Source organism: Bacillus sp. S71, assembly GCF_016625265.1.
Classification (GTDB): domain Bacteria; phylum Bacillota; class Bacilli; order Bacillales; family Bacillaceae_G; genus Bacillus_A; species Bacillus_A cereus.
Genome location: NZ_JACVUW010000019.1, coordinates 1 through 55,473 on the forward strand (window position 1 = coordinate 1; position 55,473 = coordinate 55,473).

The following is a 55,473-nucleotide window of genomic DNA, read 5'->3' on the forward strand; positions in this document are numbered from 1 at the left end:
GCTGAGAACTTCCTAACGCAGAAAAATAACTTACCACCTTAGAGCTGCACTAGGGAAATTAAGTATCTAGTGCCGTGTAAGCGACGTTATCGCAAAAGAAGCCATTATGTTTTTTGTGATGGGAATCTGGGTGGAACCACGGATATAAGCATATTCGTCCCTATATTTAGGGATGAATATGCTTTTTTGCATTCAATTTCATAATAAGCGAAGAAAAGGACACGAGTTATTTTACCCGGTTATACAGAGAGGGAAGGAAAGCTGAGAACTTCCTAACGCAGAAAAATAACTTACCACCTTAGAGCTGCACTGGGGAAATTAAGTATCTAGTGCCGTGTAAACGACGTTACCGTAAAAGAAGCCATTGCATTTTGTGATGGGAATCTGGGTGGAACCACGGGTATAAGCACGCTCGTCCCTATTTTAGGGATGAGTGTGCTTTTTATTATGAAATGGAGAGATGAAAAATGAAAGAGCAAATGATTGAAATTAAATTTCCAGATGGTAGCGTGAAAGAATTTGTAAAAGGAATTACTTTAGAAGAAATTGCGGGATCCGTTAGCAGTAGTTTGAAAAAGAAAGCAGTCGCAGGGAGAGTAAATGATGGGTTATATGATTTACGCCGAAATATTGAAGAAAATGCGGAAGTAGAAATCATTACTATAGATTCAAATGAAGGTGTAGAAATTGCAAGACATTCCGCGGCACATATTTTAGCGCAAGCTGTAAAAAGAATGTATGGTGATATAAATCTTGGGGTAGGGCCTGTTATTGAAAATGGATTTTATTATGATATGGATCTTCCAAGTAGCGTAAACGTAGAAGATTTACGAAAAATCGAAAAAGAAATGAAAAAGATTATAAATGAAAATATAAAGATAGAACGAGTGGAGGTTTCTCGAGAAGAAGCAGCAAAACTGTTTCAAGAAATGAACGATCGCTTGAAATTAGAACTTTTAGAAGCAATTCCTAGTGGGGAAAGTGTAACACTATATAAACAAGGTGAATTTGTAGATTTATGTAGAGGACCACATTTACCATCAACAGGTTATTTGAAAGCATTTCAATTAACTCAAGTTTCTGGTGCATATTGGCGAGGTGATAGTAATAACCAAGTGCTTCAGCGTATATATGGTGTTGCATTCTCTTCCCAAAAAGAATTAGAAGAGTATTTACATTTCGTTGAAGAAGCAGCAAAAAGAAATCATCGTAAGTTAGGCAATGAGCTTGAGTTATTTATGTTTTCTGAAGAGGCTCCGGGAATGCCGTTTTATTTACCGAAAGGACAAATGATTCGTAACGAATTGGAAGCATTTTTAAGAGAAATTCAAAAAGAGTACAATTATCAAGAAGTACGCACTCCGTTCATGATGAACCAAGAAGTATGGGAGAGATCAGGGCACTGGGGACATTATAAAGATAATATGTATTTCTCAGAAGTGGATAATAAAAGTTTTGCATTAAAACCGATGAACTGCCCAGGGCACATGCTTATGTTTAAAAATAAATTGCATTCTTATCGCGAATTACCGATTCGTATGTGTGAATTTGGTCAAGTACATCGCCATGAATTTAGTGGTGCGTTAAACGGATTATTAAGAGTACGTACTTTCTGCCAAGATGATGCACATTTATTTGTAACTCCAAAACAAATTGAAGATGAAATCAAATCCGTAATGGCGCAGATTGATTACGTATATAAAACTTTTGGATTCGAATATGAAGTAGAACTTTCTACTCGTCCAGAAGATTCAATGGGTGATGATAAATTATGGGAGCAAGCAGAAGCAGCATTAGAAAATGTATTACAATCGCTAAATTATAAATATAGACTAAATGAAGGTGACGGTGCATTTTACGGGCCGAAAATTGATTTTCATATTAAAGATGCTTTAAATAGAAGTCACCAGTGCGGAACAATCCAGCTTGATTTCCAAATGCCAGAGAAATTTGATTTAAATTATATAGATGAAAATAATGAAAAGAAAAGACCAGTTGTTATTCACAGGGCAGTTTTAGGGTCATTAGATCGCTTCTTAGCAATATTAATTGAGCACTTTGGAGGGGCGTTCCCGGCATGGGTGGCACCAGTTCAAGTGAAAGTAATTCCAGTTTCAAATGCAGTACATGAACAATATGCCAATGAGATTGCACTTAAATTAGCACAAGCTGGAGTTCGTGTTGAACAAGATGCACGAGATGAAAAATTAGGATATAAAATAAGAGAAGCACAAATACAAAAAGTACCGTATGTTCTTGTTATTGGGGATAAGGAAATGGAAAACGGAGCTGTAAATGTACGTAAATATGGAGAAGAGAAGTCAGAAGTTGTTGCGCTAGATTTATTTGTGGCAAGTATTGAAGAAGAAATAAAGAATAGAAAATATTGATTGTAAAGAAAACACACTATTAGAAATTAGTGTGTTTTCTTTTTTATCTTACAAAAATGTAAGGTAAATGTAAGCGAAATCGAGGGAACGAGTTGTAGAAAAATGAGAATATGAAGTAGGAAATAGGTTCATGTTAAGGGTGTAACTCTTATTGGATGAATAATTAAAAAATTCTTAAGAATTTACATGACAAAATAATAAGAAATATGTGAGAAATTGATTTTATACAAAAGGGATGGAGTGAAAGAGATGTCAACAAATGTAGTTACTGTAGAAAGTGTAGAAAAAACGTATGGGAAAAGAAATGAGAATCAGTCAAAAGCATTAAGGGGTGTATCGTTAAGTATTAAAGAAGGAGAATTTGTCGGGATCATGGGACCTTCTGGTTCTGGAAAAACGACTTTACTTAATGTGATAAGTACACTTGACCAAGCGACAGGTGGTAGTGTGACGATAGCTGGTACAAATATTACTTCTATGAAGGGCAATGCGTTATCTGATTTTCGCTCTCAAAAATTAGGTTTTATCTTTCAAGATTTTAACTTACTAGAAAATTTATCAATTTATGAAAATATCGCTTTACCACTTTCTTTGCAAGGCGTACCATCAAGTGAGATTACTGGAAAGGTAAATGACGTTGCGAAGAAATTAGGCATCACTGAAATTTTAACAAAATATCCGACGGCTGTTTCTGGAGGACAAAAGCAAAGAACAGCGGCGGCAAGAGCTTTAGTACATAATCCAGCAATTGTATTAGCAGATGAACCGACAGGTGCGCTTGATAGTAAAAACGCAAAAAGTTTATTAGAAGCAATGCAAGATTTACATGAAAATCATAATGTAAGTATTTTAATGGTTACACACGATGCATTTAGTGCAAGTTATTGTGAGCGTATTTTATTTATTCAAGATGGTCTTCTTTATAAAGAATTAAATCGTCAAGGCACTCGAGAGAATTTCTATCAAGACATTTTAGGTGTGCTCGCTCATATGGGCTCAGCTGCTGAGTCTAAGTAGGGGGCGAAACTATGTTATTTAAATTATCACGTCATAGTATGAAAAAGATGTTAAAAGATTATATGGTTTTACTTATTGGCCTCGTTATTAGTATTAGTATTTTCTACATGTTCCAAACAATGGCGATGAATAGTGAATTTACGAAAGATAATAGCCTAATTAGTAGTATTAGACTCGTCTTTTGGGTAGGTGCAATACTATTATCTTTCATTACTGTATTTTATATTATATATGCTAACTCTTTCTTACTCACGTTAAGAAGAAAAGAACTCGGTATGTACATGATGCTTGGTGCAAAAAAGAAAAAAGTAGCACAGTTATTATTTATTGAAACATTCGGTATGGGTATTGTCAGTATTATTATCGGTATTTTAGTAGGGATGTTACTTGCAAGTGTAGCAGGAAACTTTTTAATGAATGGAATGGAAATTTCAGCAAAAGGTAGTTATGCATCTGTATACACACCAGCAATTTTAGTTACAGCTATTTTCTTTTTAATACTATTTTTCATTACTGGCTTAATGAACAGTGTCCGATTGTTACGTAAAACTGAACTAGAGTTAATTCGTGAAGATGAAACACTAGATGAAGTGAAGAAAAGTAAAACTCGTATTATTATAATGACAGTACTCGGTATATTGCTAGTAAGTACAGGATACTACTTTATGGTAAATATAAAAATGTTTGCTGAAGTCGGTTTTATAATAGCGACAATCGTTACAACACTTGGAACATATTTTATTTTTAGTTCATTGCTCCCATTTTTTGTGATGAAAATTAAAGGGAATAAAAAACGAAATGAAACAGGCTTAAATAGTTTTACATATGCACAGCTACGCTTTCGCGTAAATAGTTTATCAAGAGTATTAGGTACGGTAGCGATGTTAATTGCATTAGGCGCAGGTGCGATGACGGCAGGTATGGCGTTCCAAAAAAATGTAGGTATTATGACAGACTTTTCTCGTGTATATGATGTTGTAATTCATGATCCGAATGATCAAGACAAAGCTGCCTTAAAAGAAATGGAAATTGTTGAAGAAAGCAAGTACAAATATAAAGTAGATGGAGAAGCGGTTTATTATTTACGTAACGACTTAACTGCGAAACCACCACTTGTTTCAGACCATTTTGATACAAAAACGTTAAAAGAGCCTGTTCGTAAACGTGTGACTGAACCTTTAACTGAACCTGTATATTCAGCTTTAGAGGCTCCTGAATTAGCAAAATTCCCTCGTATGCCAAAGGATTGGGAAGACGCAGTTGTAAGAGAGATACAAATTACGCATAATCAATTTAGCGGAAAACCAGTAAGAATTGCAGACGAAGAGCATTATAAAGGAATTCAAGGAACAGAACACACTGTAACATTAGCAAAAGTAGATGATATGAAAAAATATAAACCGTTATTGATCGAAATAGACAAGAGACAAAAAGCACAAATTGAAAAAGCAACAGGTGAAAAGGTAGACTTATTTACGAAAATGACAATTTATCAGTTTATGAACAGCTTCATGAGCGGAACAATGTTTATGGGATTTTTCCTCGGAATTGCCTTTTTAGCAATGATGGCAAGTTCCCTTATGTTCAAAATATTAACAGGTGCTTCTCGCGACGTACGCCGTTATGAAATGTTACGAAAAATTGGTGTGAGACGCAGTATGTTAACGAAAAGTATATATAAAGAAATTTCATATTTATTTATCTTCCCAGCGATCATTGGCATTTCTCACGTTTTAGTAGGGCTTAACTTATTTAGCTTTATATTAGTTGACCCGTTTGTGAAAGTGTGGGTGCCAATAGGAATTTTCTTAGTCATTTATTTCATTTATTACTGGATAACTGTTCAACTTTATAAAGGTATGGTAATGCCGAAAGAAGAGGTAGCTAAATAGTTTATGAAAAGAGTCCTTGTTTAGAAAGCAAGGGCTTTTTTCTATATTTGTAATACATTGTGATCGAGTCTTTCTATGAATCGTGTATTGAAAATTAAGAAAATATTAAGAGTTTATATAGCGGAAAGTTAAGAAGTGTATGGGATATTAAGAATGTGCAAAAGATCAAGGTGAAATTGAAGAGTGTAATTGTTATATATTCCTATTATTTTGAGGTAGTTGTGCAGAATTAAATTGATATTTTTATAAATTTAAAAGAAAGGAGACTACTTATGAAGAAGATAAAAAAATTAATAAAACTTATTGGTGCTACCATTACACTATTAGTAATCGTATCATTAGTATTTCCTACATGGACTGCGCAAATAAAGGGGAAAAACAGTATAAGTACATTAGAGCAAGTAGAGATCAATGGAAGTGGTCATGAAATTATGATACGTGGCAAAGATAAGAACAATCCGGTTATTATTTTTGTACATGGTGGACCAGGTACTTCAGAAATACCATATGCTCAAAAATACCAAAACTTATTGGAAGAGGAATTCACAGTTGTTAATTACGATCAAAGAGCGAGCGGGAAGTCGTATCATTTCTTTGAAGACTATTCGAATCTTACATCAGATCTTCTTGTAGAAGATTTATTAGCTATGACAGATTATGTTTCAAAACGTCTTGGTAAAGAAAAAGTAATATTGGTTGGTCATTCTTATGGTACATATATCGGAATGCAAGCTGCCAATAAAGCTCCTGAAAAATATGAAGCATATGTTGGCATAGGGCAGATGAGTGATACAGTAGAAAGTGAAATGGATAGTTTAAACTATGTAATTGAACAGGCACAAAATGCTGGGAATACAGATGAGGTTTCCTATTTAAATGGGTTGACTGAAAAAATTAAAAATGGTGATACATATACTCCGAGAAATTATGTTGCGAAATATGGTGGAACATCAAGACTTATTGAAAATCCAGATGGTGATAATATCGGGATGTTACTTAGTAATGAATATAACTTGTTAGATGTAATTCGTTATAACGTTGGATTATCACATTCTCAAACTGTCTTATTAGAAAAGGATTTAAAGAATCCATTGCCTACTAAGGTGACTAAAATGAAATTACCGCTTTATTTTCTTATGGGGAAATATGACTATAACACTTCATATCATGCGGCAAAAACATATTTTGATACGATTGAAGCAGATCAAAAAGAATTTATTACTTTTGAGAAATCAGCTCATTATCCACAATTTGAAGAGAAAGAAAAATTTTATAAGTGGATGTGTGATACATTTTTAAAATAAATAAAGTGGATCCGAAATTTATAGAATTAAAAAAGTTAGCGAGACGTAAAAAAATCTTAGCTACATATCATTACGTAAAGCGAAGTTAAATAAAAAGACTCTTGTATAAATGACAAGAGTCTTTTTATAATGTTCTCTATGTAGAAGGAAAAGATTGGATAATAGTCGAAAAATATAATATAACTTCCGGGAAATGACTAGAATAATAAAATTTTGTCGAGAGAAAGGATATTAAGTATGAAAGAAATGCTACAGTTATTTCGCAACAAAGTGTACACACGTTTTTTCTAGCAAATATTTTAGAGCGACTCGGTTCTATGATTGCTGTCAGTCAATAGGCTGAACACTCTGAGAAAGGTGGTGAAAACAATGACTAGAAAGAAAGCAGTGAAAGTATTACGTAAACAAAAGAAAAGAGAAACCATGCAACGATTCACGCAGAAACAGAATATCGGACGAGCTTGCCTGACTGCAAAAGAATTCCGCTTACTGCAACGCATGTCACATAGTTCAAAAGCGTTGCGAAATGTTGGATTGTACACGATTAAACAAAGTTACTTGAATCATAACAAGATGGCTACTGTAAAAGAAGTGGATAATGCCATGCAAGCCGATATGAACTACTGGGGCATTCAATCAAACTCTGTCCAAGCGATTCGTAGAGCCTTATATGCAGACGTAAAAAGCTTTTTTAAAGCAATGGAACAGTGGAAGAAAAAACCTGAAACATTCACAGGTCGTCCTAAGTTTCCGAATTATTCTCGTTCAACGGACAAACGAATTATTGAAATCTATCAAGTTCCAAAAGTGGATGATAACGGGTATTGGATGATTCCGATGAATGTTGCATTCAGAAAAAAATTCGGTTCCATTAAAATATGTATGTCAAAAAACTTAAGACATAAAAAAATCTCCTACATTGAGATTGTACCGAAGCAAAAAGGTCGGTTCTTTGAGGTGCGTTACACATATGAAATGTACGTTTCTCAAATGAAGAAACAACCCACGACTACGAGTAACGCTTTAAGTTGCGATTTAGGTGTAGATAGATTAGTAAGTTACGTGACAAATACAGGTGATGCTTTCTTAATTGATGGAAAAAAATTAAAATCCATAAACCAATACTTCAACAAAATGATACGTAATCTCCAGCAGAAAAATATTGAAAATGGACTTTCAAAACGCGTTGTAACGAACAAAATGGCTGCACTTTGGCATAAACGAGAAAGACAAATAAATGGTTACATTTCACAAACGGTAGGTCTGTTGTTCAAAAAAGTGAAAGCATTTGGCATAGATACGGTTGTCGTAGGGTATAACGCTGGTTGGAAACAAAAATCTGATATGGGAAAAAAGAATAATCAAACATTTGTTCAAATCCCATTGCATAAACTGCTTGCAGCAATTGAGAATAAATGTGTAAAAGAAGGCATCCGATTTTTAAAACAAGAAGAAAGCTATACTTCAAAAGCTAGTTTTCTTGATAAAGATCCGGTTCCAGTTTGGTCTAAGGATGATAGGATGCATTATCGCTTTAGTGGCAAACGAATCACTCGTGGTCTGTACCAAAGTAAAGCAGGAACATGTATCCATGCTGATATTAACGGTGCTCTGAATACATTGCAAAAATCAAAAGTTGTAGAATTGGATGACAATCTCAAAGTGAAAACGCCGATTCTATTAGAAGTGCAAAAACGTAAGGCTGTTGCTTCGCGCATAGCTTAGTGGGTGCGTCAACCATCCATGTGTACTCGACTTGTCGGGGCTTGTAGCACACGCCGGATTCATCTGAGTGGTGGCTTCTTCCACAAGGAGGAACTGCTCTTTTTCGAAAGGGTGGTGCAAGTGGGGAAACGATAGTTCGTTTCAAGTACCAACCAAAAACATACTTGGGGTGTTACCATAAGGTGGCATGAATGCTAGAGCGTCAACTGTCTAGCGATAGACGAAAAGACCTAGCGTTCTAACTCAAGCCTCCACTGAAACGTTTCAGTGGGGGTAGTTGACTACGGGATGATTATACTTATCTTTATATTATTATTTTGGGAAATGTATACAATTTTTCTCTCCATCAGAACAGTCGATGATACAGGGAGTAGTTGAATCCGACCAATACGGTGCAGCAGCGGGCATGAATCAAATGGTAAATAGTTTATATGCTTTGTTTGGTGTAGGAATTGCAACAATGGGTTGGATGTATGAAATTGTAGAAGAGTCATTCATGGGGCGCGTTCAAAGTTTACTTAGTCCATTAACGACAGGGTTTCAGCTATTATCTCTCGGTGCGATAGCGATGTTGTTCCCGAAATGGATTAGTGCAGATACATTATATATTATTTTATTTGGTTTATTATTTTTCGTTACGTGTTTATATCAAGCTGTTTTACCTAGTGGAAAGAAGCAGGTGCAAGGTTTAGCTGAAGAGATGTAATATATCTGTCTTTTTGTTTCTGAATATTCTATTGGATTGTAAGGGGAAATCGTTATGTTGATGCGAATTGCTAAATGGTGTGGGATTACTTGTTTACAACTAGTAGCTGCAATTTTATGTATAATCTGTCTAGGCGCGCTACCGCGTTTATTTAAGGGATTGCAAATGGATTTAATCGGTTTTTGGAACACGATTGTATTTCTTGGAGGGAAGTTACTTCAACCAGGTGAAATTACATATGGATTTCGGGACTCAAGAAAATTATTTCCACAAATATGGATTCATTATAGTGAAACTATGATTGTATTTCTATCAGCTTTTTTACTATCTTTGCTTATAGCGTATGTACTTGTTGTTTGGGTATTGCAGCGTTCTCATATGAAGCAAAAAATGTGGAATGGAGTTTTTCTTACGCTAGAGAGTATACCGGATATATTACTTATTTTATTATCACAACTTCTTGTCGTAATTGTTTTTCAAAAAACAGGTTTTATGCCAATAAAACTTGCTGGATTAGGAGAAGAGAGAGTACGATTGTTACCGATTATATGTCTTACAATACCAACAACGTTATTATTTATTAAACTATTGTTATTACGTTTTAAAGAAGAAATGGAGAAAGATTATAGTATATTTGCGAAGAGTAAAGGACTCAGTTTGCAGCATATTTTAACACATCATGTTTCAAGAAATGTTTTATTGACGACAATTTACTATGCGAAAACAAATATTTTATTTATGCTATCCAATTTATATATTATCGAATGGATTTTTAATACATATGGAATGTTTGTATTTGTAAAAGAAAATTCTAAATTAGAAATATTTACAGTGAGTCTAGTTATATTATACGTTCCGCTTTTTATACTATTTCGTATATTACATACGCTTTTACAAAATGTTATAAGGGAGCGTGTGTAACATGTGGCAAGTTGTAAAAAGAGATGTGAGATTTTGGATAGGTGTTACTTTTCTGAGTGTACTAATGATTATTAGTATTGGATATACGTTATTTTTCGATGGGAATATTCGTGAACTTACGATGATGTATAATGAAAAAGGAGAACTAGAGGCTGCTCCATTTTCGCCATCAAGTAAATTTTGGTTCGGAAGTGATACGAAAGGCCGTGACCTTGTCCAATTAATAATAGAAGGTGCAAAATGGACAGTTGGAGCGAGTATAATTATAGCGATTTTACGAGTTATAGTTGGAGGGGGAATTGGTTTACTTCTTGGTATGTATGGTAAGCGATCTTTTCCGGTTATCTCATCCTTTTTTGATCCTTTTAGTATTGTACCAATGGTTATGATTTCTTATTTTATGTTAAATAAAGTTTTAACGTTTGATAGTGGAGCGGAAGTTGTGCCGTTGTATTTGCGGGTGACATTTCAAATTATAGTTCTTACATGTCTTGCTGTACCAACAGTTATGTTGTATATAGCGCAAGAAGTTAAACGTATTAAGAAAGAAGAATTTATGTTGGCAGCCACTGTGCTTGGCGGGAGTAAATGGCAGAGGTTGAAGCGCCATATATGGCCTCATATGTTACCATCATTTCTTTTATTAGTAGCACAACAATTTGTGAGTACTTTATTACTTCTTTTACACCTTGGTTTGTTGCAATTATTTTTTGGTGGAACAATAACCTTCAGTGGAATGGATCCAGATAGTGTAACAAAAGAATGGACAGGATTAATTGGTCAAAACTTCCGGCACTTAACTACTCATACATGGATTGTACTTATACCGATTGCTTTTTATAGTATGACAATCTTAGCTGGAAACCTAATTAGTAATAGCATGCAAGATGCGATTAAGCTAGGAAATGTGAGAAGGTCAAAGTGGGAAGGGAGAGAAGTGCAAGTAGAGAAACAAGTACAACCAACTATGAATGACTTTTCTTTTTATAGGGAGATACAAAAGTAAAGAAAGATAGCTGAAGACAAATCGTTTTCAGCTATCTTTTTTCGCTTAAAGTGGAGGTAAATCAATCTTACCTTCTTCAAATAATTCTTTTATCATATGCTTCGTATAACCAGCGGCTTGACCAAATGTGATTTTTGCTGGCATTGGTGCTTCGTTAGCATCTACAACTACATCAATAATACATGGTTTATTTTGTTTTACTGCATTTTGGAAAGCGGGAAGTAGTTCATCTAAATTCTCAACACGGTATCCAATACCTCCACACGCCTCTGCATATTTTGCAAAATCAGGGTTCGTTAAGTCTGTTTCGAATTCGATATTACCCATAACTTCTTGCTCGAATTTAATCATCGCAATTTTATTATTGTTTAATACGACGACAACGATTGGTAATTTATATTTTACAGCTGTTACGAAGTCATTCATCGTCATTCCAAATCCGCCATCACCACAAACTGCAAATACTTGTTTATCCGGGAATGCAATTTTTCCAGCAAGAGCACCAGGTAAACCGCAACCAAGTGTTGCGAGCCAGCTTGAAATGACAAATTGCTGGTTTGTCATACGGAAGTGCCTTGCGGTCCATACTGTTACATTTCCGACATCGACTGATAGAATTGCGTCATCATGTGCTACTTGCTGCAGAGCATGCATAACGCGTTGTGGTTTAAGTGGAATAGAAGAATCTTCTTCTTGATCGTGTAATTTTTCTTCCCACTTTTTCATCATTTCTTGATGATGTTCTAAGAAAGAATGGTCTGTGTGTTTTTCAACATTTTCAATTAACCATCGTAATGTTTTATTAGCATCACCAGCTAAACCAATATCTGTCGCATAACGTTTTCCGATTTGGGCAGGATCTGTATCGATATGAATTGTTTTCGCTTTTTCAGGTAAGAAACCAGTGAACGGATAAGAAGTACCAACCATAATTAAAGTATCTGCATGTTTCATTGCTTCATAAGAAGGTTTCGTTCCGATTAATCCTAATCCACCGATACAAAGAGGATGCTCATCAGGAATAATTCCTTTAGCAGGTAATGTAAGTACGATTGGAGCACCAATATGTTCTGCCAATGCAAGTAAAGATTCTCTCGCATGTTTTGTTCCTTTTCCAGCTAAAATCACAGGCTTTTTCGCTTCATTTATTGCGAGTTTCGCTCCATCTAAATCTTGTTTTTGTGGAAACAACTCAGGTAAAGTAAAAGAAGTATTTGTAATACGAGCACCATTTTTCACTTCGAATTTCGGGACATCATCTGGAATTGTAAGAACGGATACACCTTTTTTCGTATAAGCCATTCGAATTGCTTGATTCACTACGGCAGGTAGTTGCTCTGCTGACATAATACGCTGGTTATAAACCGCAACATCATCAAACATTCTTTCTAAATTTACTTCTTGGAAAAAGTCCGTTCCAAGTAAATCGGTTTCTACTTGACCTGAAATTGCTAGAACAGGGGCTTTATCGAGTTTCGCATCATATAAACCATTTAATAAATGAATAGCACCAGGTCCTGCAATTGCCATACAAACGCCAAGTTTTCCTGTTAATTTTGCATAGGCAGCCGCTGCTAATGCACCAGCTTCTTCATGGCGAACTTGAATGAATTTAATTTTATCTTGTTTTTTTCTTAAAGCTTCAATGATAGAATTGATGGAATCTCCAGGCATACCGTATATGTGTTCTACTCCCCAGTCAATTAATAAATCAACTAATGCTTCACCGGCTGTTTTCCCAAACATAATTGTTCCTCCTTATAATAGGTAGATAACATTATGTTTTGGATAAAAAGGAAAAATATACAAATAAGAAAATTTATCTGGTTATTTGTAATCTAAGAATCAGTGTGGGAGGAACAAAAGTTTCACTTTAGCAACTTTAATGATGACCAGCGAATAAAGTGAACACTGTTATTAGTAAAAAACCACTAGTTGCCCACATTAGAAATGTAAGGAAAGAGAGCTGTTTCTTAGCTTTCCAAAGCATTTCATGAATTGTGACATATCCAAGTGAACCGATAGCACTTCCCATAATGAGTCCTTGCAGGTGAAGAGCTTTTCCTTCCATCAAAATGCCAAAAACTGTGCCAGTACCGAGAATAAGAGAAAGTAATAAAGTCGTTAATAAAAAGGAAATATATTTATGTTTTGTAAAAAGAAATGGAATAATTAAAGCTAATCCTTCTGGAATATGGTGAACGACAATTGCTATTAAAAAGGGAATGGCAGAGTCATTATGATTTATAAAAGCTGTACCTAACGCAAATCCACTCGGTATATTATGAATAAATATAGCGAAAGAGAGAAAAAGGAAGGTTTGCCATGCTTGTTGATCTTTTTTATGTATCATTGGATGGTGACAATAGTTATCTAATAAGCTCATAACTAAAATACCGATAGCTATACCAAGTATAGGCCCAACCATTTCGTAGCTTGAAAATGTTTCAGGAATAATTTCAAGGGATAAAAGCCCAAGTAAAATACCACCACATAATGCGTATAAACGATGCATCTTTTCTTCAATAAGTTGGCGTGTTGCTACTCCAACAGCACCTCCTAAAAGTAATCCACCGAACGAAAAAAATGTTACAATCATTGGAATCCATAAACGTTCCATAGTATCACACTCCGATTCTATTCCCTTATTTTTAGCTTACGAAAAGGAAAGTTAGATTAGTCCAAGTAATTGTGTTTGATTATAGAGAAAAAAGTAGTGATTCGTTATAATTTATATATTAAATTTAATTGAGAAAATGAAAAGGGGAATTGGTTATGCAACAAATTAAAAAAATAGGAAACTCATTTTGGTATATGACACCTGTTTCTGAAACAGATAGACCTATCTTAGGAATGGTTGTTGGACAAGAAAAAACTTTAATGATCGATGCAGGGAATTCAGAGGAGCATGCACAATTATTTTTAGAAATGTTAAAAGAACAAAATGTATCGAATCCAGATTTCGTAGCACTAACCCATTGGCATTGGGATCATATTTTTGGATTGCCTGTACTACAAGATGCATTGTCAATTGCACATTCTGAAACGAAAAAAGAGATGCGTACACTTGTTTCTTATGAATGGACAGATGAAGCTTTGGACGCACGCGTAAAAGAGGGTACTGAAATTGCATTTTGTGCGGATTGCATAAAAAAAGAGTTTGAAGAAAAAGCGAGAAATATTAACATTATTCCTCCGACCTTAACGTTCCAGAATCAAATTGAATTAGATCTTGGTGAAGTGACATGCGTGTTAAAAAATGTGGGCGGAGATCATGCACATGATTCAGTTGTTATTTACGTGAAAGAAGAAAAGATATTATTTTTAGGAGACTGTATATATGCAGATATTTTTTCTTCGAAGTGGAACTATACGACGAAAAGAACGTTTAAATTGATAGATGAATTAGAGAAATTTGATGCTGAGACATATATTCTCTCTCATGGTGAAGCGATAAATCGAGAGGAGTTTTTACAAGAGATTCGTATGTTAAAAACAGTAGGAACTTATACAGAAGCTCATATAGGTGATGAAGAGAAGATAAAGGCAGCGTATAAACAAGAACTAGATAGAGAATTAAATGAAGATGAGTTAGAAACAATAACTTATTTTGTCAATGGTTATGAAATGAATAATCAATAAGACACTACATTAATCCAATATAATTAAATTGCACAAAAAGAGTATTGAAATTTAATTCAATACTCTTTTAAATATTAAGTCCCAAGCAATTTCTAAATTTTTTGGCTGGTTCATCATCTGGATTTATACCACTTTCAAAACTAGTAGTGAAAGGTAACCACTGCCAATCTTCGCATCCTACAAAAGCTACTCTTGACCAATTCTCAATGAATTCAATGAAATTATTCGCAATCTTATACCCATGTCCTTCTCCATCGTCGTGGCTTAGGTAAATTATTGGAGCATCTATATCATCTTTCATATCAAATGCTAAATAATCTCCATTTCCCACTTCACAAAATGCTAATTTGTTGTGCCAAACTACATCATATTCATCATCTAGATTTGAAAAAAACTCGTCAACCAAGTCTTTACGTTCTTTTTCGAATTTAGAAAGATTTTCTAAACTCCAGTAGGGTGTTCCGCAAAAAATATCAGTAAATTCATTTGGTAGCTCTACATCGTCAGGTAAAAACCAGCGTAAGCTAAAATTTCCTGAGAACTCTAAAAGTACTTTTTTGAAGCTATTTGGTAGTTTAATATCCAGTTTTTCTTCTACTTGGATTATTTGTTCAAGAGAAGATGGTTCATCTATACAAACTTCTTGAACTTCACCACCTATGTATTTAATTCTAGAAGTTATAATTTCTATTCGTTCTTTTAGTAACTCATAATCCATCTTATCACCTCATGTTATATTAATTAAAGTATATCATTCTTAATAAATTTTTTTCGTGTTATTGAGGTTTCAAGTAGAAGCTTTCTTTGCTAATTCAGTAATATATTCAAAGAATACATCACGTTTTACATCATAAACGACATTTACAGGTCGTCCATCAGCAGTTTCCTCTGTACGTCCTTGGCTTGGTCCGTATGTATGAACGATACTATTAATTGTTTCAGTTTTTGCAAGGTTAGTGTTTCCGACAAGCGCGGTAGTTAGTACATCCCATAAATAGTAGGTAGAGTTCGTTGAGAAGTGAACGAGAGGGGGAACCATTGCATAGCATTGACCAAGGAAATCCATACCAATATACTTCCGTTCTTTTGCCCATTGTTCACGTATGTCTATAGTTAACGGAACTTGGTTTGTACTTTCTAGTGTCACTAAGTCGATTTTAATTTTTGCATCCCATACACGAGCTACTGCTTCAGGGTCCCAAAACGAATTCCACTCAGCTGTTCCATCATGCTCTGGTTCATGTACATTGCCTGCTGTAAGAAATGTACCACCCATCCAAACGAGACATTCAATTTTATCTTTAATTATGGGAGCTTCATATAACGCACGAGCAAGGTCAGTTAGGGGCCCGGTAAATAATAAAGTTGTTTTTCCTTCCGTTTGTAGAAGTGTTTCTATTAAATGGTGATGTGCAGGCTTTGCTGCCATGGGTGCTACAACTTTTCCAGACTCATTTAAAATTGGTAAAGCATCTACATAAAATGCATGCATCCGCCAGTCTTTCGGAAACGGGTTTTGCCCGCGAGAGTTTGAAGCGGCTACTGCAATATTATCTTTGCTGAAGCGATCAATAATTTTACGACTTGCAGACATTGCAGGTTCTAAATAGCAGTCTGCTGGGATAACAGATACACCGGTAAGTTCAACGTTTTCCATTTGAAGTAATAAAAATAATGAAATTAAATCATCTACGCCGCCATCATGATTGAAGTATACTTTTTTTTTCATTGTAATCTCCATCCTATATGATTTAGTTAGAAATTAAATATGAATTGAGGAAAAGTCATCAATAATTTCCACCACTTCAATTTCTCCATTAATCAGTAGCTCAGGAAGCTCATTTCTAATATTTCCTTTCCAATACTTTCTAGCTTGTTCGATTTTTTGAGAAAAAGGAATACCATCTTCTTTCGGTAAAAGTTTCCCGTCACCTTCAAAAGAACTTCCGATTACTCGTAGTTTAACAATCTGTAAAACTTCTCGATTGTAAGAATCAAATAGCGCTTTCCATTTCAAAGCATCCTCATAACTCTTAGCAGCATATAAACAAGATAACCTGAAAGGGTATTCAGGGAATTCTTGTAGTCTAACCATTTCTACAATTGTTTCTCTAACTGCTCTAATTGTTTGATTCATATAATTCATAACTACTTTAGCATTTTCATTATTTATATGTAATTCGTCATTTTTATAGTGATTATTTAAAATTTGTATGCCATCTTCACCACTAACATTTAATTGTTCTCTTTCAAAAAAGAAGTTATATAGAGTATTGTGTTGATTTTTTTTAAAAGCAATCATTTGTCCGATATGCATTCTTTTCCTTGTTACGATGTGATATGCGTAAAATTCTGTTTCATTCATGGTTATCCTCCTAGTAATAATGTAATGCAATGTTAAATTTAGTAATTCAACATTGAAATATATAAAACCTTTATAAGTAAAAGTGAGAATTTGAGTTGAAAGTAAAGAAAATACATGAAAACGTTTTAAATTTGTTCACAAAATGTTCACTTACGAAGGGGGTTCCAATGTCGATATAATGACAAAGACTCAAAGAGAGAGGATGATGAAATTTGCCAACAACAAGAAAAGAAAACCTCCAATTTGGCATGATGATGTGCCTTGGAATGGTTATCGTAATGACGTTTTACAATTTACTAATGAATGAAACAGGAGGACCAATTTATATTAAAGAGATTGCATTAGAACTATTAATTGGCTTTATTATTGCGCTATTAATTGAAATAGGTATCGTTGGACCTTGTGCGAAAAAAATTGTATTCATGTTGCCATTTGATAAAACTAAGAAAATAAATATTATCGTTGCAATGGCGACAACTATGGTAATCGGAATGGTGTTCTTTATGTCATTTTTCGGTATGGCTATGATGCATTTACATGGTGGGCTACAAGGAGATTCATTTGTTTCAATTTATTTTTCGATTTTTATTAAAAATTTCATAATGGCATATCCATTACAATTAATTATTATGGGACCGCTTGTACGTTTCTTATTTGCAAAGTTTGTTATGAAAAAGAAATCTTTTAATGTAGCGTAATTTTTATTTATAAAACATTATATATAAATAAAAAAAACACATCTCGCATTTTTGAGGTGTGTTTTTTTTCATTCCAAGTTATTTTCATAGTGATGTGACATTTGTCCTTTTGCCATTATAGGATGATGGTTTTTAATTAAGTCAGAAATAAAGGATGAGGAGATGATTTTTTGAAAGGTATTCTATTTGCTGTTTTTGCGGGGATATTTATAACACTTCAAGGAACCTTTAATGCGAAACTTAGTTCACATATCGGTATATGGTCGACGAGTATTATAACCCATTTAATTGGATTCATTATTGCAACAACTGTATTTTTGTTAAAGAAAGAAGAGAAAGTAACGGATTTAAAGAGTGTAAAAAAAATATATTTAGTAGCGGGTGCATTTGGTGGATTCATTATTTGTGCAGAAACTATGGCGATATATTCACTAGGAGTTACATTGACAGCTGGCACACTAATGGTTGCTCAATTGTTAACGGCAACAGTTATTGAAATGAAAGGACTGTTTCATATAAAAAAGATACAGATGGAGAGATATCATATTGTGGGAACAATAGTAATGATTATAGGTATTGTTGTATTTAATATGTAAATGAAAGGAGGAAATGAATATGGAGAATAGATCAAGTTTAATTACGCATTATTTGAAAATCAATAAAACGCTCGAGGTTTTTTCAGAAATAGATACAGCATATTTTCAATTAAATCATTTTGAAAAAGGCGAGCTTATTTGCAATATAGATGACGAAATGGATCGTTTATATTTTGTTGTTAAAGGTAAAGTAAAAGTTTATACGATTACACCTGAAGGGAAGAAACTAATCCTTCGCTTTATCAATCCACTCGCAATTGTTGGTGATATTGAATTAATTCAAAATAGCAAAGCACATAATGTCGTTGAATCTTGTTCAGATGTTGTAGCGATTTCCATTTCTAATACGGTTATTAGAAACAAGTTATTACATGATCCTATATTTATGAAATTCTTACTTGAAAACATTGCGAACACGTTAAAAATATCGACTCGTTTTACTGCTCTTAATTTACTTTATCCTGTAGAAGTACGTGTAGCTAGTTATTTACTTTCAATTTCAACAGATAGTAACGGAAATATGTACAAAGGGGATTTGGATACGACTTCGGTAACGAGTATTGCAGACTTTATAGGGGTAAGTTATAGGCACGTAATTCGGGTATTACAAAGATTTTATAATGAAAAATTAATTGAAAAAAGTAATGGAGTTATTGTCATTAAAGATTTTTCTAGAATGAAGGAAGTCGCTAAAGATAATATATATGAGCAATGAAAGGGAGAGGAAGATTTTGATTGGATTTAGTTTAGCTATATTAGCAGGAATATTAATTAGCTTACAATCTGTTTTTAATGCAAAAGTAAATGAAAATGTAGGACAGTGGTTAACGACTACATGTGTCCTTGGAATAGGTCTCATTAGTTCTATTCTATTTTATATCATTACAGAAAACAGTATTAGCATTAAAGTGTATACTGCAAATTATTTGTTTTATGTAAGTGGACTGTTTGGCATTGGGTTAATTATTTGTATAATGGGTGCAATAAAGAGTTTAGGTCCAGCATATACGGTGCTAATTAGTCTTATTACTCAATTGGTCGTTGCGTTATGTATTGATACATTTGGATTATTTGGAATGGAGAGCATTCCATTACAAATAAATAAATTAGTTGGTATAGGTTTATTAATTGTGGGAGTAGGAATTTTTAAAAATATCTTTTCAAACAAGAGAGCTATTCGAATAACCGAGGATGAGATTTAAAGGTTATAAGGATGTTGATAATCAGATTATAGATGTTTATGTAGTGGGAATACATTTCATATATGTCTCTGTTAGTGAAGGGTCTATATATATTCGAAAAAAAACGTGAATTAGCTATTAGTGTAGTTGAAAAGAAGACGTCAATAAGTTGAGGTCTTCTTTATGTATTGTTCTGAAGTTATCAGAACTTAAGTATAAGGGAATGGGAAGTGGTTTAAGTTAAGCAGAATATACCCGAAAATAAAATATTACTTAACATATATAACTAATGAATACAATGTCTTTTTCAGTTATTAAGTTGTAAATCATTTTATGATAAAATCTTTTACATAATTTAATAAAGGGGTAGTTTTCAATGGGTTATTTCTCAAATGGTTTATTAGTTTTATTTGTGCTAATCGTATGCAGTTGTATATTTTTTGGTTGATAATATAATGAGAGTCTTATATAAAAGAAGTTATCTTAAGTGAGATAACTTCTTTTTATTTTATGTTGAGAAGGAATTCTATCTTTCTTATTGAAGTTTGTTCTAGTTATTTTTACATCGATCAGATTTGTGTAATGGGAATTTTATGAAATATAAACAAGCCAGAGAATAGGGAGTATTTACATGGAAAATAGTATACGCTACACAAGTGAACATCCTACAGATTTTAATGGATTATTATTCTTATACGAATCTTTAGGATGGAATTCTCTTAAATTAACAGTTAATGAATTGGAACAAATGTGTAAACATAGTTGGTATGCAATATATGCATTTAAAGAGGAACAATTAATTGGGATGGGGCGTGTTATATCCGATGGAGTAATAACAGGCGTTATTTGTGGTGTATGTGTATTGCCAAAATATCAGTCCATTGGTATTGGGAAAGAAATAGTGGAACGATTAATCCAGCACTGTGAACAAAACAAGGTTATTCCACAACTTATGTGTGTAGAAAAATTGCAATCTTACTATGAATCTATAGGGTTTGAGGCATTCTCTATTGGTATGACAAAACATATTATAAGATAGAGGAGCTTTATCACGCTATTTGCCGGGCAGTAAAACCCCCACTGATTAAAGTTTCACTTTATATTTTCAGTTTACTCGTACATATTTTCAAACTTTAATATAAAGGAGAATGGCTGTATGGAGATCGCTAAAGGGATAGAAATGTTACAACTTGAATTTCAAGAATTTGTTATTCATCCAATTCTTTTATGGGATGATGAAATGGCAGTATTAATAGATACGGGTTTCCCAGGACAAATTGAAGATATACAAGTAGAGATGGAAAAGGTTGGGGTATCATTTGATAAGTTAAAAGTCGTGATTTTGACGCATCAGGATATTGATCATATAGGTAGTCTTCCGGAGTTGTTGCAGCGCTGTCGAAGTAATATTAAAGTTTATGCGCACGAACTAGATAAGCCATATATCGAGGGGGATTTACCTTTATTGAAGGACGGAAATATAGAGAACCGACCAAAAGGAAAAGTGAGTGATACTGTGATTGACGGGCAAGAACTTCCGTATTGCGGTGGAATACTAATTCTTCATACTCCAGGGCATACTCCGGGTCATATTAGTTTATATTTGAAACAAAGTAAAATTCTTATTGCAGGAGACTCTATGTATAGTGTGAATGGGATGTTAGGAGGAATTCACGCCCCAACAACTATAAATATTAAGGAAGCACAGCAGTCTTTGAAGAAGTATTTAAATTTACATATTGAATCTGTAGTTTGTTACCATGGGGGATTTAGTAAGGGGAATATAAATGTTCAACTTCAAAATTTGTAAAAGTTAAAGTGAAATTTTTTGTTAAACAGCATTGAAGTATAATCTGATTATTAGTATATAAATAAATTATAAAAGAGCATGTTTGAAAAAATTCAAACATGCTCTTTTATTAAAGAAAATCAGTTTAATATGAATGACCTAATCCGTTCCAATAAAAAGAAACGATTTCTTGTGATAATTCATCTATATTTGCAAGAATAGGATTGTGATTTTCATCTTTAAAATTCCCAATTGATAATAAAGATACGAAAGCATGAGCCGCAAATTTAGCGTTCCCTTTCGGGATTTCTCCGATGTGCATCGCATTATCGAGTGCTTTTTCTAGTACTTCATACATATTATCTTCAGCATTTTTTAATTCTTTCAATTGTTCTTCAGATAACGACAGTTTTGCATCTCTCATAAAATTTTTCATATCAATATCCATCGTTGCGTGTAAGTAAACTTTAGCGAAGTCTAATAATCTTTCTTCTAACGTTTTGTTTGTAGAGAGTATTTGAGACATATTCTCACGTATACGTACCATCATTTCGATCATAGTAGCGGTAAATAAATCGGCTTTTGTTGAATAGTAATAGTAGACAGTTGCTTTCGTAACACCACAAACTTTTGCGACCTCATCCATAGAAACGACTTGATAATTTTGTGTAAGAAATAAGCGGGTTGCTACTTCTAAAATGGTTTCTTTTGTAGATTTTGTATTTTTATTTTGACGCGGCCTTCCGAGAGGACGTTGTTTTTGTTCCAAATACATTCGCTCCTGACATTTATGATTGAGATAATTATAACATAATTTTCAATCATTCTTGATTAATTAACCGACCAGTATATATAATTAATAATGGAGGAAAAAAGGAAGGTGGGTTTTTATGAAAAAGCACCCGTTACATATGTTAGGGAGGCTTGTAGCAGGGAGAAATACGCAGTGGATCACTTTATCGGTGTGGATTCTTATTACATTATTACTTTCATTTACGTTACCACAAGTAAACAGTACGAAAGAACCGAATCCGAAAAATTTACCTGAAACAGCTATGTCACTGCAAGCGGAAGCGCTTATGAAAAAAGAGTTTCCGAATAATGCAGGGAATCCGTTGTTAGTAGTATGGTATAGAGATGGTGGATTACAGTCACAGGATTATAAACTCATACAAGATGTTTATAAGGAGTTAAAAGCTAGTCCTTTAAAAGAACAATCAACGTTACCACCATTTGATACAATCCCAGAGCAAGTATTATCAAAAAGTGCATCAAAAGATGGTACATCATTTGTTACACCGGTATTTTTTAATAAATCTGCTGGTACAGATATATTAAAAGGAAATCTTGAAGAGTTTAGAAAAATAGTGAATAGTAAGGTGGATGAAGATCCATTTAAACAAAAAATAAGTGAATCTGGTTTACATGTTCGATTATCAGGACCTGTAGGTATTCAAACGGATGCAGTTAGTTTATTTAGTCAAGCAGATGTGAAATTGTTAGTGGCTACTGTACTACTAGTGTTAGTTTTGTTAATTTTACTGTATCGTTCACCAATTTTAGCGATTTTACCTATACTTGTTGTTGGCTTTGCATACGGTATTATTAGTCCTACACTCGGTTTTTTAGCTGATCACGGATGGATTAAAGTAGATGCCCAAGCGATATCAATTATGACAGTATTATTGTTTGGCGCTGGAACGGACTATTGTCTATTTTTAATTTCGAGATATAGAGAGTACTTGTTAGAAGAAGAAAGTAAATATAAAGCATTACAACTTGCGATTAAAGCTTCTGGCGGTGCAATTATAATGAGTGCATTAACTGTTGTACTTGGATTAGGAACATTACTACTTGCTCATTATGGAGCCTTTCATCGATTTGCAGTACCATTTAGTGTTGCTGTATTTATAATGGGAATCGCTGCTTTAACGATTTTACCAGCACTATTATTAATATTCGGTAGGATTGCATTTTTCCCGTTTATACCGAGAACAACTTCAATGAATGAGGAGTTTGCAAGAAAGAAAAAGAGGGCTGTAAAAGTTGAAAAATCAAAAGGCTCCTTTAGTAAAAAACTTGGAGATATTGTAGTACGAAGACCGTGGACAATAATTATGCTAACTGTATTTGTATTAGGCGGATTGGCTTCATTCGTACCACGTATTCAATACACATATGACTTATTAGAGTCGTTTCCAAAGGATATGCCTTCTCGTGAAGGGTTTACGTTAATTAGTGATCATTTCTCAGCTGGTGAACTAGCACCAATAAAAGTTGTTGTTGATACGAAAGGCAAAGAGCTTCCTATTAAACAAGAACTAGAGAAATTTTCTTTCGTAAATACAGTGAAAGAGCCAAAAGAGGGAAAAGAAAATAAGCAAATACAAATGTATGAAGTTTCTTTAGCGGAAAATCCATACTCAATTGAAGCGTTAGATCAAATTCCTAAATTGAAAAGTAGTATAGAAAAAGTATTAAAAGATGCTGGGATTAGTAATGCTAAAGATCAATTATGGATTGGTGGGGAAACAGCTTCATTATATGATACAAAGCAAATTACGGAACGTGATGAATCAGTAATTATTCCAGTAATGATTAGCATTATCGCTTTACTATTACTTGTCTACTTACGATCGGTTGTTGCGATGATTTATTTAATTGTAACTGTCGTTTTATCATTCTTCTCAGCGTTAGGAGCAGGATGGATATTACTTCATTACGGTATGGGTGCGCCGGCCATTCAAGGTGCGATACCGTTGTACGCATTCGTATTTTTAGTTGCTTTAGGTGAAGATTATAATATCTTTATGGTTTCAGAAATATGGAAAAACAGAAAGACACAAAATCACTTGGATGCAGTAAAAAATGGTGTAATACAAACAGGTAGTGTTATTACATCGGCTGGTTTAATTTTAGCAGGAACTTTTGCAGTGTTAGGTACACTTCCAATTCAAGTATTAGTTCAATTTGGTATTGTAACTGCAATTGGCGTATTACTAGATACGTTTATCGTAAGACCGTTACTTGTACCCGCGATTACAGTAGTTTTAGGCCGATTTGCTTTTTGGCCAGGTAAACTTTCAAGAAAGAGTGAAGAAATACAAAAGGTGGATGCATAGTTAAAAAAGCCAAGGATATTTTCCTTGGCTTTTTTAAATGTAGTTAATTAATTTTTTGAAGTCAAATCATCAGCTGCAGCGTGATCAGCATCTTCAATTGTTGTTTCGGGCATTCCGTATAAGCCGTTCATTGCTTGTTCTTCGATAGTAAGATTTGCAGTATTATTATTTTGAATAGATGTAGTGTTTTCAGTAACATTTTCTTTTTTATTCATATTTTTGTTATTCATGTATGTATCCTCCAAATTTCATTTGATTTATCTATAGTATGTGGATGGATTTCCAGAAATATGTGAATTGATTCTTACATATGTTATATAATTAAATGAATAATTAGGGTGAATTGTAAACTGTTAGGAGTGACAAAGTATGGTGAGAGCAAGGGAATTAGCCTTCTAAAATAAAAAGAAAATTTTAGGAGGCTATTAGAATGAAGTTTCATGTAATTGATAGAGAAGATTGGAATAGAGAGCGGTATTTTGAGCATTATTTAAAGTTGAAATGTACATTTAGTATGACTGTGAATGTTGATATCACGATGTTATTAGAGGAAGTATATCAAAAGGGAATAAAATTTTATCCCGTTTTTATATATTTAATTTCTAGAGTAGTAAATAATCATAAAAAATTTCGAACATGTTTTAACGATGAAGGAGTTTTAGGCTATTGGGAGGAAATGATACCGAGTTATACAATCTTTCATAAAGATGATAAGTCTTTTTCAAGTATATGGACGGATTATTCAAGTGATTTCCGCACTTTCTATAAAAAGTATGAAGACGATATGAGATACTATGCTAGTGTTCATGGTCTTTTCACGAAAGAAAATATTCCGCCTAATGTATTTCCGATTTCTAGCATACCTTGGACTAGTTTTACTGGATTTAATCTTAATATTAATAATGATGAAAATTTTCTATTGCCAATTATAACTTGTGGGAAATATTTTAACGAAGGAAACAAGGTTATGCTACCAGTTTCATTGCAAGTACATCATTCGGTTTGTGATGGATATGATGCGAGTAAATTTATAGAAGATTTACAGCAGTTAAGTAATACTTGCAACGAGTGGCTTAAGTAATATCTAATTTTTAATTATATAAAGTGAAACTTTAATCAGTGGGGGGGTTCAGCCCTCACCAATCGGGATTTTACGGGCAATTGATCCCCCACCTAACTTCTTTGCTTTCGCTGAATTTTGAGGTGGGGGTCTTACTGCCAGGCAAATAGCGGGATAAAATTGAAAATGAATAAAAGAAGAGAACATGTTTATATTACATGGTCTCTTTTTATTATTCATTAATACTAAGTAACTGTGGAAAATATAGGGTGATTTGTAGTTTAATAGTAAATAGAGTGATTAGTGTTAATTTTCTTATTTTTTAAAAAGGATATAAATGTTTTAATAGGGGGGAGTAAAGTGAAATTTGTAAGCATTGAAAAAGAGGAGATCCTAATTGGGAATATGGCAAATTTGTATTGTAAATTATTTGAGAAAACAAATTTCAATGAAATGATCAAGCGAATGAATAGGCATATAGAATATACAGGTTTTAAAGGTATAGTAGCAATAAATGATGAAAATGAAGTAGTTGGTTTTACTTATGGTTATCGCTCAATGGAGGGACAGTACTATAATCAATTAATGAGAGAAGCGTTACATCTAGAGCAAGTAGACGAATGGTTGCAAGATTGTTTTGAATTTGTAGAGTTAGCAGTTCACCCACAATATCAAAATAAAGGTCTTGGAACGAAATTACATAATAAATTACTAGAAGGGGTTTCAAATAGAACGAGTGTTTTAACAACACAAATAAACAATGAAAAAGCACGTTCGTTATATGAAAGATTAGATTGGATAAATGTATTGGAGCCATTTCATCCAAGTAAAAATGATGTTCCATATGTAATAATGGGAAAAGCATTAAAAACAAAAGTGAATTGATAATTATGGCATTCACAAAAATTATTGGTTTGTAATAATGAAGGGGAAAACAACAATGATATCTATAGAAAAAGCTACAATTTTAGATGCTGAGAAATTAACAGAAATAATGAAAAGAACATTTGATGCAGAAGCAAAACAATGGCTATACGGCCAAGATGATGTCATTGATTATAACATTCAACCGCCAGGATATTCTTCAGTTGAAATGATGGAATATTCCATTGAAGAATTGAATTCTTTCAAAGTTGTAATGGATAAAGAAATAATTGGAGGGATAATAGTTACGATTTCTGGTAAGTCGTATGGTCGAATTGATCGTATTTTTGTAGATCCTGTTTATCAAGGAAAAGGAATTGGATCACATGTTATGAAATTAATAGAAAAGGAATATCCAAACATAAAGATTTGGGATCTCGAAACATCTAGTAGACAAATTAATAATCATCACTTTTATAAAAAGATGGGCTACCAAATGATTTTTGAATCGGAAGATGAGTATTGTTACGTGAAAAGAATAAAAACAAGCTCAAATAAAGAGAGTGTAGTTACAAATAAAGATATGAAAAATAGTCAATACGAAAACTGTAATTTAGCAAATACAGAGTATTATCAAGTGAATTTAAAAAACAGTTCATTTGTTGGTAGCAATATAATGAATACGAATATGAGTAATTGTAATGTAAGTCAATCAAAGTTTAGAAATATAAATTTTAGATGGTCATCATATGCAGATTTAAATCTTTCTGGTAGTAAATTTAATTTGGTGACTTTAGGTGGAGTGCAATTTAAAAATACAAGTCTCGGAGATGAGAAGGAACCTATTTTATTCGATAAATGTGATTTGGAAGGTAGCACCATAAGTAATAGTAATCTGAAAAATATTGAAATAGAAAATTGTGATATAGTTGGCATGAAACTAAATGGTATTCCAATTGAAAATTTGCTTAATTTATATAATAAAGTGAAAAGTTAACCATATAGATATAGTTGTTAATCTTTTTGGAAATTAAGTATTATATTGAAATAATTATGTAAAAATGACATAAAGAAATACGGACGAGAAGGTCATTCGTGAACGTTTCTAGAATATACCACAAATATATTGTTATTTATATGGAGGAGAGAAAGATGGGGATCAACGTTAGAGCAGTAGAAATACAAGATGCTAGAGCAATTCATCGTATATGTATACAGGATGACGTTTTACCGTATATGGTTTTCTTACCTAGCATGCGTGTAGAAGCTATGGAAAATAGAATTCGAAATTTAGCACCAAATCAATTTGAATTTGTTGCAGAATATGATGGAGAAATTGTTGGGTTTGTAGGTTTAACACAAAGTCCGGGACGAAGATCTCATTCAGGCGATTTATTCATTGGGGTTGATAGTGAATATCATAATAAAGGAATTGGGAAAGCACTTCTTACGAAGATGCTTGATTTGGCTGATAATTGGTTAATGTTAGAGAGAGTAGAACTAGGTGTGTTAGAAACGAATCCAAAAGCAAAAGCTTTATATGAAAAATTTGGATTTGTAGAAGAGGGAGTAAAGATAGGGAATTTGAAAGCTCACGGAAAGTTTATTAATGAAATTATGATGAGTCGTTTTAGACCGGATGGTTTAATTGTACATAATTAGTAGTTAAAAGCATGACAGTATACTGTCATGCTTTTTTATTAGAATTTGGCTGTATTAAAAATAATACTAAACCAATAAAAATAACGGTAATTCCTAGTCCTTGTTGTAAAGAAATGGTCTCATGTAATATAAAGTACGCTAGTATACAAGTGCCAATTGTTTCACCTAAAATACTCATTGAAATTACAGTAGCACTTATCCATTTTAATAACCAATTAAAAATGGTTTGTCCTAAAATTGTAGCAATGAAAGCTAATCCAATAAAGCACAACCAAGTTTGTGTAGAGTAATGGATGAAAGATCCTTGTTGCGTGAAAGCAAATATGCCAAGAAAGCCAGCACTACTTCCATAACTAATTACCGAATATGGTATAAGTGACAAATCTTTACGAACGTGTTGGCTAATGAAAAAATAAGCAGTAATGATACCGGCAGCGATAAGTGCTAAAATATCTCCATATAAAGCTTCTCCACTAATTTGGAAATCTTGCCAGCCAATGATGATACTACCTGAAATAGCGATGAGGCAACCAATAACTGCTCCTTTCGTAAACCTCTCCTTAAATAAAAAATAACCACCAATCATTGAGAACAAAGGTTGTAACGTTACGATAACTGTAGAGCTTGCTACAGAAGTATATTGTAATGATTCAAACCATAGTACATAATGTGCAGCTAAAAATAGCCCAGATACGAATCCAAGTGCCCATTGTTTTTTCGTTAAAGTTTTTAGCTCATTTCGACTATTTTTATTAAATAGTAATAACGGTAACAGAATTAGTGTGGCAAAGAATAATCGGTAAAAAGCAATGATTGTCGCAGGAGCATCTGCCAATTTTACAAAAATAGCTGAAGTTGATAAGGCGAATACACCAAAAAATAAGATGCAATATGAAAGAATAGGTGATTTCAAAGTTTGTCCCTCCGATAGAATGTTTATTATAATAAACTTAATACGATATAATGTACAAAGGTAAGTATATAAGTCCCGGAGATAATAGGGAAGGGTTATTTACCTTTGTTTAGTATGTCAGCACAAAGACAACGAAACATGCATTATGATGGACGAAAGGAAGTTTTACTATGGTACATGATAGGCTTGGGCAAACAGTATTAAGTTATCGTAAGAAAAATAATATGACAATTCGTGAATTCGCTGATTATGCAGGGATTAGTACGTCGTTAATTAGCCAAATTGAAAGAGGACATGCTAATCCTTCTTTAAATGTTTTGGAATTAATTGCAAAAGCATTAAATGTACCGCTGTTTACACTTTTTATTAACGATATTGATACAGATTCGCTCATTTCTAAGAAAAAAGATCGAAAAAAAGTATATCGGGAAAACAATGATCACATTGTATATGATGTATTAACACCTGATTTTATGAAAGCACGTATTGAAATGTTAATGATGGATTTAAATAAACGAGCAAACACAACAGAAAGCCATTATTCCCATGAAGATAAGGAAGAGATTGCTGTAATTATGAAAGGGGAAGTGTATGTGGAATTGGAGGGAAAAGAATATTTTTTAGAAGAAGGCGATGTTGTACGTATTCCACCGAATGTGAAGCATCGATTTTTGAATAAAAGTGATGAATCGAATCACATTTTATTTGTCCTGACACCATCTTTAGGATGAAAATATAGTGATTTTTATTAGGGGAGTAAGAAAATGGGAAAAAGTATTTTAAAAGGCGGTCTTTCAATTATTTCTCAATGTAAAAAAGAAACAAATGATATTTGGCATGCACATTTTGGAGCAGCTGCAATTGCTAGTTATTTTTTTATGAAAGATAATCATATTGATGAAGAAACAGCTCGTAATATACATTCGCAAACAAGGATGATGCTAAGCAAGAAAAAAATTGGTGAGATGATTGATGATAAAAAAGAAATAGATTTTCAAATTGCGGAGAATATGATTATAAAATCTTTAGAACAAACGATTGATGAACTTCATTGGGTCGGGCATAACGTCATTTATGCGTCATTAAGCTTATTAGCTATGAAAGAGCTACAAAAATGGGGAGATAATCAAGCAATTGAAGGGATTACTACTCTTATTTTATCATTTCGAAAAACAATTCCAGGTAGATCGTGGATTGGTTATACGATGAAAGAAGTAAAACAATTAAGTTTTGAAGACGAGATACAAAGTGAATTGAGTAATCCAGCACAAGTATCTCGATTCGTTTTAAATGAGTTATCGAAATTTAATAGTATTTATCGAGCAGAATCACATCATGATTTAATTGGGCATTTGCTTACATACTCCCACGCAATTAATATAATGTACGATTTAGGACATATAGATCTATTTCAACGAGGGATACGTCCGCTTTTAAAACTAGTATACGTACTAAGAGCTAGCCAAAAGCTCAAGTTGAATACGGAAATAACTTTACACTCACCTATAGATCGATTACCTTTAATTCAATCTAAACGTGCAAATATTTTACCAACTGAAAATATATTTTGGATAAAAGACTATAGTGAATTCGATTGGGATTTTGGTCATGTATTTAAATTCTCATATAGTTATTTTAATCATATACAGAGAGCTCCAAATTATAAAGATATCACATTAGAAAAATTCCGTTATATTATTCATTCTTAATGAACGTTAATGATCTGTAAAAGGATGTTTAATCTAGTTTCTTTTTTTGTTAGTAGTATATTATTTTTTCAAATATGTAAGATTTTACATGCGTATTTTACTTTTACTAATTATGTAAGTAGGCTATACTGAAATACATACATTTTATTTTTGGAGAGATGTAAAACGACATGGAACTAGCGAAATTGGAAAAAGTAATTGAAATAAAAAAAGAAGAACTTTTATATTTAGTATCGGATTATGGAATTCAACATGAAAAAGTATTGGCATTGAGTCAAGAACTAGACAAATTAATCAATTACTTTATGTTTTTAAAATAAAGAGAACTATGACGGGGTTTGTAAATGTTATAGTTCTTTTTTATTAGGTAATTTGAAAATATATTAAAATATATTGTCTAATTTCTTACAGAATGCGCAACTTGCTAGTCGAATATAAGGACTTTTGGTTATAATAAAAAGGAATTATTAATTGTATCGGTTAGGAGCGCAGCACATATGAAAACAGTTGTTGTTATCGGTGGAGGTATAACGGGACTTTCTACTATGTTTTATTTAGAAAAATTAAAAAAGGATTATAATATCGATTTAAATTTAATTCTTATTGAGAAAGAAGAGTATTTAGGTGGTAAAATCCATAGTGTGGAAGAAAAGGATTTCATTATGGAGTCAGGGGCTGATTCAATCGTTGCTCGTAATGAACATGTTATGCCACTTGTAAAAGATTTAAATTTAGAAAATGAAATGGTATATAATGAAACGGGTATTTCTTACATATATTCTGAAAACATGTTACATCCAATTCCTTCTGATACTATATTTGGGATACCGATGAGTGCCCGGTCGTTGTTTAGCAGTACGCTAGTCTCAACGAAGGGGAAAATCGTAGCTTTAAAAGATTTCATAACGAAAAATAAAGAGTTTACGAAAGATACATCACTTGCTCTATTTTTAGAAAGCTTTTTAGGGAAAGAGTTAGTGGAAAGACAAATTGCTCCTGTGCTTTCAGGCGTATATTCTGGTAAATTGAATGAGCTTACAATGGCATCTACATTACCGTATTTACTGGATTATAAAAATAAGTATGGAAGTATTATTAAAGGTTTTGAAGAGAATAAAAAACAATTTCAATCAGCAGGAAATAAAAAATTCGTATCATTTAAGGGTGGACTATCTACGATAATTAATCGCTTAGAAGAAGTGCTGACTGAAACTGTCGTAAAAAAAGGTGCTATAACGACGGCTGTAAGTAAACAAGAAGATCGATATGAGATTTCTTTTGCAAATCATGAAACAGTACAAGCAGATTATGTTGTTTTAGCAGCTCCACATGATATAGCGCAAACTTTATTACAGTCTAATGAGTTAAATGAGCAGTTTAATACATTTAAAAACTCATCTCTTATTAGTATTTATTTAGGATTTGACATACTAGATGAACAACTACCAGCTGACGGTACGGGGTTTATTGTAACGGAAAACAGTGATTTACATTGTGATGCTTGTACATGGACAAGTCGAAAGTGGAAACATACATCGGGTAAACAAAAATTATTAGTTAGAATGTTTTATAAGAGTACCAATCCGGTATATGAAACAATCAAGGATTACAATGAAGAAGAATTAGTACGAGTAGCTTTATATGATATTGAAAAGAGTCTCGGAATTAAAGGTGAACCAGAAGTAGTTGAAGTTACAAATTGGAAAGATTTAATGCCGAAATATCATTTAGAACATAATCAAGCGGTTCAAGCATTGCAAGAAAAAATGACAAATCTTTATCCAAATGTATATTTAGCTGGTGCCTCATATTACGGTGTTGGAATTGGTGCGTGTATTGGAAATGGAAAGAATATTGCCAATGAAATAATGGCTACATTAAATAAATAATACTGTAGAATAAATAAAAACTGTTCCTTCAGCAAAATGAAGGAACAGTTTTTATTTATTTTATTTGAATGGAAATTCTATTGTTTTTTACATTGTTTTCTTTTATTGTTAATGTTATTTCTCCAGATTCTTTAAATGAATACGGTGATAGTTGATAAATATCTTTTATATCATGTTTTTCTTGTAATTTACTTATCGGTATTAATACGATATTTGGCTTCCATGTTTCTTGTTTTCCTGAAGGATATTCTATAAGTATTACCGGATTTTTTAACTGCATTTTTTTCCAAGAGACGAAATATAGTTGAACTTCTGTATCTTTTTTTAATAATTCTTCGGAGAAATAACCGAATTCGCCTACATTACCGAAAACAGTGTAGTTTTGATTTTTTAATTTAATATCTAAATAACTAGGTTGATATGTTACTGCATGATAAGTTCCATATGAAAGTGAGAGTATGGCAGCGATTAAAATACCGATTGAAAATGTCTTAAAGCTATTGCCTTTAAAGTTAGTCATCATGAAAGAGTTTGGTGTGAATTTTTTTGCGAATAAAAAAATAAGTAATATGAGTAAGAGGGATAAGCCGATGAATATATACATAGGAAATTTACACCTCCACAATAAAATAATGTATTAACTATATTTTACCATAAATGTATGGGGTAGGGTGGTTGTTTGGAAGGAGAAAATGAAGAAACAATTTTTTTTACAGTTCTTGATAATTTGAAATTCGATTTATGGAAATTATAGCGTAATGTTTGAGTAGTAATCAGAAGGTATCCAATTCGTGTATATAGAATAAAGAGGGAATGCGTCATTAGAAATGTTTGATTTATGGAACAATAAGGACTTTAGTAATTATAAATATTTTTTCTGATATAATGAATGAGTAGAGAGAAAGGAGTGATCCTATGGCATTTCCTATATTAGAAACAGAACGCTTACGTTTAGTTGAAATAGAACAATCTTATTGTCAAAAAATATATGAAATCTTTTCATTGGATGAAGTAACGTGTTATTACGGTATGAATTCTTTTACGGAGTTTGGACAAGCTTCACGTATGATCGAATCTTTTTCGAAAAATTACTTTGAGAAAAAGGCAATACGATGGGGAATTGTGTTAAAAGAAACGAACGTTTTAATAGGAACAATTGGACTAAACAATTTACAATTATGGAGTAAACGATCTGAGATTGGATATGACCTGCATCCTCGTTATTGGGGAAATGGTTATGCGTCAGAAGCGGCTCGAGAAATTATTGATTATGGGTTTAAAGATTTGGGTTTGTTTAGAATTGGAGCTATTACATATCCTGAAAATGTTACTTCTTGTAGAATGTTATCTAAAATCGGCTTTCAAAAGGAAGGTCTATTGCGCGGATATATTCATCAAGGAAATAAGCAACACGATGCATTATTGTATTCTATAGTGCGAACTGATATTGAGGACATAAATTTATAATAAAAAAAACCTCTTAATTAAAAGAGGTTTTTTTTATTATAAATTAACCTAATTTAGGTAATAAACGTTCTCCGCTTTTCATGCTACTTTTACATAAAGGGCATTTAGGCTCTTCTTCAAATGAAAAGTTCTTTCTCATCCATCCTAAACAATCCTCTGATTCACATTCCCAAACAGGGGTTTGTTCTGGTGGTACTTCTGCTACATCGTTCTTTCGATTGCGATACATGTAACCACTCCTTTTATGTAAAAAATTTTAGTTATATATTAAAAAGGTTGTTAACCTTGCTGGTAACAACCTTTTTATTGTTTGAATTATAGCTTTACAACGTTTTTAGCTTGAGGTCCGCGGTTACCTTCTTCAACTTCGAAGCTAACTTCTTGACCTTCGTCTAGAGACTTGAAGCCGTCGCCAGTGATAGCTGAGAAGTGAACGAATACGTCGTTACCGTCTGCAACTTCGATGAAACCGAAACCTTTTTCGCTGTTAAACCATTTTACTTTACCTGTTAATGTCATGGTAATGCCTCCTAAAAGTAGAAAAATTACAATATGATCGGCCTTATTTGAATGAAAATAAAAGTTCACATATTATCAAAAACCCATAAGGAGTACAAAATGTCCCTGATTGATACTTGATAATATGCAAAGAAAATATAGTGTTAAATTGACCTTAATTACTATCTTACAACAAATGGTGGGAAATAGCAAGTGCTGGTAATACCACTGACTAATCTGGGTGATAATAGTAAAGGCACAAAGGCACCTCTTTTATTTATATATTATTCCTAATTTGAATTTATTCCAAACAAAAATCATTTATATGAAAAAATAAGTTTAAATAAAAGGCTAAATATTATTTTAATATTGCTGATGAGTACCATAATTAGGAGGATAGAATATTGCAAAATAAACAATTTAAAATAATTGAAGCAGCAAAAGAAGGAAGAAGAAAAGTTCATCCTGTTTTTGCTGTCATACTCGCGATTATATTTTTAACTTTAGGTGAATTATTTATGTTGTTTATGCTGATTTTACCGAAAGCAGAAACAACTTTTATGAAGGCGATTTATAGCGACATTGAGATGATATTAACGTTTGGCGGCGCAATATTTTTTGTGTTTTTATGGATTAGATTTGTAGAGAAAAGATCATTTTCATCCATTGGTTTTTGGGGGAATCAATGGATAAGAAAATATTTGAGAGGTGCATTAATAGGATTTGTTTTCATTTCAATACCAGTAATTTTACTCCTATTAGCAGGAGTTGTAATATTACAAATACAAAAAATTACAGTAACCGCTATATTGGGTATTGTAGGTTCTTTAGTCGCATTTTTAATACAAGGGGCAACAGAAGAAATTATTGTACGAGGTTGGTTATTCCCGGTTCTTTCTGTTAGAAGTCGTATATGGGTTGGGATTGTTGTGACGTCTTTCTTATTTGGTTTTCTTCATTTACTTAATCCAGGTATTACAATTCTTTCAATATCGAATATAATATTAGTTGGTGTATTTGCAGCTTTTTACGTTTTAAAAGACAGTAGTCTGTGGGGGATTTGCGCATGGCATTCCATTTGGAATTGGGCACAATATAACGTCTACGGTTTTGCAGTTAGCGGGATGACCATATATTCAACGCCGTTATTTAAACCTGCAACAAATGGCCCCGTATTCCTTCATGGAGGCACGTTTGGAATTGAAGGTAGTATCATTACAACAATCATGCTCACTATCGCTTCAATTGTTTTATGGAGAAAGTTATGGGGAAGAAAAGCGAAACAATGAAATTTTAGTTAATGAAAGAGGGGGAAACTATGGGGATAATAGCATTTGAGGGAGCAAGCGCTGTTGGTAAAAGTACCACGTGCCGTGAATTAGAAAAGAATTATGGTGCTTATATAATACCTGAAGTGAATTCTTTATTTGAAAGGCCAAAAAATGAACATAGAACATGGTATTTTGAAAAACAAGTTGAGCGCTGGAATATAGCTGTTCAGAAGTCAGAGCAATATGAATTAGTAATACTCGATGGGGATATATATCAACCACTTAGTTATAATTGGTGCTTTCATTTTGATATATTTAATCAGCCATTATCTTTAATAGAAAATTTTTATAAAGAAAAGATGATAAATAGGGAAATTGGTTTTCCGGATCAATATTTTTATTTATATACGAACGATGAAGAACTTAGAAAGCGGAAAGTATCTGATGAGACGAAAAGAAGAAGAAACTTTGAAAAACATTTACATATATCAAAATCGTTTCAGCGTTATTATGAAAATTTAAATACTGTTACAGATGGGTATTGTAAATTAATTGAGGCGAAAAGTGTAAGAAATAATGAATTAGAAATAGTGAGAAACTCAAAAAATTTGAATGTGTGTGAAGAAAGACGCTTTGATGTTTCGAGGTTAGATGCTATTACGAAGTGGTTAAAAGAAAATCGTGCATAAAGTAAAAACAACGAGTGTTGTAGAACGCGCTCGTTGTTTTTTGCTTCTTTATAAATATAAAGGAAAAATTTGTAGAATACTTTCAGTATTTAACAGAATAATCTTTCAATTTTAAAGAAAAAGAAATACAATATGAGAAAGTATATATAAATAATATGATAGGGGATGGGATGCGATATTTTAAATGAAGTAACAGTTTTTATATAAAAAATAATTAGGTATTCAGAACAGAGATATTTGGGAGGAAACAAGCGCGATGAAAACACTATTTAAAATAATCGGTATTCTAGCTGGTATGGCGGTAATCGGAGTAGGTTTAACATATGGTATGCTGCATTATTTAAATAATAGTAAACCAGCTGCGAAAAAGGCATCACCAGCTGCTCCAGCAGTAGAAGTATTAGCTGATAGTAACGTAAAAGCAGAAGATGCAAAGCTTTTAGAGAATGGCAATTATTCATTGCCAAATAGTGGTTTTAATAAAAATTTTAAATGGACAGATGAGAACATACAGACAGCATTACATGAAATGGCACATCAAAAAGCGAAAGCTGATCAAAAGTGGGGCTATATTTTTATTACACAAGAGCGGATTGAAAGCTTAATTGATATTGTAAAGAGTAATGATCTTGTACAGGGAAGTACATATGTAGAAATTTTAGAACGATGGAAACAAGGAAAATATGAAAAGGTTGATGGGGATCACAATAAGATTTGGAAATTACAAAGTGGGAATTTAGGAGAAGGAAAAGGAGTAATGTCGGAAGCTGAGCAAAAAGAATTAATTAATCAAGTGTTTATGAACAAAGGTACATATTCAGGTAGTAAATTAATTGCAGGTGGCGGACAGACTAATAAATAATATACTAATTAATGTAAGAGAGTAATTGCTTATTAGGCAATTACTCTTTTTAAATGTACTTCTTAATATCTTAATCTTGTTCAAGTAAGGAAAGAAACGACTGTAACACCGGGGAAATCCATCTGGATTTATGATAGATTACATGACTTTGAATAACGGATGGAGTTTCGATAGGCTGAAAACATAGTTGTTCTTTTTGACAACTTTCCTGTACAACGATATAAGGAAGAATTGAAATGCCTAACTCACACATGACGGATTGTTTAATGACTTCAACATTGGAAGTTTCAAATGTTTTAGCTGGAATATTTCCGCTTTGACGTAAAAAACGATCTACCATTGTCCTATAGCCGCAACTTTGTTCTGTAAAAATGAACTGAGTTTCCTGTAATAACTGGAATGGATTTGTATGTGCAGCGGAATAAGCTGGTAAAATCCATCCAAATGTTTCATTACTAAAAGTACGCGTAATAAAATCATTATGTTCTATACTTTCTCCAATTATGAAGACAACGTCTGTTTCTCCTTCACGTAATTTTTGTAATGCTTGTTCATTTGTGTTTGTTTCAAGTACGATATTTACTTTCGGATTTTTCTGTTTGTAAGTACGTAATAATTGTGGTAATCGGTATACCGCTAATGATTCATTAGATGTAATACTTAATGTACCTTCTAAATAATCTGTATTTTGGGGGATTTCTTGCGCTTTTTCATATATTGAAAGTAATTCTAATGCATAAGGATGAAATTGATGACCTGCTTTTGTAAGTAGCACTTTTTTCCCTAACCGATCGAAAAGAGGAATATGTAAATCGTTCTCTAAAGCTTTCATATGTGCTGTAACAGTAGATTGCGCATAACCTAGCGCGTGCGCAGCTTTAGAAAAATTACCATACTTCACAATGGCGCAAAATGTTTTAACATGTCTCATTTCCATAAGCGATCCCTCTTTTATTATCATGATTTGTGAATGATTATATCATGTATTTTAATTTTCCAAATGATTAAATTCTGTATAAAATGAAATTGTAGAAATATTCATTCAGGTGATATTGGAGGAGAACAGATGATCAAAAAGGGCTATCATGTAGCTGTTGTTGGGGCTACAGGTGCGGTAGGGCAAAAAATTATTGAACTGTTAGAGAATGAAATGAAGTTTAATATAGTTGAAGTTACATTGCTTTCGTCAAAACGATCCGCTGGTAAGAAAGTAAGATTCAAAGGACGAGAGATAATTATACAAGAGGCAAAAACAACTAGCTTTGAAGGTGTAGATATTGCCTTTTTTAGCGCTGGGGGAGAAGTATCTAGACAATTTGTAACTCATGCAGTTTCTAGTGGTGCGATTGTAATTGATAACACAAGTGAGTACCGAATGGCACAAGATGTACCGCTCGTTGTTCCGGAAGTGAATGCGCACACTTTAAAACAGCATAAAGGTATCATTGCAGTTCCAAATTGTTCAGCATTACAGATGGTAACAGCACTTCAGCCGATTCGAAAATCATTTGGTTTAGAAAGAATTATCGTTTCAACATATCAAGCTGTATCGGGTTCTGGCATTCATGCGATTCATGAATTACGAGAGCAGGCTAAGTCTATACTTGCAGGTGAAGAAGTGAAGAGTGATATATTACCGGTGAAAAAAGATAAAAAACATTATCCAATAGCATTTAATGTACTGCCTCAAGTAGATATATTTACAGACAATGATTTTACTTTTGAAGAAGTCAAAATGATTCAAGAAACGAAGAAAATATTAGAAGATGAAAACCTGAAAATGGCAGCTACTTGTGTACGTGTTCCAGTTGTATCGGGGCATTCAGAATCGGTTTATATAGAACTGGAAAAAGAAGCAAGCGTTGCGGAAATCAAGGGAATACTAATGGATGCACCAGGTGTTATTTTGCAGGATAACCCTAGTGAACAGCTGTATCCAATGCCATTATATGCAGAAGGGAAAATAGATACATTTGTCGGAAGAATACGTAAAGATCCTGATACGCCAAACGGATTCCACCTCTGGATTGTTTCCGATAACCTATTAAAAGGTGCGGCTTGGAATTCAGTTCAAATCGCAGAGACTTTAGTGGAAAAGGGGATACTTTAATATAGTTTAAAAAACTGGGGAATCGTTAATGACTCCCCAGTTTGTATTTCATAATTGTTTTCTTTATTTCGGCCGACTTTAATTAAAATTAGTCGTTATTGAATTTTTATAAATATCTACTTTATGTGCAGTGAAGCGTAAGGTTTTGGATTCTGCATGAATTGTAAGATTAATAATAATCGATAACGGCATTTCGACCGTTTTCACAATATCTTCTATAGCAATATACTCATTTTTTGCTTCCTTATAATAAACAACAGAACGAATTACGGCCTCGTCACCTTCAATATCAATTTCACACATCATAGGGAATTTTTCACCATTATGTAAGAATAATTCGCCTAGTACGATTGAACCGTTTAATTCTTCTGTAAAATTAGTAGTTGCCGCTGGTTTTACCCATGTTTCGTCATGTTCTTCGTTTTCCTCTTCATCTATTGCCCATTCCCAAATGGGGTTTTGTTTTAGGTCCTCAATAGTTAATTTATCAATTGGTTTGCAACTACTCATACATAAATTCTCCTTTTATTTTGATAAATAAGTTTTTTGATTTCATGAATTAGATGATTGCTTATAAGTGGGTTTAACAAAGTATTTTGCTCATTTGATATCCAAACTACTGTATTTTGAAATAAAGCTATTACAGCAATATTAACAAAACTTTAATTGTCTAGTAAATAATTATTAGTGGAGATATTAAAAGGGGATGGTGTTAAAGAAAGATAGTAAAAAACATCAAGGATGAATGAAATCCATTTGGTACGATATGGATATATCCAATGTGAGGGGGAGTTTGATGTATCAAGTAAAGGGGTATTTTTCATCATTAAAAGGAAGTTATTATGAGATTGGAAAGCAACAAGGGGAATTCGTGAAACAAAATCCATATCTCATCCCGCAATTTATACACGAAGAAAATGTAATATCTAATAACCATTGGACAGAATCGAGAAATATACTAAACAAACATTGTCTAGGCATAAATGAAGAAATTGAGGGGTTTTGTGAAGTGTTAAAAATTCCTTCAAAAAATATGATGTATTACTATCAAACACTATTGAAAGCAGGTTGTAGTCATTGTGCAGTATTACCTAAAAAGACCGATTTAGAGCACACATATGTATTAAGGAATTATGATTTGTCACCAGTAATAGATGATATGCGTTTTTGTTCAACTCATGTTGAAGGTGCGTATGCACATAGTGGCTTTTCTACTCAATATTTTGGCCGAACGGAAGGGATAAACGAGCATGGATTAGCTGTTACATTTTCAGCATGTGGTCAACCAGTAGGAAATATTGCAGGTTTAAGAAAGCCAATGGTGAGTGGTTTACAATGTTTTGCGGTAATTCGATTGTTGTTGGAGAAATGTAAAAATGTGCAGGAAGCTAAGTTACTAATAGAAGAAATCCCAATTGCTAGTAATATTAATTTAATAATAGCTGATCCTTTAAATGCAGCATATATTGAAATATTTGACGGTCATAAATCCACAATAACGATTGATGGTGAAAAACAAGCTTTTATTGTATCAACAAACCATGCAGTTAGTTCATCAATTCAGAAATTAAATAATAGGAAATTAGAACAATCAACAAAGAGATATCACCTTTTACATGAGCATTTAAATAGATGTGAACAAGTAAGCATAGAGTCTTTAAAAAAGTTAGTAGAAGAAGAATATCCTGCTGGACTTACTGTGCATAACTATGAAGAATGGTTTGGAACTTTACATTCTGTATTATTCGATTTACATGATCGTACAATGAAGATTTGTTTCGGATCACCACTTTTAAACGACTGGTATTCATTGAAAGTTGGAGGAAGTATGCCGTTTTCTGAGGTGAACGTGAACTTTAAAAATAAAACTTATACTGACTTTTGGAAGGAAGATAAGAATGAATTGATACCTAAAAGATAAATGGGATAAGATGGTGATGTAAAGAGTGCATTTATACTGGAGGGATTATCAATACTAAAAGTTACGTTACCATTTGTTCTTATCTTTTTTCTTGTCATTGCGATGTATATTGCTTATCAAAAGAGAAAAAAGTCTGGGATAAAAGGATTGAAAAGTGCGGTAACTTCTATTTGCTTCTTTTCACTTGCAATCTTAAATATGTTTGTATATTGGTTTCATTTTGGCGGTGCTTTTACTTGGTTATTTTCAATTGTATTATTGCTAGTTGGTGCATATTTTACTAAATATATTCCAATATCTAAAAAGGTACATTAAAGTTTATAAGAGTTAAATATAATGTTTACTTTGTTTTGAAAAGAGATTATTCTACTAAATTGTTGTGAAACGGTTTCATAGGATAATCTCTTTTGTTTAGTTTTGGAAAGAACGTACTGTGATTTTTAGTTGCTCAATAAATTCTCGAGTTGCAGCACACATATATTTATCTTTTCTATAAATTAGCCCTATTTCAATTATTGGAGTAGGGTTTTCTATTTTAATAGCTTGAATGTTTTTATTTTGTAAAAAGTCTATATATGGTTTGGGTAACACTGTAATTCCCATTCCTTTGGAAACCATTTGGATTAAAGATTCCATCGTACTAATTTCTAAAATTGGCCTTGGTTTAAAGTTTAACTTTTGACAATGAGATGTAATTAGTTCGGTTAAAAAGAAATTTTTAGGTAAAAGAATTAAAGGGTAGTTCTGTAATTCAGCAATAGATACATGATTACGTTCAGCTAATCGATGACCAGTGGGCACGACCAATGTAAGATTGCTTTTGTATAGAGGGATGGAGATAATCTCTTTATCTTGCACCGGGAGAAATGTAATTCCAATATCTAGTTCGTTTTGTAATAATTTTTCACGAATATCTCCTGTACGAAGCCCTAATACAGAAAGCTCTATATTAGGATATAAATTATTAAAATTTAAAATAGCTGTTGGTAGTAAATAATTTACGACGGTTAACAAAGCCCCTATTGTTAAGGAACCTTGCTGTAATCCGTTTAGGTCTTGAATAGCTGAACGAGCTTGTTCGACTTCATGAAAAATGGTTTTACTATGTGATAATAAAATCTTCCCTGCTTCAGTTAATGATATTTTTTTACCAATTCGATCGAAAAGTGGCATTCCTACTTCATGCTCTAATGCACGTATTTGTTGACTTAGTGAAGGCTGTGAAATATTTAATTTTTCAGCTGCTTTTGTGAAATGTAATTCTTTTGAAACAGCTAAAAAGTATTCAAGTTGTCGTAATTCGATTGGAATCACCTCAAGTATAATGATAGGTTATACCTATCATTATTATATAAATAATTGAATTGAACAATGATTTTAGAGGTTTTATAATCATCTTTATGTAACAGAGAGGGTTGTAAAAATTAATCGAGAGAAAATACATGTAACACCTTTAAAGGAGGAAATAGAATGGCTAATGAATATCAATTATTATCTTTAAATATAGGATTACCAAAAGAGGTTATATACGGCGGAAAAGTAATTCATACAGGCATAAATAAGAAACAAGTAAAGGAACCGGTATATTTATCCTTTGTAAAATTTAATGGAGATGGACAGGCGGACTTAGTTCATCATGGAGGAGTAGATAAAGCAGTTTGTGTTTATACTGGTGATCACTATCCATACTGGGAAAAAGAATTGAATCAAGATCTTGTATATGGGGCTTTCGGAGAAAATATAACAGTTAGTGGTATGCGCGAAGAGGATGTTTGTATTGGTGATACGTTTGAGCTCGGAGAGGCAATCGTACAGGTAACACAACCAAGGCAACCTTGTTTTAAATTAGCAAAAAAATATAATATTCCAAAGTTACCACTATATTTTCAAGAAACAGGATATACAGGATTTTATTTTCGTGTATTAAAAGAAGGATGGGTATCATCAGTCGATACATTAAAAAGTCTACAGTCTGATCCGAAAGGTGTTTCAATAGCGTTTGCTAATCGTATCATGCATAAGGAAAAACAAAATATTGAAGGGGTAAAAAGAATATTAGAAGTAAATGCACTTTCAAGTAGTTGGAGAAAGTCTTTTGAAAAGCGTATAAGTGGAGAAGAAATTAATACGAAGGAAAGACTTGAAGGGATAAAAGAATAAAAATATTTTATTATAAATAGTGTATTTCTATTAGTAAAAGCTAATTAGAAAGCGCTATTTTTATATAATAAACTAATTAATATCCAGAAATCTTAATATTGTTTTATTCGACTTATTTTCAAATAGTCAAAACATAAAATTAATTAGACTTTTTTTTTATGTTTTATGATAGTATATTGATTGGTAAGACCTCTATTTTTAAGAGTAGGTCATATAAGTATATCTAATTTAATGGAATTTAACATTTGGAGGTACAACATGGGGAATGTTGAAAAATTGGCAAGTCTTCTAATAGAAGAACCGAAAAGAGAGCAGTTATTTCCTTTATTTGAAGAAGTGTTTGGAATTAAAACTCAAACATTGAATGATTTTTCGGATAAAGGATATTGGGATGATACATATAAAGCTTTATCGTTTTTACAAGAAGATAAAGTGATTGCAAATGTTGCGGCATTTTCACTCCCATTATTAATTAATGGTGAAAAAATAAATGCGGCGGGTATTCAATCAGTAATGACACACCCTAATTTCCGTAGACAAGGGTTAATGACACAATTAATGGATAAAATGATAGAAGAAATCGATAAGAAATGTGAATGTGCATTATTGTTTACGGAAAACCCTGAACTATATACAGCATTTGGATTTAAAGTTGTGCAGGAATATTTGATGACTATACCATATGATAAAAATATTAATAATAACGATTCACTACTTAAAAAGTTAGATTACTATAATATAGAGAATAGACAGTTAATACATGAAACTATTGATAGTAGCCAAAGACTTTCAAATAGTTTTTCAACTTTAAACTTCCATCCTTCATTTTATTTGAATATGTATGATTCGGAATGGAATGAGAAATTGTATTATTCAGAGAAACTAGATGCTCTAATCGTTTATGAAGTAGAAAATGAAAAGTTGAAATTATTTGGAGTATTTGCGCCAGTACTTCCGGTTTTAGATGAATTATGTGGAGAAATCAATGAAAGGTTTACGGAAATCGAATTTTATTTTTCTCCGGATCAATTAGGGGTTGAGGATGTACAGTTTACAGAAGTACAGTCTAGCAAGTATTTAATGGTTCGAAGTGATAAAGAGTTAGATTTTAAAGGTTATAAATTCCCAGTATTAGCGGAGTTTTAAATGTCTATATAAATGCTTTATTATGGAGGAGCTATGAATATATCGTATATACCAGAACATATTGAGCAACTCACTATAATGAATGTACCTGAATACTATAAAATTAATGATAATCATGCGTTTATTGTCCGTTCGAAAGCAGAAACTGATTTTTGGCTTAAAACACATTATGGTTTTGAAGTAATGAATGGTCATGTATTTTATAATGAGATGATGACAGACTTTCAAGCTGAAGTTCAGTTACGTATGAATCCAAATTCAAAATTCGATCAAGCAGGTCTTTTTGTTATGATTTCGGAGAACTGTTGGCTAAAAACATCTTTAGAATATATCCCTGAAGGGCCATCTCACTTAGGTGCTGTCGTAACGAATAATGGATATTCTGACTGGTCAACGCAAGATTATCCAACTGAAGCATCTAAGCAACAACTTCGTTTTCGAATTATTCGAAAAAGCGGTGATTATACAATATATGTGAAAAAGGGCCATCAATGGGAACAAATAAGAATCGCTCATTTAATGGAGGATATAGGGAAGGAGCCTGTTAAAATAGGTTTTTACACGTGTAGTCCTTCTAAAAATAAGGGATTTGAGACTGAGTTTTTACATTTTACAATTGAAGAAATATAGATGAAAAACCGTATTCTTTTCATTAAGAATACGGTTTTTGTATTTATATAATATAAAGCACATTTATTGACTAGAAAGTCATTAATACTTATCATTTAATAATGTTAAATATTAATTTACATAATATAATAGAAGTAATAAAGAAATTACAAAATATATAGCTTAAATAAGGAGGGATATGAATTATTCAGTGGTAATTTCATGGGAAAAGGAGATTATGTATGAAATCATTTCGTAAGTTATTACAGTATTTAAAACCATACATGTTCTTCGCTATTATTGGGCCGCTATTTATGGTACTTGAGGTTGCGATGGACTTAATTCAACCGACTATTATGCAACATATCATTGATGTTGGGATTGCAAATCGGGATTTAAATTATGTAATAAAAATGGGGCTTCTTATGATAGGAGCAGCAGCACTCGGTTTAGTTGGAGGGCTTGGGTGTATGATGTATTCTACAAAAGCAGCTGTTAATTTCGCTACAGACATACGAAAAGATGTGTTTGCGAAAATAGAAACATTTTCTAGTAATAATCGGGACTCATTTGGAACAGGTAAATTATTAACGATCGTGACAAATGATATCACTTCCATTCAATCGGCAATGACGATGACATTACGTGTTCTCGTTCGTGGTCCACTGTTATTTATCGGAAGTATAATTATTGTTTTTGTAACAGCGCGAGAGTTATTTCCAATATTACTTGTAGTTGTTCCGATTTTATTACTTGCGATTATTTTAATTGCAAGTAAAGCAAGTGGTACATTTAAAAAGGTGCAAGAGGCATTAGACAAAGTGAATACAAAGCTACAAGAAAATTTATCTGGTGTGCGTGTTATAAAAGCGTATGTAAGACAAAAATACGAAATCGCTCAATTTGGAAATGTAAATACAAATTTAACGAAGATAAATATTCGAGCTGTGCAACTTATTTCTTTAATGATGCCAATCATTATGCTAGTTGTAAGTGGCGGGATTGTCGCAACATTATGGATTGGTGGAGAAAAAGTATTCGATGGAACGCTTCAAGTAGGAGCGATTTTGGCATTTATTAATTACTTGAATATCATTTTAATGTCACTTATGTCGATTAGCATGGTATTTATTCAAATTGCGCGAGCTTTTCCATCTGCGGATCGTGTACAGCAAGTGTTAAATACCGAGGTTGATATTATAAGCGAAGCGTATGCGATCGAACCTGAGAAAATTGAAGGAAATATCGAATTTAAAAATGTTAGTTATAGCTATACGAAAAATAATGAATACGTTTTAAAAGATATTTCGTTTAGCATACAAAAAGGTGAAAAAGTAGGGATTATTGGATCAACTGGAAGTGGTAAATCTACCTTAGCGAAACTGTTACCACGTCTATATGATGTGGATCATGGTGAAATATGTATAGATGGAATAGATGTTAAAAAATATGATTTGCAAAAACTCCGTGCTTCAATAGGGTTTGTACCTCAGAAGGCGTTGTTGTTCTCAGGCAGTATAGAAGAAAATTTACGTTATGGTAAAGAAGATGCAACACATGACGAGCTGGAAGTAGCAGCTGCATCAGCTTGTGCGACTGAGTTTATCAATAAGCTGGAAGAATCTTATCAATATAATTTAACACAAGGCGCGACAAATCTATCAGGTGGACAAAAACAACGTGTATCAATTGCAAGGGCACTTGTGAGAAAGCCACCGATTCTCATATTAGATGATTCTACATCAGCAGTTGATGCAAAATCAGAGGCTACTATTCAAATAGCTTTAAAAACAAAATATAAAGGCACAACAACTTTATTAATTGCGTCTAAAATTTCTTCCATAATGGATGCGGATAAAATACTTGTATTAGATAATGGTGAATTAGTTGGCAATGGTACACATGAACAATTGTTAGAACAAAGTGAGGTTTATCAGGAAATTTATCTTTCCCAAGGTGGTAATTTAGATAAAGAAGGTGGGGAAGAACATGCGTAATTTTCAAGGGCAATTTGCTAATAAAGGTGGACGAAACACCCCAAAGATGGGAAAAGCTAAAAATGCTCAAGGAACTGTAATGCGGGTATGGAACTATATGGGCTATCAAAAAGCTGCTCTTATGTTTGTTATATTTCTAGTCGTTGTTACTACATTACTTGGATTATTAGGTCCCTATTTTATGGGAGTTATTATAGATCAATATATTGTACCGAAAGATTTAAGTGGTACAGCAAGAATGTGTATGTTACTTATCGCGATTTATGGTGTAACTGTACTTTTAACATGGTTACAAACGTTTGTCATGATTAACGTTGCATTAAAAACAATTCAAAAAATACGACAAGATATTTTTGAGAAAATCCAAACGCTTTCTTTACGGTTCTTTGATGTGCGTTCTCAAGGTGATTTAATGAGCCGTGTGACAAATGATATAGATAATTTGAATCAAGCTTTGACACAAAGCGTTGTACAAATTATTTCATCAGCATTAACTTTTATAGGTGTAACGATTGCAATGTTCGCCTTAAATTGGATTTTAGCAATTGTAACTTTAATTACAGTACCTATGATGTTTTACGTTACAAAAAAACTAGTTGCATATAGTGGTAAAAACTTTGCGAAGCGTCAAAAAGATTTAGGTGAATTAAATGGATTCATTGAGGAAGCAATTACAGGTGCGGATGTTACAACGTTGTACGGAAAAGAAAAAGAAACTGTACAAAATTTCAATAAAATTAATGAACAGCTAAGAGTTTCAGCTACGAAGGCTGATACATTTTCAGCTTTTATTTTTCCAAGTATGAACTTTATTAATAACTTAGGTATGGGGCTTGTCATTGGGACTGGATCAGTTATGGTCTTAAACGGAATGACAACAGTAGGAGTTATTGCGGCTTTTATTAATTATTCTCGTCAATTCTCAAGACCGCTAAGTCAATTTGCGACTTTAATGAATACAATACAAGCGGCAGTTGCTGGTGGAGAACGTGTTTTTGAAATTATGGATGAGGTACCAGAAATTCAAAATAAAAAAGACGCATTCGTTGTACAAAATTTACAAGGGCATGTTGCACTTGAGAATGTTTCATTTGGCTACGCAGAAAATAAAACGATTTTAAAAGAAGTGAGTCTTAAAGCGCAGCCAGGAGAGACAATTGCTTTAGTTGGTCCGACTGGATCAGGGAAAACAACAATCATTAATTTGTTAACTCGCTTTTACGATATACAGCAAGGACAAATTCATATTGATGGAAAAGATATAAAAGATTATGATATTAATTCTTTACGAAGTAAAATAGGAGTAGTTTTACAGGATACGTATTTATTTGCTGGTTCGATTATGGATAATATCCGTTATGGACGCTTAGATGCTACTGATGAAGAAGTTATCACTGCAGCTAAGGCAGCATCTGCACATTCTTTTATTAAGCATTTGCCAAATCAATATGAAACAGAAATTGCTTCAGAAGGATCGAATTTAAGTCAAGGGCAAAAACAACTTCTAGCGATTGCACGAGCAATTTTAGCAGATGCAGATATATTAATTCTCGATGAAGCGACATCAAATATTGATACAAGAACAGAATTACAAATACAAGCAGGACTAAATAATTTAATGAGAGGTCGCACAAGTTTTGTGATCGCTCATCGACTTAAAACAATTGAAAAAGCAGATCAAATTCTTGTTATAAAAGATGGAAATATTTTAGAAAGAGGGAATCATGAATCTCTCATGGAAAATAGAGGGTTTTATTTTGATTTGTATACGAGTCAGTTTAAAATATAGTAAAAGCATTGATATGTTGCGGTTTCTCTTGAGAGGAGAAACCGCATTTTTTATATTTGCAAATATTACTATCCAAATGGTCTTTCACTACATATTTTAACAGCATCCACCTGCATTCCAGGCAAAACATGTGAATAGCGATTTAATGTTATGAACATATCTTTATAACTGAAGTGTCCACTTACAGTCTTTGGATGTATACCTTGTTTCAAAAGTAGCGTAGCATGTGTATAATAACGTAAATCATAAAATCGAACTTTAAAAATCGGAGTTTAAATAAAAAGAGCGCTGTTAAAAGCGCTCTGAGACAAACCATACATTTAGAGAGGAATCAAGATAATATATGGATATTGTGTGAGAATGTTGTAGGTTTTAATTAAAAATAAAGCACACATATAAGTGTGCTTTTATGAACGCTTTAGATTTGTATGACTATATAGTCATACAATAAAATATGCTTGTTTAATATAAATGTGTGTCAAATCTATAAAAAGATATTGTGTATAAGGAACAATAAATGTTAATTAGCTAAGTCTTTTGTTTTTATCCTGCTATTTGCCGGACAGTAAGACCCCCACCTTAAAATTCAGCGGAAGCAAAGAAGTTAGGTGGGGGCTGGACTGCCCATAAAAGCCCGATTGGTGAGGGCTGATTAAAGTTTCACTTTATTAACGAATTTGCACAACTGTTAACGCTGCAGAACGAATATCTACTGTACCTATTACTTCAACGGGGACAATTTGAATTAAATCACCAGGGTTTAAGTTAATTAGAATGACTCCACTTGATACATCGACTTCACCAGTTCCGATAATATTAGAACGGACTGCGGATCCGGATCCTGCAATAATATTAGTCGATGAATTTAATGTCAAGAAAAAGCGAGCTGCTTCCGGGGCTAATGGAACGTTATCAAGGCTAATCGTTAATGTATAGCTAATTTGATAAATACCAGCTACCTGAATTTTAATACCAGTTCCAGTACTAATTGTATCATTAATTACAGGGACAGTAATGTTAGGATTTGGGCCTGTACTAGGTAATAGTAGTGGTGTAAATAATGTTGCAAATTGAGGTGAAGTAGCATTGAAGGCAAAACCTAGGGCAGGTAGTGAACTAGGTGCTTGTGCTTCACAATTAAAATTAGCGAATTTACGAATGGATGAGCGCATATTTTCACTCCTTTCTTGTATTTAGATTTCGTGAGTATTAACTTCACATTTTGGACAAGCGTAATACAATATATGAAAATTTATAGTAGATAGTGCACAAGCATTACTATTACGGATAAAGCTATGAATAATAATAAATACTATATGGAAAAAGCAGTTAGCTAATTTAACTAACTGCTTAGTCGGTTCTCCAAGAGCAAATAGGCGAAAAATTATTGCGCTATATAAAAGATCGCTATAGATAAGCGCTCTTTTTGAGAGTGAGTATAAAATTCTATCATTCTATCTAGTATGTGCACTGTATTATGTAGTTGCTACTAAAATTGATGTGAATTTTTAAAATTAGAGGTTTCTTTCAATGAAACCTCTAAAAAGACAACTAAATTTACGTTATAGTAAATTCAATTGCGATAGGAGTGCCTCCATCTAGGACTGCTCCTCCTACAATAGTAGCAGCTGTAGTAGTCACACCAGTAATAGTATCACCTGTTTGAATAACACCATTAATATAAAGTGTTAAAAAGGCATAAGAAGCAGGGAATGTTGTTACAGCACCAGTGTCATCAGTGAAGTCTGTGTTAGCAAAAGTTAAATCTGCACCAGCAGCAGTTCCTGTTGCGGCTGTACTTACAAATCGTCTTCCGGCTATAAAAGGTTTAACGATAGGCATTTATATTCACCCCTTTTTGAGAATTAACTTAGACAAGTTTTTTGAAAGTTTTGTCCTGTATCGTATATTATGCTGTGCTTCTACTAAGAGATACGGCTTGTATACTAGTAAATAAGTATAATTATTATGCGTTTTATAAGTTAGGTTCTTATAAGTAATTAAGTGGTTAAGGTTGGATTTTGTATATGGTATGTTTATGTTAAAAAAGAGAGCTCTTTTAGAAAGAGCTCTTAATCAAATTATTATCTTAGTGTTGGAGGGAAACTGGCGGCCTCAGTGACAGATGGTAGAAATAATTTACGTGGTATTGTAATAAATTCAAGCGCAATTTGCTTTGGATAAAAAAGTATTTGAGTTAAATCTAGAGCATGTATTAATAGTATCATGAAGCTTGTAAGAATGATAAAACTACCCCAAAAGAAACTTTTTGAAGTGTTGCGGAAATCTTTTATTAAAGAAAAGAATGAAAAAAATGCGGTAACAATGAGAATAAAAAATTTATACTTATCAGCCATTGTGATCCTCCTAAAGAACAGTAATTTATATTATACCGTATTTTCCAATATTATTATAAAAAGATTTTAAAGTGAATAATAAGAAAAAAATAAAGCCATAACTTCAAACATTAGTTTAGGTTCTATTGTTTGAATTTTTTGTTTTAGAAGATATATAATCTGAAATTGAAAATTTTCCAAATGAATTACGATTTTTTATTTCTGATCCAACATCAAGTGCTTAATGAAATGGTATGAAAGATTATAGGCTAGAGATACGAGATTAAATAAGAGGAGTTTGCGTGCTGCAAGCGTCCTAGCTCAGATTTCTACTAGAGAAAAGTATTTAGTTGGAGTTGGTATGTTAATAAAAAACGGATGGATGTCGAAACTAAATATTCATGACATTAAGGACAAAGATCAGGAAATATAATTTGGTATTCTGGGAATAACCGGAGATCCGTAGTTAAGGTTGCATAGTATTTGTATTTTTTTTCTAATTTTTCAATTGTTGTTATGTGATGAGAACCTAATCCGCGTCGTACACTATGTTGAGAAAGAGTCGGCCCAATTTGTAATTTTCGTTTTTTCATTGCATCGTTCCATGGACTATAAAAAAATTTAAAAATAAAAGCAGGTTCCATGTAAATGCTATAAGGATAATGCGAACCATGTCTCCCGACTCTATAGTTCCCATGCGAATTATTGTGAATTAATCTACCGTTAAGATATAGTTGGTTTGGATTAGGTTGAATTATTATGCCGTGATAACGTTGTTTAACAAGCGGAGAGCTATATCTTGGATTAGTGTAGCCATGAGTCGGTTCATCAATCATCATAATCATTCTTATTGAAAACATATTGCCGCCCATAGTGTTAAGTGATTTGAAAAATTGTTCTTTATTATAACAGCACAGGAATTCTGTCGTATTCAATACCATTTTCCATCCTGTAATTTCTCTTTCAATTTCCATAACTTCTTGATCAACTAAATAAGCATCAAATTCGAATGATTTTGAGTTTCGTATTTCCCAATTAGGAGCGAATGTTTTACAGATTTCAACTGAACGATCAGTGGATCCACGGTTAATAAGAATGCCATGATCAAATAGCTTTGTATGGTGCATTAACCACCACGGAAGTAAATATTCTTCATTGTAAAAATGAGAAATTAAAGTAGTCTTAATCAAAATCACCTCCGTATTTAACCTGCTTCTTATTTAATATGATATGGAAGGAAACCTATTGTTAGAAGGTCTCCTCTTAAAAGTTTTAAACCACATAGGGTATGTGGATGGATTAGTATGTAAAGTAGTCTGAATGATAAAGAGTGGTATTAAAAAGTACAAAATCTAAAATGAGCATCGAATTAGTGCATAACGATTGAAACGGCACTGAAAACTAATAAAACAGCCATAATGATGTTAAATAATTGATTATGTTTTAATAAAAGTTTTTGGAACATGGAACCAAAAAGGCTCCAACTAAATGTACTCAGTAAACCGACTATACCTAGAAATAATGAGAAAAGTAGAAAACTTGAATATGAATTGTAGTAAGGGAGTATAAAAGTAGAGACTACTGTGAGTCCGAATAATATTCCTTTAGGGTTAATAAATTGAAGGAAAATACCCACTGTAAATAAGTTTTTATTATTTTTTTCATTGTGACCGGCACCGCCTTTACTAGTAATTATTTTAAAGGCTAAATATAGCATATACGCGACACCTAAAATTTTTAAAGGAAATTCAATTATAGGGATAATATTAATTAATACAATATTAAAGAAACTGCATAAAGAAGTGAGGATGAAAAAACCGAATGCTACTCCAAAGCAAAAGTTTATGCTTCTCTTTAATCCATATTGATTTGCGTATGTCATAGCTAAGAAATTGTTGGGACCAGGTGTGAAGCTACTTATAAATACAAATAACAAAAAAGAAAATATAGGCATTTCAAAACCCCCTATTTTTTGTGTGTTATAATGACCAAAAAGAACAATATAACGTGTGCTTTTTATTATACATAACGGTCGTTATATTGTATACAGTGTAGGAGTGTTTTTTATGGAAGAAATTCAACTTATTCTGGCAAAAAATTTAAAATCAATACGTGAAAAAGAAAAATTAAGTTTAGAAAAGGTCTCTCAATTAACAGGTGTAAGTAAAACAATGATTGGACAGATAGAAAGAGGAGATTCAAGCCCGACACTAACAACAATATGGAAAATTGCTAATGGTTTGAAAGTATCATTTACCTCTTTAATTAATAATCCACAGCCTGATACGAAAGTAGTTTTACGAAATGATGTTCAAGTATTGTCTGAAGACAATGGGAGATATAAGGTGTATCCCTCATTTCCTTTCCAAGATGATAGGAATTTTGAAATCTATATGGTTGAAATTGATACAGAAGGGAAATTAAGTTCAGAAGCGCATAAAGAAGGAACAGAAGAGTTTATAACGGTATTTGAAGGGAAATTGACAATTGATATAAATGATTGTCAATATACGTTAAATAATGGAGACTCAATTCGCTTTAAGGCGGATAGACCGCATACTTATACTAATTCAGGAAGAACATTAACTCGGTTAAGTATGACTATTTATTATCCAGCTTTATAAGCTGGCAATAATATAAAGAGTAAAAGTAAATGTGTATTGTTAAAACCATCTATAAGAGATGGTTTTATTTTTTTGAATATAAAAAAAGACACTCAATTGAGTGTCAATATAGTATTGCTCTCGCGTATAGGATTGGAGATGTTCCTCAAATACATATTGAGATGGTCTGTAAAGAAGAAACGATCTTCATCTTTAATGTAACATCGACATGGGGGAAGTGTAAATTGATAATATATATACGGAAAATTTAGTATAGATGTTTTCTACTATGGATATAGTACAATTTATTTTTGTTACGTAATCACTATCGTAATATTTATCAATTGAGTATTTAGATTGTTTATTATAAAAAGAATGAATCATTTTTTAATCAATTCGTATAATTGTAAGAGAGGCACCTGTTGATCCACCTCCAACTAAATTCACGACGGATAATATACCAAATAATTGTAGTGAAATTGTATTACCAGCATTTAAATTAGTAATTAAATTATTACTATAACTTGAAGTTGATAAAGCGGGAGAAAAAATAGAGCCAGGAATTGGCGTAGAAGCGTTTAATAGTAGTCTAGTTCCAGCAAGTAGAGCGGTTGTCGTATTAACTTGATAGGTTAAATGATATCTTCCAGTTACAGGAATTGTAAATACGTCATTTGAAGCGTTAACTGTAAAATTACCGAGACTTTGGTTATTTGAAAGTGGAATGTTTGTTCCTCCTAATATGACTGAAACAGGACCACCTGATGTATTATTAGCGAACATAGAGTTTGTTGTAACGATTGAACCAGTACTTCCGGTAGGTCCAGTACTTCCGGTAGGTCCAGTACTTCCGGTAGGTCCAGTACTTCCGGTAGGCCCAGTACTTCCGGTAGGCCCAGTACTTCCGGTAAGCCCAGTACTTCCAGTAGGCCCCGTAGGTCCAGTAAGCCTGTAAGGGAAAATAATGTCAAGGGCCATTGACATTATTTCTTTTTTTCTAATTTCATTATTATCATGAATATAAATCACCTCATCTTTTTAAATAAGAATGTTATAGATTTAGTACTTTTTAAATAAGAATGTTATAGATTTAGTACTTTTTAAATAGAATGATTAATTTATTATATTAATTAAAGCGGTTATAGCAACGGTAAAATGTTTAATATATGTAATAATTCTTTGGGGAGAAAAAAGAGAATAGTTATAAAGTTATTCTTTAATGATAGGGTCATAATGATGTGTATGAATTAAAAAACATGTGGAATGAGGTATTAAATTGAAACGCAATGACAATTTATCATTGAATAAGGAGATGATAGGACCAGAAAATATTGGACCTACATTTCCGATTCTTCCACCGATTTATATTCCAACAGGAGCAACAGGCCCGACTGGAATAACGGGGCCGACCGGAATAACAGGCCCAACCGGAGAAACGGGGCCGACCGGAATAACAGGAGCAACCGGAGAAACGGGGCCGACCGGAATAACAGGAGCAACCGGAATAACGGGGCCGACCGGAATAACAGGAGCAACCGGAATAACGGGGTCGATCGGAGAAACG

Annotated in this window: 57 protein-coding genes, 2 pseudogenes and 1 other annotated feature; of the genes and pseudogenes, 39 read left to right on the top strand and 20 right to left on the bottom strand. The window is 32.8% G+C overall.

Annotation, left to right across the window (positions count from 1 at the left end; genetic code table 11):
* Positions 1–201 precede the first annotated feature (201 nt).
* Positions 202–423, top strand: a binding site (T-box leader).
* A gap of 44 nt (positions 424–467) precedes the next feature.
* The 9 genes and pseudogenes from thrS to IBT51_RS24825 all read left to right on the top strand — a co-directional run bounded on the left by thrS (position 468) and on the right by IBT51_RS24825 (position 10,961).
* Positions 468–2,390, top strand: a complete 1,923-nt coding sequence (thrS, locus tag IBT51_RS24785) for a threonine--tRNA ligase (protein ID WP_200458570.1) — start codon at positions 468–470, stop codon at positions 2,388–2,390.
* A 249-nt stretch (positions 2,391–2,639) separates the two neighbouring features.
* On the top strand, positions 2,640–3,407 hold the full coding sequence (locus tag IBT51_RS24790) for an ABC transporter ATP-binding protein (RefSeq protein WP_000106426.1): 768 nt from the start codon (positions 2,640–2,642) through the stop codon (positions 3,405–3,407).
* Positions 3,408–3,418: 11 nt separating this feature from the next.
* The gene (locus IBT51_RS24795) at positions 3,419–5,299 is read left to right on the top strand and encodes an FtsX-like permease family protein (RefSeq protein ID WP_098127891.1); all 1,881 of its coding nucleotides are present in this window, start codon (positions 3,419–3,421) and stop codon (positions 5,297–5,299) included.
* A 272-nt stretch (positions 5,300–5,571) separates the two neighbouring features.
* Positions 5,572–6,603 carry an alpha/beta hydrolase gene (locus tag IBT51_RS24800; RefSeq protein WP_078400265.1) on the top strand — a complete coding sequence of 344 codons (1,032 nt, stop codon included), beginning with the start codon at positions 5,572–5,574 and terminating at the stop codon, positions 6,601–6,603.
* Positions 6,604–6,840: 237 nt separating this feature from the next.
* A pseudogene (locus IBT51_RS24805) lies at positions 6,841–6,929 on the top strand (MFS transporter); the annotation flags it as partial.
* Between the two features lie 43 nt (positions 6,930–6,972).
* Entirely contained in the window at positions 6,973–8,328 is a 1,356-nt protein-coding gene (locus tag IBT51_RS24810) for an RNA-guided endonuclease TnpB family protein (protein WP_200458569.1), read from the top strand.
* Between the two features lie 282 nt (positions 8,329–8,610).
* Positions 8,611–9,034 (top strand): annotated as a pseudogene (locus IBT51_RS24815) (hypothetical protein); the annotation flags it as partial.
* A 54-nt stretch (positions 9,035–9,088) separates the two neighbouring features.
* Complete coding sequence (locus IBT51_RS24820; RefSeq protein ID WP_053564548.1) at positions 9,089–9,955, top strand: ABC transporter permease subunit; 867 nt, start codon at positions 9,089–9,091, stop codon at positions 9,953–9,955.
* Between the two features lies 1 nt (position 9,956).
* Entirely contained in the window at positions 9,957–10,961 is a 1,005-nt protein-coding gene (locus IBT51_RS24825) for an ABC transporter permease subunit (RefSeq protein WP_200458568.1), read from the top strand.
* A 45-nt stretch (positions 10,962–11,006) separates the two neighbouring features.
* Here IBT51_RS24825 and IBT51_RS24830 read toward each other — a convergent pair whose 3' ends face one another.
* Entirely contained in the window at positions 11,007–12,707 is a 1,701-nt protein-coding gene (locus tag IBT51_RS24830; RefSeq protein WP_053564547.1) for a pyruvate oxidase, read from the bottom strand.
* Between the two features lie 136 nt (positions 12,708–12,843).
* Entirely contained in the window at positions 12,844–13,581 is a 738-nt protein-coding gene (locus IBT51_RS24835; RefSeq protein ID WP_000440632.1) for a ZIP family metal transporter, read from the bottom strand.
* A 155-nt stretch (positions 13,582–13,736) separates the two neighbouring features.
* Between IBT51_RS24835 and IBT51_RS24840 the strand changes: the two genes are divergently transcribed.
* A complete protein-coding gene (locus IBT51_RS24840; protein WP_200458567.1) occupies positions 13,737–14,603 on the top strand; it encodes an MBL fold metallo-hydrolase in 867 nt (288 codons plus the stop codon).
* A 67-nt stretch (positions 14,604–14,670) separates the two neighbouring features.
* On the opposite strand, the gene IBT51_RS24845 is transcribed toward IBT51_RS24840, so the two are convergent.
* From IBT51_RS24845 to IBT51_RS24855, 3 genes are all read right to left on the bottom strand, one after another.
* On the bottom strand, positions 14,671–15,321 hold the full coding sequence (locus tag IBT51_RS24845) for an SMI1/KNR4 family protein (RefSeq protein WP_200458566.1): 651 nt from the start codon (positions 15,319–15,321) through the stop codon (positions 14,671–14,673).
* A gap of 69 nt (positions 15,322–15,390) precedes the next feature.
* Positions 15,391–16,344: a nucleoside hydrolase gene (locus IBT51_RS24850; RefSeq protein ID WP_200458565.1), complete on the bottom strand. Its 954-nt coding sequence runs from the start codon at positions 16,342–16,344 to the stop codon at positions 15,391–15,393.
* Positions 16,345–16,365: 21 nt separating this feature from the next.
* Positions 16,366–16,968, bottom strand: coding sequence for a DUF2441 domain-containing protein (locus IBT51_RS24855; RefSeq protein WP_200458564.1), 603 nt, complete (start codon positions 16,966–16,968; stop codon positions 16,366–16,368).
* 212 nt (positions 16,969–17,180) lie between these two features.
* Here IBT51_RS24855 and IBT51_RS24860 point away from each other — a divergent pair, with 212 nt between their 5' ends.
* The 6 genes from IBT51_RS24860 (at position 17,181) to IBT51_RS24885 (ending at position 21,253) form a co-directional block, all read left to right on the top strand.
* Complete coding sequence (locus tag IBT51_RS24860) at positions 17,181–17,666, top strand: DUF2798 domain-containing protein (protein ID WP_200458563.1); 486 nt, start codon at positions 17,181–17,183, stop codon at positions 17,664–17,666.
* A gap of 170 nt (positions 17,667–17,836) precedes the next feature.
* Positions 17,837–18,262 (top strand): DMT family transporter, encoded by a 426-nt coding sequence (locus IBT51_RS24865; protein WP_000676258.1) that lies wholly within the window; start codon positions 17,837–17,839, stop codon positions 18,260–18,262.
* A 19-nt stretch (positions 18,263–18,281) separates the two neighbouring features.
* Positions 18,282–18,977, top strand: a complete 696-nt coding sequence (locus IBT51_RS24870; RefSeq protein WP_200458562.1) for a Crp/Fnr family transcriptional regulator — start codon at positions 18,282–18,284, stop codon at positions 18,975–18,977.
* 16 nt (positions 18,978–18,993) lie between these two features.
* Entirely contained in the window at positions 18,994–19,464 is a 471-nt protein-coding gene (locus IBT51_RS24875; RefSeq protein WP_061667012.1) for a DMT family transporter, read from the top strand.
* 610 nt (positions 19,465–20,074) lie between these two features.
* The gene (locus IBT51_RS24880; RefSeq protein WP_071730175.1) at positions 20,075–20,482 is read left to right on the top strand and encodes a GNAT family N-acetyltransferase; all 408 of its coding nucleotides are present in this window, start codon (positions 20,075–20,077) and stop codon (positions 20,480–20,482) included.
* Positions 20,483–20,599: 117 nt separating this feature from the next.
* The gene (locus tag IBT51_RS24885) at positions 20,600–21,253 is read left to right on the top strand and encodes an MBL fold metallo-hydrolase (RefSeq protein ID WP_053564539.1); all 654 of its coding nucleotides are present in this window, start codon (positions 20,600–20,602) and stop codon (positions 21,251–21,253) included.
* A 124-nt stretch (positions 21,254–21,377) separates the two neighbouring features.
* On the opposite strand, the gene IBT51_RS24890 is transcribed toward IBT51_RS24885, so the two are convergent.
* Positions 21,378–22,001, bottom strand: coding sequence for a TetR/AcrR family transcriptional regulator (locus IBT51_RS24890; protein WP_071730177.1), 624 nt, complete (start codon positions 21,999–22,001; stop codon positions 21,378–21,380).
* 121 nt (positions 22,002–22,122) lie between these two features.
* Here IBT51_RS24890 and IBT51_RS24895 point away from each other — a divergent pair, with 121 nt between their 5' ends.
* On the top strand, positions 22,123–24,354 hold the full coding sequence (locus tag IBT51_RS24895) for an MMPL family transporter (protein ID WP_078400272.1): 2,232 nt from the start codon (positions 22,123–22,125) through the stop codon (positions 24,352–24,354).
* 47 nt (positions 24,355–24,401) lie between these two features.
* Here IBT51_RS24895 and IBT51_RS24900 read toward each other — a convergent pair whose 3' ends face one another.
* Complete coding sequence (locus IBT51_RS24900) at positions 24,402–24,584, bottom strand: DUF4021 domain-containing protein (protein ID WP_001060657.1); 183 nt, start codon at positions 24,582–24,584, stop codon at positions 24,402–24,404.
* Positions 24,585–24,784: 200 nt separating this feature from the next.
* Between IBT51_RS24900 and catA the strand changes: the two genes are divergently transcribed.
* The 4 genes from catA (at position 24,785) to IBT51_RS24920 (ending at position 27,940) form a co-directional block, all read left to right on the top strand.
* Complete coding sequence (catA, locus tag IBT51_RS24905; RefSeq protein WP_000668543.1) at positions 24,785–25,435, top strand: type A chloramphenicol O-acetyltransferase; 651 nt, start codon at positions 24,785–24,787, stop codon at positions 25,433–25,435.
* Positions 25,436–25,774: 339 nt separating this feature from the next.
* Positions 25,775–26,299: a GNAT family N-acetyltransferase gene (locus tag IBT51_RS24910; RefSeq protein WP_071730214.1), complete on the top strand. Its 525-nt coding sequence runs from the start codon at positions 25,775–25,777 to the stop codon at positions 26,297–26,299.
* A 37-nt stretch (positions 26,300–26,336) separates the two neighbouring features.
* On the top strand, positions 26,337–27,275 hold the full coding sequence (locus IBT51_RS24915) for a GNAT family N-acetyltransferase (RefSeq protein WP_071730182.1): 939 nt from the start codon (positions 26,337–26,339) through the stop codon (positions 27,273–27,275).
* A 155-nt stretch (positions 27,276–27,430) separates the two neighbouring features.
* Positions 27,431–27,940, top strand: a complete 510-nt coding sequence (locus IBT51_RS24920; protein ID WP_063547205.1) for a GNAT family N-acetyltransferase — start codon at positions 27,431–27,433, stop codon at positions 27,938–27,940.
* Positions 27,941–27,965: 25 nt separating this feature from the next.
* On the opposite strand, the gene IBT51_RS24925 is transcribed toward IBT51_RS24920, so the two are convergent.
* Entirely contained in the window at positions 27,966–28,853 is an 888-nt protein-coding gene (locus tag IBT51_RS24925; protein ID WP_098679774.1) for a DMT family transporter, read from the bottom strand.
* A 170-nt stretch (positions 28,854–29,023) separates the two neighbouring features.
* Between IBT51_RS24925 and IBT51_RS24930 the strand changes: the two genes are divergently transcribed.
* From IBT51_RS24930 to IBT51_RS24945, 4 genes are all read left to right on the top strand, one after another.
* Entirely contained in the window at positions 29,024–29,584 is a 561-nt protein-coding gene (locus IBT51_RS24930; RefSeq protein WP_098127490.1) for a helix-turn-helix domain-containing protein, read from the top strand.
* A gap of 33 nt (positions 29,585–29,617) precedes the next feature.
* Entirely contained in the window at positions 29,618–30,562 is a 945-nt protein-coding gene (locus IBT51_RS24935; RefSeq protein WP_098679773.1) for a hypothetical protein, read from the top strand.
* Between the two features lie 170 nt (positions 30,563–30,732).
* Complete coding sequence (locus tag IBT51_RS24940; RefSeq protein ID WP_000417698.1) at positions 30,733–30,882, top strand: aspartyl-phosphate phosphatase Spo0E family protein; 150 nt, start codon at positions 30,733–30,735, stop codon at positions 30,880–30,882.
* A 177-nt stretch (positions 30,883–31,059) separates the two neighbouring features.
* Positions 31,060–32,451, top strand: a complete 1,392-nt coding sequence (locus IBT51_RS24945; RefSeq protein WP_098976123.1) for a protoporphyrinogen oxidase — start codon at positions 31,060–31,062, stop codon at positions 32,449–32,451.
* Positions 32,452–32,506: 55 nt separating this feature from the next.
* Here the strand turns inward: IBT51_RS24945 and IBT51_RS24950 are convergent, their stop codons facing one another.
* A complete protein-coding gene (locus IBT51_RS24950) occupies positions 32,507–33,055 on the bottom strand; it encodes a hypothetical protein (RefSeq protein WP_200458561.1) in 549 nt (182 codons plus the stop codon).
* A gap of 311 nt (positions 33,056–33,366) precedes the next feature.
* Between IBT51_RS24950 and IBT51_RS24955 the strand changes: the two genes are divergently transcribed.
* Positions 33,367–33,918, top strand: a complete 552-nt coding sequence (locus tag IBT51_RS24955) for a GNAT family N-acetyltransferase (protein WP_000885398.1) — start codon at positions 33,367–33,369, stop codon at positions 33,916–33,918.
* A gap of 43 nt (positions 33,919–33,961) precedes the next feature.
* Here IBT51_RS24955 and IBT51_RS24960 read toward each other — a convergent pair whose 3' ends face one another.
* Both IBT51_RS24960 and cspD read right to left on the bottom strand, forming a co-directional pair.
* Positions 33,962–34,147 (bottom strand): cold-shock protein, encoded by a 186-nt coding sequence (locus IBT51_RS24960; RefSeq protein WP_000286203.1) that lies wholly within the window; start codon positions 34,145–34,147, stop codon positions 33,962–33,964.
* A gap of 86 nt (positions 34,148–34,233) precedes the next feature.
* On the bottom strand, positions 34,234–34,437 hold the full coding sequence (gene cspD, locus IBT51_RS24965) for a cold-shock protein CspD (protein WP_000176366.1): 204 nt from the start codon (positions 34,435–34,437) through the stop codon (positions 34,234–34,236).
* Positions 34,438–34,820: 383 nt separating this feature from the next.
* On the opposite strand from cspD, the gene IBT51_RS24970 reads away from it, so the two are divergent.
* From IBT51_RS24970 to IBT51_RS24980, 3 genes are all read left to right on the top strand, one after another.
* Entirely contained in the window at positions 34,821–35,705 is an 885-nt protein-coding gene (locus tag IBT51_RS24970) for a CPBP family intramembrane glutamic endopeptidase (RefSeq protein ID WP_200458560.1), read from the top strand.
* An 11-nt stretch (positions 35,706–35,716) separates the two neighbouring features.
* The gene (locus IBT51_RS24975) at positions 35,717–36,376 is read left to right on the top strand and encodes an AAA family ATPase (RefSeq protein ID WP_119683340.1); all 660 of its coding nucleotides are present in this window, start codon (positions 35,717–35,719) and stop codon (positions 36,374–36,376) included.
* Positions 36,377–36,632: 256 nt separating this feature from the next.
* Entirely contained in the window at positions 36,633–37,238 is a 606-nt protein-coding gene (locus tag IBT51_RS24980) for a PRK06770 family protein (protein ID WP_053564524.1), read from the top strand.
* Between the two features lie 70 nt (positions 37,239–37,308).
* Here the strand turns inward: IBT51_RS24980 and IBT51_RS24985 are convergent, their stop codons facing one another.
* Positions 37,309–38,175, bottom strand: a complete 867-nt coding sequence (locus IBT51_RS24985; RefSeq protein ID WP_069355584.1) for a LysR family transcriptional regulator — start codon at positions 38,173–38,175, stop codon at positions 37,309–37,311.
* Positions 38,176–38,304: 129 nt separating this feature from the next.
* Here IBT51_RS24985 and IBT51_RS24990 point away from each other — a divergent pair, with 129 nt between their 5' ends.
* Positions 38,305–39,348, top strand: coding sequence for an aspartate-semialdehyde dehydrogenase (locus IBT51_RS24990; RefSeq protein ID WP_000591705.1), 1,044 nt, complete (start codon positions 38,305–38,307; stop codon positions 39,346–39,348).
* A gap of 78 nt (positions 39,349–39,426) precedes the next feature.
* Here IBT51_RS24990 and IBT51_RS24995 read toward each other — a convergent pair whose 3' ends face one another.
* The gene (locus IBT51_RS24995) at positions 39,427–39,858 is read right to left on the bottom strand and encodes a hypothetical protein (RefSeq protein ID WP_000093107.1); all 432 of its coding nucleotides are present in this window, start codon (positions 39,856–39,858) and stop codon (positions 39,427–39,429) included.
* Between the two features lie 286 nt (positions 39,859–40,144).
* On the opposite strand from IBT51_RS24995, the gene IBT51_RS25000 reads away from it, so the two are divergent.
* Positions 40,145–41,269 carry a C45 family autoproteolytic acyltransferase/hydrolase gene (locus IBT51_RS25000; RefSeq protein ID WP_069355585.1) on the top strand — a complete coding sequence of 375 codons (1,125 nt, stop codon included), beginning with the start codon at positions 40,145–40,147 and terminating at the stop codon, positions 41,267–41,269.
* A 51-nt stretch (positions 41,270–41,320) separates the two neighbouring features.
* Positions 41,321–41,584: a hypothetical protein gene (locus IBT51_RS25005; RefSeq protein ID WP_142238913.1), complete on the top strand. Its 264-nt coding sequence runs from the start codon at positions 41,321–41,323 to the stop codon at positions 41,582–41,584.
* A gap of 96 nt (positions 41,585–41,680) precedes the next feature.
* Here IBT51_RS25005 and IBT51_RS25010 read toward each other — a convergent pair whose 3' ends face one another.
* Positions 41,681–42,583: a LysR family transcriptional regulator gene (locus IBT51_RS25010; protein ID WP_053564520.1), complete on the bottom strand. Its 903-nt coding sequence runs from the start codon at positions 42,581–42,583 to the stop codon at positions 41,681–41,683.
* A gap of 156 nt (positions 42,584–42,739) precedes the next feature.
* On the opposite strand from IBT51_RS25010, the gene IBT51_RS25015 reads away from it, so the two are divergent.
* The 5 genes from IBT51_RS25015 (at position 42,740) to IBT51_RS25035 (ending at position 48,970) form a co-directional block, all read left to right on the top strand.
* Entirely contained in the window at positions 42,740–43,429 is a 690-nt protein-coding gene (locus IBT51_RS25015; protein WP_001262982.1) for an MOSC domain-containing protein, read from the top strand.
* A gap of 258 nt (positions 43,430–43,687) precedes the next feature.
* Entirely contained in the window at positions 43,688–44,575 is an 888-nt protein-coding gene (locus tag IBT51_RS25020; protein ID WP_050843558.1) for a GNAT family N-acetyltransferase, read from the top strand.
* 33 nt (positions 44,576–44,608) lie between these two features.
* Positions 44,609–45,205, top strand: a complete 597-nt coding sequence (locus tag IBT51_RS25025) for a DUF1349 domain-containing protein (RefSeq protein ID WP_053564519.1) — start codon at positions 44,609–44,611, stop codon at positions 45,203–45,205.
* A 221-nt stretch (positions 45,206–45,426) separates the two neighbouring features.
* Positions 45,427–47,181 carry an ABC transporter ATP-binding protein gene (locus tag IBT51_RS25030; protein ID WP_053564518.1) on the top strand — a complete coding sequence of 585 codons (1,755 nt, stop codon included), beginning with the start codon at positions 45,427–45,429 and terminating at the stop codon, positions 47,179–47,181.
* Positions 47,174–48,970, top strand: a complete 1,797-nt coding sequence (locus tag IBT51_RS25035; RefSeq protein WP_069355588.1) for an ABC transporter ATP-binding protein — start codon at positions 47,174–47,176, stop codon at positions 48,968–48,970. Before IBT51_RS25030 ends, IBT51_RS25035 begins: the two co-directional genes overlap by 8 nt.
* Positions 48,971–49,638: 668 nt before the next feature.
* Here IBT51_RS25035 and exsF read toward each other — a convergent pair.
* The 5 genes from exsF to IBT51_RS25060 all read right to left on the bottom strand — a co-directional run bounded on the left by exsF (position 49,639) and on the right by IBT51_RS25060 (position 53,260).
* Positions 49,639–50,142, bottom strand: a complete 504-nt coding sequence (exsF, locus tag IBT51_RS25040) for an exosporium protein ExsF (RefSeq protein ID WP_001257871.1) — start codon at positions 50,140–50,142, stop codon at positions 49,639–49,641.
* 385 nt (positions 50,143–50,527) lie between these two features.
* Positions 50,528–50,812 carry a DUF4183 domain-containing protein gene (locus IBT51_RS25045; RefSeq protein WP_001123247.1) on the bottom strand — a complete coding sequence of 95 codons (285 nt, stop codon included), beginning with the start codon at positions 50,810–50,812 and terminating at the stop codon, positions 50,528–50,530.
* Positions 50,813–51,054: 242 nt separating this feature from the next.
* Positions 51,055–51,327 (bottom strand): hypothetical protein, encoded by a 273-nt coding sequence (locus IBT51_RS25050; protein ID WP_000774115.1) that lies wholly within the window; start codon positions 51,325–51,327, stop codon positions 51,055–51,057.
* Positions 51,328–51,713: 386 nt separating this feature from the next.
* Entirely contained in the window at positions 51,714–52,496 is a 783-nt protein-coding gene (locus IBT51_RS25055) for a glycosyltransferase family 2 protein (RefSeq protein ID WP_053564517.1), read from the bottom strand.
* 179 nt (positions 52,497–52,675) lie between these two features.
* Positions 52,676–53,260 (bottom strand): LysE family transporter, encoded by a 585-nt coding sequence (locus IBT51_RS25060; protein WP_075718064.1) that lies wholly within the window; start codon positions 53,258–53,260, stop codon positions 52,676–52,678.
* A 55-nt stretch (positions 53,261–53,315) separates the two neighbouring features.
* On the opposite strand from IBT51_RS25060, the gene IBT51_RS25065 reads away from it, so the two are divergent.
* Complete coding sequence (locus tag IBT51_RS25065; RefSeq protein ID WP_130813712.1) at positions 53,316–53,930, top strand: helix-turn-helix domain-containing protein; 615 nt, start codon at positions 53,316–53,318, stop codon at positions 53,928–53,930.
* Between the two features lie 366 nt (positions 53,931–54,296).
* Here the strand turns inward: IBT51_RS25065 and IBT51_RS25070 are convergent, their stop codons facing one another.
* Positions 54,297–54,938 carry a BclA C-terminal domain-containing protein gene (locus IBT51_RS25070; protein ID WP_200483293.1) on the bottom strand — a complete coding sequence of 214 codons (642 nt, stop codon included), beginning with the start codon at positions 54,936–54,938 and terminating at the stop codon, positions 54,297–54,299.
* Positions 54,939–55,185: 247 nt separating this feature from the next.
* On the opposite strand from IBT51_RS25070, the gene IBT51_RS25075 reads away from it, so the two are divergent.
* Positions 55,186–55,473: exosporium leader peptide-containing protein (locus IBT51_RS25075; RefSeq protein ID WP_200483294.1), on the top strand; the 288-nt coding region annotated here is incomplete at its 3' end.

Excerpts from the sequence above, each read along its gene's own strand:
- IBT51_RS25020 (WP_050843558.1), top strand. The coding sequence starts at position 43,688 with ATGGGGAATGTTGAAAAATTGGCAAGTCTTCTAATAGAAGAACCGAAA.
- IBT51_RS25050 (WP_000774115.1), bottom strand. The coding sequence starts at position 51,327 with ATGGCTGATAAGTATAAATTTTTTATTCTCATTGTTACCGCATTTTTT.
- IBT51_RS24855 (WP_200458564.1), bottom strand. The coding sequence starts at position 16,968 with ATGAATGAAACAGAATTTTACGCATATCACATCGTAACAAGGAAAAGA.
- IBT51_RS25035 (WP_069355588.1), top strand. The coding sequence starts at position 47,174 with ATGCGTAATTTTCAAGGGCAATTTGCTAATAAAGGTGGACGAAACACC.
- IBT51_RS24825 (WP_200458568.1), top strand. The coding sequence starts at position 9,957 with ATGTGGCAAGTTGTAAAAAGAGATGTGAGATTTTGGATAGGTGTTACT.
- IBT51_RS24820 (WP_053564548.1), top strand. The coding sequence starts at position 9,089 with ATGTTGATGCGAATTGCTAAATGGTGTGGGATTACTTGTTTACAACTA.
- IBT51_RS24880 (WP_071730175.1), top strand. The coding sequence starts at position 20,075 with ATGGAAAATAGTATACGCTACACAAGTGAACATCCTACAGATTTTAAT.
- IBT51_RS25015 (WP_001262982.1), top strand. The coding sequence starts at position 42,740 with ATGGCTAATGAATATCAATTATTATCTTTAAATATAGGATTACCAAAA.
- IBT51_RS25060 (WP_075718064.1), bottom strand. The coding sequence starts at position 53,260 with ATGCCTATATTTTCTTTTTTGTTATTTGTATTTATAAGTAGCTTCACA.
- IBT51_RS24960 (WP_000286203.1), bottom strand. The coding sequence starts at position 34,147 with ATGTATCGCAATCGAAAGAACGATGTAGCAGAAGTACCACCAGAACAA.
- IBT51_RS24870 (WP_200458562.1), top strand. The coding sequence starts at position 18,282 with ATGGAGAATAGATCAAGTTTAATTACGCATTATTTGAAAATCAATAAA.
- IBT51_RS24950 (WP_200458561.1), bottom strand. The coding sequence starts at position 33,055 with ATGTATATATTCATCGGCTTATCCCTCTTACTCATATTACTTATTTTT.
- IBT51_RS24920 (WP_063547205.1), top strand. The coding sequence starts at position 27,431 with ATGGGGATCAACGTTAGAGCAGTAGAAATACAAGATGCTAGAGCAATT.
- IBT51_RS24940 (WP_000417698.1), top strand. The coding sequence starts at position 30,733 with ATGGAACTAGCGAAATTGGAAAAAGTAATTGAAATAAAAAAAGAAGAA.
- IBT51_RS25045 (WP_001123247.1), bottom strand. The coding sequence starts at position 50,812 with ATGCCTATCGTTAAACCTTTTATAGCCGGAAGACGATTTGTAAGTACA.
- IBT51_RS24915 (WP_071730182.1), top strand. The coding sequence starts at position 26,337 with ATGAAGGGGAAAACAACAATGATATCTATAGAAAAAGCTACAATTTTA.
- IBT51_RS24990 (WP_000591705.1), top strand. The coding sequence starts at position 38,305 with ATGATCAAAAAGGGCTATCATGTAGCTGTTGTTGGGGCTACAGGTGCG.
- IBT51_RS24885 (WP_053564539.1), top strand. The coding sequence starts at position 20,600 with ATGGAGATCGCTAAAGGGATAGAAATGTTACAACTTGAATTTCAAGAA.
- IBT51_RS24955 (WP_000885398.1), top strand. The coding sequence starts at position 33,367 with ATGGCATTTCCTATATTAGAAACAGAACGCTTACGTTTAGTTGAAATA.
- IBT51_RS24845 (WP_200458566.1), bottom strand. The coding sequence starts at position 15,321 with ATGGATTATGAGTTACTAAAAGAACGAATAGAAATTATAACTTCTAGA.
- IBT51_RS24985 (WP_069355584.1), bottom strand. The coding sequence starts at position 38,175 with ATGGAAATGAGACATGTTAAAACATTTTGCGCCATTGTGAAGTATGGT.
- IBT51_RS24935 (WP_098679773.1), top strand. The coding sequence starts at position 29,618 with ATGGGAAAAAGTATTTTAAAAGGCGGTCTTTCAATTATTTCTCAATGT.
- IBT51_RS24790 (WP_000106426.1), top strand. The coding sequence starts at position 2,640 with ATGTCAACAAATGTAGTTACTGTAGAAAGTGTAGAAAAAACGTATGGG.
- IBT51_RS24800 (WP_078400265.1), top strand. The coding sequence starts at position 5,572 with ATGAAGAAGATAAAAAAATTAATAAAACTTATTGGTGCTACCATTACA.
- IBT51_RS24835 (WP_000440632.1), bottom strand. The coding sequence starts at position 13,581 with ATGGAACGTTTATGGATTCCAATGATTGTAACATTTTTTTCGTTCGGT.
- IBT51_RS24810 (WP_200458569.1), top strand. The coding sequence starts at position 6,973 with ATGACTAGAAAGAAAGCAGTGAAAGTATTACGTAAACAAAAGAAAAGA.
- IBT51_RS24975 (WP_119683340.1), top strand. The coding sequence starts at position 35,717 with ATGAAAGAGGGGGAAACTATGGGGATAATAGCATTTGAGGGAGCAAGC.
- IBT51_RS24995 (WP_000093107.1), bottom strand. The coding sequence starts at position 39,858 with ATGAGTAGTTGCAAACCAATTGATAAATTAACTATTGAGGACCTAAAA.
- IBT51_RS24930 (WP_098127490.1), top strand. The coding sequence starts at position 29,024 with ATGGTACATGATAGGCTTGGGCAAACAGTATTAAGTTATCGTAAGAAA.
- IBT51_RS25030 (WP_053564518.1), top strand. The coding sequence starts at position 45,427 with ATGAAATCATTTCGTAAGTTATTACAGTATTTAAAACCATACATGTTC.
- IBT51_RS25000 (WP_069355585.1), top strand. The coding sequence starts at position 40,145 with ATGTATCAAGTAAAGGGGTATTTTTCATCATTAAAAGGAAGTTATTAT.
- IBT51_RS24840 (WP_200458567.1), top strand. The coding sequence starts at position 13,737 with ATGCAACAAATTAAAAAAATAGGAAACTCATTTTGGTATATGACACCT.
- IBT51_RS24830 (WP_053564547.1), bottom strand. The coding sequence starts at position 12,707 with ATGTTTGGGAAAACAGCCGGTGAAGCATTAGTTGATTTATTAATTGAC.
- IBT51_RS24945 (WP_098976123.1), top strand. The coding sequence starts at position 31,060 with ATGAAAACAGTTGTTGTTATCGGTGGAGGTATAACGGGACTTTCTACT.
- cspD (WP_000176366.1), bottom strand. The coding sequence starts at position 34,437 with ATGACATTAACAGGTAAAGTAAAATGGTTTAACAGCGAAAAAGGTTTC.
- IBT51_RS24900 (WP_001060657.1), bottom strand. The coding sequence starts at position 24,584 with ATGAATAACAAAAATATGAATAAAAAAGAAAATGTTACTGAAAACACT.
- thrS (WP_200458570.1), top strand. The coding sequence starts at position 468 with ATGAAAGAGCAAATGATTGAAATTAAATTTCCAGATGGTAGCGTGAAA.
- exsF (WP_001257871.1), bottom strand. The coding sequence starts at position 50,142 with ATGCGCTCATCCATTCGTAAATTCGCTAATTTTAATTGTGAAGCACAA.
- catA (WP_000668543.1), top strand. The coding sequence starts at position 24,785 with ATGAAGTTTCATGTAATTGATAGAGAAGATTGGAATAGAGAGCGGTAT.
- IBT51_RS24895 (WP_078400272.1), top strand. The coding sequence starts at position 22,123 with ATGAAAAAGCACCCGTTACATATGTTAGGGAGGCTTGTAGCAGGGAGA.
- IBT51_RS25025 (WP_053564519.1), top strand. The coding sequence starts at position 44,609 with ATGAATATATCGTATATACCAGAACATATTGAGCAACTCACTATAATG.
- IBT51_RS24850 (WP_200458565.1), bottom strand. The coding sequence starts at position 16,344 with ATGGAGATTACAATGAAAAAAAAAGTATACTTCAATCATGATGGCGGC.
- IBT51_RS24980 (WP_053564524.1), top strand. The coding sequence starts at position 36,633 with ATGAAAACACTATTTAAAATAATCGGTATTCTAGCTGGTATGGCGGTA.
- IBT51_RS24795 (WP_098127891.1), top strand. The coding sequence starts at position 3,419 with ATGTTATTTAAATTATCACGTCATAGTATGAAAAAGATGTTAAAAGAT.